The organism is Gottfriedia sp. S16(2024) (assembly GCF_050473765.1).
Lineage (GTDB): Bacteria > Bacillota > Bacilli > Bacillales > Bacillaceae_G > Gottfriedia.
On record NZ_JBFLUO010000001.1, the window covers coordinates 1150443 to 1202500 of the forward strand.

Genomic DNA, 52058 nt, shown 5'->3' on the forward strand with positions numbered 1-52058 from the left:
TTACGTACATAGATTTGAACTTGTCCATTTAAATCTTGAACATGTGCAAATCCAGCTTTACCTTTACCACGTTTAGTCATTACTCGACCTGCAAATGAAACAACAATCGCTTTTTCTTCTAATTCTTCCTTAGAAAACTGGTCAAATTGTGCTAATAAATCGTTTGAAGAATGTGTGCGCACAAACTTCTTACCGAATGGATCGATACCTTTTCCTTCAAGTGTTTTTAATTTCTCCCTACGTATAAGGGCTTGATCATTTAATTCTTCGTGACTCATTTTCTCAACTCCACGTAATTATTCAATAAATATTTAAATACAATATGATTTTAATAGAAAAACTGCCAGTAATTCGATCTGGCAGTTTTGTTTACTATAACTTATTATATTTTGTCAAGCGAAACCTGTCAAACTTACAAAGCTTGAGCAGCTTTCATTTTTTCTTCCACTTCATTAACGTATGTTGTTAATACTTCAACCATTTGAGCACGAGTACTAACCTCGTTAATTTGATTTCGAACTAATACAGTGCCTTTCAAACCTTTTAAATACCATGCTGCATGTTTTCTCATTTCCATTACAGCTACATGTTCTTTTTTCAAATCAATTAAACGGTCTAAATGCAATAAACATACATCAATTTTTTCACGTGCTTCTGGCTCAGGCATTAATACACCAGATTCCAAGTATTTTACTGTACGATAAATCATCCATGGATTCCCTAAAGCAGCACGACCAATCATTACGCCATCACAGCCTGTTTCATCTAACATACGCTTGGCATCTTGAGGAGTCTCCACATCCCCATTACCGATTACCGGAATAGAAACCTGATTTTTAACTTCTTTAATCCAGCTCCAATCAGATTTCCCTTCATACATTTGATAACGAGTTCGTCCGTGGATTGCAACTGCTTTTCCACCCGCTGCTTCAACTGCTTTTGCATTATCTACTACATATATGTGATCGTCATCCCATCCAAGACGCATTTTAACTGTAACTGGTTTACTTACATTCTGTGCTACAGCATATACCATTTCATGAATTTTATTTGGGTCTAAAAGCCATTTAGCTCCTGCGTCCACTTTTGTAATCTTAGGAACAGGACACCCCATATTAATATCAATAATATCTGCATTCGTATTTTCGTCAACATACTTAGCAGCTTCAACTAATGTTGATTTATCACCACCAAAAATTTGTAAACTTAATGGCTTTTCACGTTCATCCATATAAAGCATATCTAATGTCCGCTTATTATTGTGAAGAATAGCTTTATCACTTACCATTTCTGCGCATACTAAACCTGCACCAAATTCTTTTACTGTTAAACGGAAAGCTGAGTTACAAACTCCAGCCATCGGTGCTAATACGACGGGATTTTTCATCTCGATGTCACCAATTTTTAGCACATCCCATCCTCCTTCTATTACAATAAAACCCTATATTGATAATTCCTCAACACTTACTTTTAATTGTTTTGCACAATCATGCAAAAACTGTTCAGTTGGCATACGATTCCCTCGCTCAACTTCACCTAACACTGAAACAGAAACTCCAAGGTTTTTTGCAAAGCCTTCTTGGGTAAAACCTTTTAATTTTCTAAAAGCCCTAATCCGTCTACCCCACTTTTCAGCTTCCATAATCGAACTCCTTTATCCTCTAAAAATTTAGTTTCAACCTTAATTGATTGATTAATTTCTTTTAAGGGGATTAATACAAAGCTTCTTTCAAACATTCTCGGGTGCGGTATTCTTAGGTGCTCAACTTCTATATCTTCGTGATTATAGAGTAAAATGTCAAGGTCTATTGTTCTTGGACCCCAACGTAATTCCCTTTTTCTACCAAGGTTTTGTTCGATTCCTTGCGTAACATCAAGTAATTGAAGTGGTGTCAAATTGGTAGAAATTTTAATAACGAGATTTAAAAATGGATCTTGGTCTACGTAACCAACTGGGTCTGTTTCATATATAGAAGAGATTTGTTCTACTTGAATGTCGGGATGGTCCACTAATTCCCTAATAGCTTTTGTAAGAAAACCTTCTCGGTCGCCTATATTTGTTCCTAAACTTAAATATGATTCATTTTTCATATGCGACCTCTTGTTATTTCAACTGCTACAAAATCATAATGTCCTGGTATTGGTGGATCTGGTTTTATGACTTTTACAGTACATTGTTGAATTAAATCGTATGTATTTAATATTTGTTTGGCAATCTCTTCAGCAACTGATTCAACTAAATCATAAGACTGACCTTGAACTACTTCTTCGCAGGTTTTAAATAAGTCTGCGTAACTTACTGAATACGCCAAATCATCTGTTTCTCCTGCTTTTTTTGTATCTAATTCGACAATTAAGTCAACATTAAATCGTTGCCCTAATGTTTTCTCTTCTTTAAATACACCATGGTATCCATAAAATCTCATACCTGTTACATAAATTTTATCCATTTTTAACTCCAATCTTTAACATCGCATCCATCATTTTAGTCATACGGGAAATCGCTAATACATCATGTACTCGTACAATTTCGCAACCTTTCGTAATACCTAAACAAACTGTAGCCCCTGTACCTTCCATTCGCTCATGTACTTCAGTACCAAGAACCTCCCCTATAAACCTTTTTCGAGAAGTACCAAGTAACACTGGATAATCCAATGCTTTGATTTGCTCCATTTGGTTTAAAACTTCCAAATTCTGCTCTGCTGATTTTGCAAAACCAACACCCGGATCCAAAATAATCATTTCATCCTTTACACCTGCGCGTTTTGCAATATTAATACTTTCTACTAAATCACAGACAAGATCACTCATTAAACTATAATAGTTTTCATCCGTTCGATTGTGCATTAAACAAATCGGAACATTATACGCTGCAGCCACTTCAGCAATTTTAGGATCTTTCTTTGCTCCCCAAACATCATTAATGATTGTAGCTCCTGCTTCAACAGCTTGCTTTGCCACTTCAGATTTATATGTATCAATTGAAATTGGGACATCAATTTCTTTAGATAATGCTGAAATAATCGGAACTACCCTTCTTAACTCTTCGTCTACATCAACTATTGCAGCTCCAGGCCTTGTCGATTCCCCACCTACATCAATAATTTTCGCACCATCAGCAATTAACTTTTTTGCATGTTGTATTGCTAATTCAATTTCGTTGTATCGACCACCATCAGAAAATGAATCCGGAGTTACATTTAAAATCCCCATCACAATTGTTTCATTCTGAATTGGTAATGAGTAATTTCCACAAATCAAAGGTTTAGTTGCTCTTCTCACACTCGTTCACTTCTTTCCATTTCATTCATGCTTAATAAGGATTTTCGAAGATGTCTATAATCCTTTTGCAAATCCTTTATTACGCTATTTTCACTAACATTAAAGTTCCGCTCGCCAATTACTGTAACGGGAATAATTTCTTGGATTGAGTTTGAAATAAATATTTCATCCGCTTCTAACAGCTCTTGCTCCGTGTAGAAGCCCTCTTCAACTGTAATCCCTTTTAATTTAGCCCAATGGATTACAAACTGTCTCGTTATCCCATTCAAGATTCCCGAATCAACGTGTGGTGTATATAATCGATCTTGTTTAATAAAGAAGAGATTTGAAACAATACCTTCTGAAAGAAACCCATCTTTATTTAAAAAGATTCCTTCTATACTTGGTGAGTTACCGATCTCTTTTTTCCCGATAATATTATTTAAATAATGATGAGACTTTAATCGTTCTTTTCCTTCGGGAGAGTTTCGAGGGGTATTTAGTATTACCCCTTCTTTCTCTAAGATATTACTTTCATGCATTGGTTTAATAAAAATGATTGTATTTGGATTCGAATACTTACCAGTGTATAAACCTATTTCTCCATCACCCGCTGAAACATTCAAACGTATATACGCGTCTTGTAAATCATTTAATTCAATTAACCTATTTAAAATCGTTCGTATTTCCTCATCTAGCAAATTCCACTCGATATTCAGGTTTAATAACGACTTTCTTAAACGCTTTAAATGATCAAATAATAAAAATGGATGCCCATTATAGATCCGAAATGTTTCAAATAATCCTAAGCCATATAAAAAACCATGATCAAATGGAGATATTTTCACTTCATGATCGTTCAAGAATTCTCCATTAAAATATAGTTTCATACTGTACTCCTAGACGGTTTATATGCTTGTAAAAAGTTTCTAAGCATTTCTTTGCCGAATTGTGACATAATCGATTCCGGATGAAATTGTACTCCTTCAATTGGTAATGTCTTATGTTTTAATGCCATGATTTCTCCATCATTCGTCCAAGCTGTTATTTCTAGCTCCTCAGGGAAAGTTTCTTTTTTAACAATTAAAGAGTGATATCGTGTAACGTCAATTGGTGATGGTAAGTCATTAAATAACCCTAAACCTTCATGTGTAATTGCCGATGTTTTTCCATGCATTAAGCGTTCTGCACGGACTACGTCACCTCCAAATACTTGAGCGATTGATTGGTGACCTAGGCATACGCCCAATATTGGGATTTTCCCAGCAAAGTGTTCAATGGCTTTTAAACTGATTCCAGCTTCGTTTGGTGTACAAGGACCTGGTGAAATCATCAAATAAGATGGAGCTAATACTTCGATTTCTTCTAAAGTAATTTCATCATTTCGTTTTACAATTAACTCTTCACCTAATTCGCCTAAATATTGAACTAGATTATAGGTAAATGAATCATAGTTATCAATCATTAATATCATTTTACATTCCCACCCAACTTTGCTTTTTCTTCACTTACTTTCTTAGCTGTCCATAAAGCTTGAGCTTTCTTAAGGCTTTCTAAGTACTCATGTTTTGGATTAGAATCAATAACAATACCAGCACCAGCTTGTACAAATGCTTGCTGGTCTTTTGTAATCATTGTTCGAATCGTAATGTTTAACTCCATATCTCCTGTGAAGCTAATCCATCCAACAGAACCTGTATAAATACCACGCTTGGTTGGCTCTAGTTCTTCAATAATTTCCATTGTACGAATTTTTGGAGCTCCTGTAATTGTTCCCCCGGGAAATACTGCCTTTAATAGGTCAAATGAATCCTTACCCTTCTGTAGCTCACCTCTAACATTTGAAACAAGGTGCATTACATGCGAATACTTTTCGATTACTAATAGTTCGTCTACTTCAACAGTTCCATATTCGCATACTCTTCCTAAATCATTGCGCTCTAAATCAACTAGCATAATATGCTCAGCTTGTTCTTTTTCATTTGAACGTAGTTCTTCCATCAGGTGTTGTTCTTCTTCAACTGTTTTACCACGAGACCTTGTACCTGCTATTGGTCTTGTCCAAACTTCTTGGTCACGTTTCGCTACTAATAGCTCTGGAGAGCAACTAACAATTTGAAACTCTTCAAAATCTAGATAGGACATATATGGTGACGGATTTATTTCTCTAAGTTGTTCATATATATACAATGGATCTGTTACAAGCGTCTCAGATTGTAGTACAGATAAATTCACCTGGAATACATCTCCCGCACTGATATATTCTTTAACATTTCCAACAGCATCCGTAAATTTTTGTTCAGACATATAGATTGTTTTTTCAATCTCATCGGTAGAAGTTCTCTTAGATAAATCGATTTGTTCTATTTCATTAATGAAGAACTCTTCTAAAGAATCTAGTCGTTCTTGTGCCTTATCAGCATTTTTCATTTCATCTATAACAATAAAATATAATTGTTTTTCTTGATGGTCATAAATAACCGCTTCATGGAAGATTAATAAATAAACATCTGGAATATTGTAGACATCCTCAGCCATTGATGGTAGGTCTTCAATATAATGGTTACAGTCATATGTGAAATAACCGATTGCTCCACCTTGAAATGGTGGTAAGTCATCTCTTTTTTCCGTAGTGTATTTAGATAGATATTCCTTTGCTAAATCAATTGGATTCCCTTCATACTCCACTTTCCCTGAGCATTCTTCGACCGTTAATTTATTATGCTTTCCGTATAACTTCGCAACAGGATTAGATGCCATAATTGAATATCTTCCGTCACGACCACTTTCAAGAAGTACGGCATTCTTTTTCTCTTTTACCGTTTCTACAAAGTATTTAAAGAAAGGTGTAGTATAATTGATAACTTTTGAAAAGATTTCATAATTCATGTGAATATCCCCCTCTGATAGCGCTTCTTTTTTCATTTTACACAAAAAGTTAGAAGTATACATCAAAGCATTTTATGGAAAAACAAAAAAACCTTTGCAGCTTGCAAAGGTTTTTTTAAATTTATCATTTCATCCATCAAAAAATTACTCAAATTGGAATAATGCTGTACTTAAATAACGCTCTCCATTACTTGGAATAATCGCAAGTACTTTTTTACCTTTTCCAAGTTTTTTTGCAACTTGTAACGCAGCACTAATTGCAGCTCCAGAAGAGATACCTACAAGTAAACCTTCTTCTTTTGCTACTCTTCTAGCCGTCTCCATTGCATCTTCATTTTTGATTTGAACGATTTCATCATAAACATCCGTGTTCAATGTTCCAGGTATAAATCCTGCTCCAATACCTTGAATTTTATGTGGACCTGGTTTACCACCTGATAAAACTGGAGAGTCTTCAGGTTCAACTGCAACAATATTAATTCCAGGGTAAGCTTCTTTTAACACAGCTCCAGCACCAGAGATTGTTCCTCCTGTACCTACTCCTGAGATAAATGCATCAAGTTGGTCTCCCATTTGTTCAACAATTTCAGGACCAGTTGTTAAACGATGTACTTCGGGATTTGCATTATTATTAAACTGTTGTGGAACGAAATATCCATTTTCTTTTGCTAATTCATCTGCTTTACGAATTGCTCCTCCCATTCCTTCAGGGCCTGGAGTTAGAACTAATTCTGCACCATATGCACGTAATAAGTTTCGTCTCTCAATACTCATTGTTTCTGGCATTACTAGAATTGACTTATAGCCTTTAGCAGCTGCTACCATTGCTAATCCAATACCGGTATTCCCACTAGTTGGTTCAATAATTGTATCACCTGGTTTTATTAAACCTTTTTTCTCCGAATCCTCAATCATCGCAAGAGCAATACGGTCTTTAACACTGCTACCAGGATTCATAAACTCTAGTTTTAAGTAAATATCCGCGCTGTCCTCGTCTACTAATCTGTTAAGTTTTACAATTGGAGTTCTACCGATTAATTCGTAAACTGAATTTGCAACTTTCATTTCATCCACTCCTAATTCCTAGTATATTGACCTGTTTAATATACATTATGTAAAAAACAAAAGAATCTGTCAATTACTTTCTCCTATACATAACTTGTATGAAATTCATAATAAATTATGAAAAGAAAGGTCGACAAATTCCTTCAATTTTCACCTACAATTTGCTAATTAATTCTTCTAATTGTTCTCCAGAAAAATGATAAGGCTCATTACAGAAATGACACGTTACTTCTGCTTTTCCATCTTCTTCTAATATTAATTGTAATTCTTCTTTACCGATACTTAAAAGAGCCCCTTCAATTCTCTCTCTTGAGCATTGACATTGGAATTTTACATCCATCGTTTCTAAAATTTTAACTTCTTCTTTCCCTAACACTTCATATAGAATTTCTTCTGGTGTAAGTCCTTCTTCAATCATTTTGGAAACAGGTTTAATCGTTTTTAAACGGTTTTCAATCTTCGTAATACATTCGTCACTAGCGCCAGGTAAGATCTGAATAATAAATCCTCCGCTTGCTAAAATCGAATGATCCGGGTTAACTAATACGCCGACACCTACAGATGAAGGTGTTTGTTCAGATACAGCAAAATAGTAAGTAAAGTCTTCACCAAGTTCACCTGACACGATTGGTACTGAGCCAGTGAATGGTTCTCTCATCCCAATATCTTTAACAACTGAGATTGTCCCTACAGTACCAACAGCTTTAGCTACATCTATCTTTCCATGTTTGTTAAGCTCAGTTTGCACATGCGGATTCTGTACATATCCTCGTACTTCACCTTTTGCATTACTATCGACTAAAATATGACCAATTGGACCATTACCTTCAACTTTTAAAGTTAACTTTTCTTCACCTTTTAACATAGCGCCCATCATTGTAGCAGCTGTTAGTGTACGACCTAATGCAGCAGAAGCATTTGACCAAGTATCATGACGTTCTTGAGCTTCTTTTACAATATTTGTTGATCTAACACTATATGCACGGACTTCGCCGTTAAAAGCTAATGCTTTTACTAAATAATCTTTCATGTTGTACCCCTTTTTATGAATTTCGTTTATAAATTAAATGTAGACCTTTTAATGTTAAATATGGATCCATGACATCAATAATATCTGATTCCTTAGATATTAATGATGCAAGTCCGCCTGTTGCTATAACAGTAGGTTCTACCTTTGCTTGAGCTTTCATTCGTTTTACAATACCTTCAACTTGACCTACATAACCATATAGGATTCCAACTTGCATTGCTTCTACAGTTGTACGACCGACAATATTAGAAGGTCTTGAAAGCTCAATACGAGGCAGTTTTGAAGCCTTTGTATATAGTGCCTCTGTTGAAATATTGATACCTGGTGCAATAGCTCCACCGATGTAATTTTTATTTTCATCTATATAACAATATGTAGTAGCCGTTCCAAAATCTACAATAATCAGCGGACTTCCGTATTGTGCAATTCCAGCAACTGCATTAACAATTCGGTCTGCGCCTACTTCTTTCGGATTATCATATTTTATGTTTAAACCTGTTTTTATACCAGGTCCAACGATTAGTGGCTTTTGTTTAAAGTATTTTGTTGCCATTCTTTCCAAAGAGAACATAATCGGTGGGACAACTGATGAAATAATAACTGCATGAAACTCATCAAACCCAATGCCCGCGTATTCAAGTAATGATCCTATGACCATACCGTACTCATCTTCTGTTTTATAACGATTCGTCTCAATTCTCCAATGATGTATTAACTCGTCTTCTTGGTAAACACCTAAAACAGTATTTGTATTTCCTACATCGATGACAAATAACATATAATCCACCGTCTCTCCATTTCAAAAATAAAACTTTTATTTTATATTTTTAGTTTCAAGTACAATTTTTAATCACTATAAAAATAATGATAACACAAGTTGATAGTAGTTTAAAAATAGATGCTTTCTGCTGTGGGCACGGGTTCGTATTCGCGTCATTAAACCTATTTTCCCCATGTCCTTGACCTATTTGACTTTTCGCCAATAAACAAAAGAAAGAGTGTCTAGAAAGACACTCTTAATTTTTTATTCAGTGATTTTAGGCTCAGTTGGTTCATCATTCTTTTTAGAAATGTTAACTTTAATCTCATCATTTGAAGTTGGAGCTGTAGGAAGTGTACCTTGTTCCCAAAGACTCTTAATTCCTTTTGCATCTAAAGTTTCCACTTCTAATAATGTGTTAGCAAGCAAGTCTAATTTATCGCGATGCGTCTTAATAATATCAGTTGCTTTTGCATAACACTCTTTAATGATTGTTTGAATCTCAACATCGATTTCATAAGCAATTTTATCACTATAATTTTGTTCATTATTAAAGTCTCTACCAAGGAATACATTTCCTCCTTGAGATTGACCAAACTGTAATGGACCTAGTTTATCGCTCATACCGAACTCAGTAACCATACGACGAGCAATACCTGTTGCACGTTGGAAGTCATTATGAGCTCCTGTACTTACTTCACCAAATACCACTTCTTCAGCAACACGTCCACCAAGTAGACCTGTAATTTTATCAAGTAATTCTGGTTTTGTCATAAAGTAACGATCTTCTTTTGGAAGCATTACTGCATAACCACCAGCTTGACCACGAGGTACAATTGTTACTTTATGAACCATTTCAGCTTCATCTAACACTTGGCCAATAACCGTATGTCCAGCTTCGTGGAACGCAACAATTTTTCGCTCTTTTTCAGATATAACTTTATTTTTCTTAGCAGGTCCCGCAATTACACGGTCAGTTGCTTCGTCAATATCAAGCATATCGATTTTCTTTTTATCACGACGAGCCGCAACTAATGCCGCTTCGTTTAATAAATTCTCTAAATCTGCACCAGAGAATCCAGGAGTTCTTTGAGCAATAGCTTTTAAGTCTACATCTGGAGCTAATGGTTTATTTCTTGAGTGAACTTTTAATACCGCTTCACGTCCTATTACATCTGGACGATCTACTGTAATCTGTCTGTCAAATCGACCTGGACGTAATAACGCTGGGTCAAGAACATCTGCACGGTTTGTTGCTGCGATGATGATAATACCTTCGTTAGCACCAAAACCATCCATTTCAACAAGTAACTGGTTTAATGTTTGTTCACGCTCATCGTGACCTCCACCTAATCCAGCACCACGTTGACGACCTACAGCATCAATCTCATCTATAAATATGATACAAGGAGCATTTTTCTTCGCGTTTTCAAATAAATCACGAACACGAGAAGCACCAACCCCTACAAACATTTCAACGAAATCAGAACCACTGATTGAGAAGAATGGAACTCCAGCTTCTCCTGCAACTGCTCTCGCTAATAATGTTTTACCTGTTCCTGGAGGTCCTACTAATAGTACCCCTTTAGGAATTCTTGCACCTAATTCAGAAAATTTACGAGGATCTTTCAAGAACTCTACTACCTCAACAAGTTCTTGTTTCTCTTCATCTGCACCTGCAACATCTTTAAATCGTACTTTCTTTTTCTCGTCATTATAAAGACGAGCTTTGCTCTTCCCAAAGTTCATAACACGGCTTCCGCCACCTTGTGCATTATTCATTAGGAAGAAGAAAAGAATGAAAATAATTACAAATGGAATGAGTGAAGTGAAAATTTGCACCCATGCACTTGTTGTTTCAGCTGGATTCCAATTAGCCTTTATTTTATAGTCAGCAACTGCTTTGTTAACTATTTTTGTCGTTTCGTCACTAATTGGTACTTGAGTTTGGAAAGATTCGCCTTTTTTTACATCTGTAAAATGACCTCTTACTATGTACACTCCATTTTTAGGTTGGATAGATGTTAAACTGCTAACATCACCTTTTTGTAACTTAGTATAAAATGTATCGTAACTTACTTTCTTAACTTGAGATTCTGGCCCATTGAAATATGTAACAACACCAATCACAACTAAGAAGATTAATATGTAAAAGACTGTATTACGGAAAATTCGATTCAATTCCAAACCTCCTCTCTTTCAATTTAATTACTTTATATAGTAGCATAGTTATACCATGTAAACAAACGAATAAAACTTGACTTATTTCGTGTAAACTTCAGGCTTTAAAACGCCAACATATGGCAGATTTCGATAACGTTCAATATAATCTAAACCATATCCTACTACGAAAGCATCTGGTACTTCGAAACCAACTAAATCAGCCTGGATATCTGCTTTACGTCCGCTTGGCTTATCTAATAAAGTAACAATTTTAACTGTATTAGCTTTGCGATGTTTAAATAGTTCAACTAAATAATTTAAAGTTAGACCACTATCAATAATATCTTCTAGAATGATTACATCTCTTCCTTCTACAGAAGTATTTAAATCTTTCACAATTTTTACTTCACCAGAAGAAACTGTACTATGTCCATAACTAGAAACATCCATAAAATCAATTTCGATATATGTATCAATATGCTTGATAAGGTCAGACATGAACGGAAGAGCTCCTTTTAAAACACCCACTACTAGTGGAAAGCGGTCTTTGTACTCTTCAGTTAGTACTGCACCTAATTCTACTACTTTTTGTTGAATTGCCTCTTCACTTACTAATACTTGTTGAATGTCTTGTTTCATCTTTTCCTCCTAGAAACTCTTAGAAACCACCTGTATTGCAATGAGTGACTCATCTGTCGAAAAATTTCTTTCAAATGCAGATTTCTTTACGAAAGGTACCCATAATATATTATTTTGACTATCCGTAATTATTGGCCATTCATCACGTAATGATTGTTTCATTTTTTCATCAATAAATATATCTTTTAACTTTTTTGACCCATTCATACCCTTTAATGACATTCGATCACCATTCTTTCGATTCCGAACAACGAGTGGAAAAGAAACATCCTTGACAGAACAAATAAACATGGCGTTTTTTGGTTCAAAACATTGATTGTTTAATTCAACTTTTATTGAAAAACCATTTGGTAGTTCGTATACGCCAGGCTCATTAATAGAAATAGTATAATCCTTCACATTCATTTGTTCGAATGTAAAGGTGCATTCATTATATGAGCGTGTAACAAAAAGTCCTTCAGGCAAATGTTGCTCCCAAGTGGATTTTTCATTTCGTAATAAAGTCAGAATTGAATTAAGATGCCCTTGTGTCAAGCCTTTAGGGATATATAGGTAGACATAATCTAATATTAGTTGAATACATCTTCTTTGTAAAGATATAGGCATATTTAAAAACTGTTTAACATCAATAGTGACTGCTTGCTTTTCTTTATTTTTTATAACTGTATTCATTGCGTCTTCAGTTAATTCCATTAAATATAGTTCATCTTCCAATTGCTGTCGACTAAACTGCTGGAATCTTTTTTGTGCAGTTGGATTTTCTTCAAAAATAAAAGGTAAAATATGATGTCTAAATCGATTTCTTGTGTAAACATCTTTATCATTACTTGGATCTTTTCGAGGGATAATACTTTGTTCACGACAATATGTAGTTAAAGCTTGTTTTCTTAAATCTAAAAATGGACGAATAATTTCGCCTGTACTAAAAGATCTCTTTTCCCTAATTCCAGCGTAACCGACCTGCGAGCTACCTCTTACTAATCGCATCAAAATCGTTTCAACTTGGTCTTCTCCATGATGCCCTAACGCTAAAAAATTCGCTTCATATTTCTTCATCGTTTCATCAAAAAAATGATATCGACATTCTCTTGCCGCCAATTGACTACTTAATCCCGTTTCCTCGATATACTGATTCACATTTATGCTCTTACCTTCAAATTGAACGTTATTTTGGAGGCACCAATTCTTAACATATTCCAAATCATCTAAAGATTCTTGTCCTCTAAACATATGATCTACATGTGCGATAATAATCGAAAACTCATATTCCTCTCTGATTGATAAAAAAGAGTGAGCTAACGCCATTGAGTCTGGACCGCCCGAAACACCGATCACAACTACACTATTTCTGCTAATATTGTTTTGTTTAATAAATTCCTTTAATTGATTAATTACCATTTACCTATACTCCTAATGAAAGTAAAATTCATATCTATATGTTACCATTCACACACTTGGAGTACTATAATTTACAACTGATAATAAAAATATAATGCATAGGCCAAGCCCATTAACAAAAGAATGGTCGATGTTTCAAACCAGTGTATTCTTTTTTTCTTTTGCTTCACTTGGACATTGTTCCCTGCTCTTGTTTGTGTTGATTGGTTAGGTGTTTGATTCTGACTATTTGAATTTCTAGATTGATTTGTAGTTTGACTATGTTTTTTTGATTTTGTTGTTTGAGCAGTTTGATGTTGTTTTTTTGATTGCCTCGTTTGATTCATCGAATTAGTTTGTGCTGTAGTAGTTTGAGCCTGTTTACTTTTATTCCTCTTTGTAGCATTTATCTTTTGTTCATACATTAATAGAGCCTGTTTCATAGCACTTGCACTAACATACTCCCCTTTTAATCCCCTCATTAGAAATTCTTTATATGGATTAAGGGTTTGTGTTTGAGCTATTACTTGTTCAATTTGTTTTATTCCTTGCCCATTTTTTAAAAACTGCTTTTTACAATGTAAATGGATAAAAATCATCGTAACAGCAAATAAGTCATAGGAAACTTCTGCTTTTCTAGAACCTAAGCCCCAATAACCACGATCAAAGAACTCCGTAAACTCTTTAACTGCACGTCCAATTTGCGTAACTCCTCCAAAATCAATCCACTGGATTTTATTTGGTTCTTTCGTAACTAGTAGATTATCTGTTTTTAAATCACCGAAAATAAAGCCTTTATGGTGCAATTTATCTAACAATGATAAAACTTGTATGATAAAAATACTACTCCATTCCATACCGTTTCTTTCAATAAATTTTGGTAAACTTACACCATTTACGTACTCCATTACATAGTAATAGCAGCACTCATTTGTTCCTGGATTTATATAGTCATCTACATCGATAAAAGAAGGCCCTAGGAATGAATCCTGGACCTGTGTGATTTTTTTTAAAACATTTACTTCGTTCGTGATATTAGTAGATTCTTTGCTCAGCTTAATCGCAACTTCTCCAGTTTGTCCAGAAGCTAGATAAACTGTACCGTTTGCGCCATTTCCAAGTAAACTCTTAATTTCGTATTTGTTTTTATTCCACTTTCCAGTAATGAGAGTTCCAGGCGCTAAATTAATCTGCCCATTCAATTGATTGTTCATCATCACCATTATTACCTCTATTATAGTTTTGTTCGTTAAAATAGTTTAAAGCCTCACGTATTGCAGGACCAGTTGGTGTCATACCACCCATCGTTAGCTTAGGAAAAATCGTGTTTAGCTTTTCTAATTTAGGTGTCCAATCTAGTAATTTGTCTACATCGTCTTGTTTCCCAGGAAATATAAATAATGAGTAGGCATTTTCTCCTGTTCTTGAGTTTAAACTAATTTGTAAATCAAATAATGATTCCTTAACAGTTTCTAGTTTTTCTTTCATACTAGCACTCGTATCTACTAAAATAATAACTTCTAAACCTACAGTTTCGCCGATCTCCTCTACAACCTCATATACCTCTTCTCGCTTTGAAGGAGGAAGTGATTCCATTGAATTGCTATCGCCTAAAATTTGCTTTAATTCTTTATTAACAAATCCTTGAATTGTTTGTGTCATCGCTTTTCTAGTAACCATTTGGACAGTTTGAGAAAGTTGCTTTGTGTAAACGACTTGGCTAATCCCTCCACCTGCTCTAGCAATTTCCTCGATTTCTTTTAAACCGTCACCACTTTGTACATTTTCATCTAAAATTCCAATTACATTTACTGTAATACCGTATTCTTGAGCCAAACTTGAAACAGCTAACGGATCTTCACCATGGTTTGAATAACCATCAGTTATTAATAGAATTTGTTTTAACTTTCCTTTATACATACAAAATCCCCTCCGCGTAAAAGTTGTTACCATTTTGTCCAATTACGGGAGGGGATAAACCTTTATTTATTTTATTTTACTTAAGCCATCGCGCTATATGACGAGATAGATGACCACTCTGGCAAGTTTCGTTTAACAACGGCAACCACAACCGTCATATCATCATTAATATCACCTGTATTCGAACGAATTACTTCCTCCAGTAACAATTCTGCTACTGATTGTGGATCATCAGTTTCAAATTCACTTATTTTACGTTTCATCCACATTTCGTAATTTTCAACATGTTTCGGACCTTCAAAAATACCATCACTCATCATAATTAATAAGTCTCCAGCTTTTAACTGCTCACTTACGACTTCTACGTCAAATTCATCAATGATCCCGATTGGTAGATTACTACCTTCAATTTTAATAACTTGCTTTCCTCGTTTAACAAAGCTTGGCGATGAACCAATTTTCAAGAATTTTGCTGAAGCATCGTGTAAATCAACCATCGCTAAATCCAATGTAGCAAAGACCTCTTCAGTAGTACGTAAAGATAGAATCGAATTAATCGATTTAATAGCGACTGTTTCTTCAATACCTGAATTTAATATTTTTTGAAGTAGTTTTAATGTCTCATTACTTTCGATATGAGCTCGCTCTCCATTCCCCATTCCATCACTAATTGCAATAGCGTGCTTTCCTGCTCCAACGTCCATTATTTTAAATGCATCACCCGATATAAAGCCTCCACCTTTAGCTGCCGTCGCAACCCCAGTTTCAATAACAAATGCCTTATCTGATCCAAATGTAACTAAGTAATTACCTCCATTTGGTATTGTCGCTGCCTCTTCTTTTAATACGACAATCGTCTCTTTTAAAATATCTGATAGAATCGGCGCAATTAGTTTTTGGCACTCACCATATTCGTTCTCAAACGGAATTAAGATATCTATATCAATATTACCTTGCTCTAAGTTATAAATTTCTACTTGGCTAACATCAATTCCAAAGTTTAATAAAGCTTGTAGGATTTGGTCTTCCTGTAATTGATGATTTTCTTTTTCTCGTTGAATCTCTTTTGCAAAATCGACCATTACTTTTGAAACCCCGCGCAATTGCTCTGCCACTAATCTTCTACTTTCTTGAACTTGTTTTTTAAGTCTTTGATTTGCACGGAAGTAGAAAACCTCTTGCTTCATTAAATCTGCCATTTTTGAAGAACGTTGGCAATATTTTTCCCACTCTCTCATAAATTGGCCATTCTTAATAAGCTGGTCCTTTTCAACTAATTGCATCATATTTTCCATGTATTGATATGTCCGGTCACCGTTGTTTGACCAGCAATGATCCTTTTTCATACAGCTATTACAGCACTTATTTGAAATACTGCAAATGAAAAGCTCTTCATCAGTTAATTCATCTTCAATATGCGCAAACTGACTAGGCTGTGAGAAGCTTGCCGATAACGCTTCAAACACATTAGAGAATTGAGTAATTCGATTCGCCGTCAAATCTCTTATTTTACGTAAGTACTGTTGTTGGTCAGTAGAGTGTTCCTCTGTCCCAGGTACTAGTTTAGCTAATTGTTTTAGCAGGAAATTCGGCGTCAATAAGAATAAGACAATCGCAATCACTGATTCAATGATGGAAAAGATAATATCAGACTGTTTCTCTGCATAAAAGCTGATTAGGCATGTCCCAATTAATAGTCCAGCTGCCGCACCCAATCTTTTACCCTCTTTTAGTAGGCCACCAAGTAATCCAGAGAATGCTAATAAGCTCATTTGGTATAAACTTGAAACACTTGCTAGACTTAATATAAGACCCGTTACAACCCCTACTGTACAACCGACCGTTCCCCCAGCTACGAAGGCAAATAGTAAGACAATATATCTAGTAACAATATGCTGAATAGATAAGTCTTGAATATACCAATCAGTTGTCCCCGTCACAACCGAAGCTAAAAGAATAACTAAACATACGATTTCTTCAACACCTAAAAGCTGTTTTCTTTTAGGAATCGCAAGTAGAGGTACACTTTGGAAAAAGATCATCGTTAAAATAAAACTTAATCCCGCTTCAACTGAAGCCATTAATACATCGTACATTAGAACTTCTTGTTGGAAAGCATATGCAATTAGTAGATGACTAATGAATACGGATAAAAATACTTGAAAAGGTACAAGACCTATATAATGTCGTTTAACTCTAGCAAAGAAAATATTGAGGATAAAAAATAAGATAATTGTGGCAAATGCATAACTAACCGTTTCAATCGATACAGTTAATGAACCGATCATAAGAGCAACGAAGGCTATTCCTGTACGCTCACGTTTCATCATATAAACTGAGGCAAAAAACGGTAATACAAACGGGAGAATATGTGATAGTATCAACGCTCGCCCTAATAAAAATCCCGTTAAAAAGATTAGTAGCCCAAAATCAAAGAATGCTCTCTCTAATTTGGATTTAATTGATTTAGAAGATTGCCGAAATACTGATTGAATACCATTAGTAGGGACTAAGCTCGCTGTAGAATTAGAAGACCCTCTTTGCAGTTTCGTCATATTTCCACCTCATCCGATTTGGTTTATTGAACATATTTTAACTTGTCCAATTGAAGGAATATGTCAAAATGACAAAGGCAAATAAAAGTTTTCTTCGACGGAAAAAGCTTTTACGTACAACTGTTTTACAAAATATGAGTAAAGCTTGCAGCATAATTTCTCTAATAGGGTAAAAGAAACGCAATTATTAAATTTTATGTCAATCGAAATTCAGAATAAAGAGAGAAAGTTTGGAATGAATTATGTGATTAAGAGACGGAGGACACGCATGTTCCTGGAAAAGAAAAAAACGCTTAGCCTCTCTTATAGAGACCAAACGTTTTTGTTGTTGTATGACCCGTACGGGATTCGAACCCGTGTTACCGCCGTGAAAGGGCGGTGTCTTAACCGCTTGACCAACGGGCCGTTAAAGGGAATGGTAGCGGCGGAGGGAGTCGAACCCACGACCTCACGGGTATGAACCGTACGCTCTAGCCAGCTGAGCTACACCGCCATAATCTTTAAACGACAAGATTTATAATATCATGGTACTAATTACCCGTCAACAGTTTTTTCAAATGTTATTTTATTATTTTTTTCATACAAAAACGCACCCATTAAAGAGTGCGTGTTCTATATACCTATTTATGTCCTGACAAGGTAGGAAATTAGCCTCGACGAGCTCCACGGCCACCACGTTTAGATTCTGTGTTGCGTTTTAAAGAAGCTAGACGATCTTCACTGTCTTTTAAAAATTTACTCATTTTTTGATCAAATGTTTCTTTAACCGGACGTTGATCCGAACGGTTTTGATTTTTACCACGGTTTCCACCACCGCCGCCTCCATATGAAGGTCTGCTTTGACGAGGTCTTTGCTCACGCTCTCCCTCTTTTACTGGTGGACGTTCTTTCGCTTTTTTGATTGAAAGACCGATTTTACCGTCTTTTTCAACATTGATTACTTTTACTTCTACTTCATCGCCAACTTTTAAATGTTCGTTAATATCTTTAACATAGTTGTCAGCTACTTCACTAATGTGAACAAGTCCAGTTACTCCTTCTGGTAACTCTACAAAAGCACCAAAATTTGTAATCCCTGTAACTTTCCCACTAACTTTGCTGCCTACCTCAATTGACATAAAAAAAATGCTCCTCCTTAAAAATGTTTAACTGGATTTACTATATTATATAAAATTATAAAAACAAGTGTCAATGAAACGATAATTACTTGATATTGGGAAAAATTATTTCTCCCTTTTTAGAAAAAAATAAGTTTTTTCTAGCTAACTCAATAATATATTGATCATCGTTCAATTGGTCAATCATGCGTTTTGAATCCTCAACCTTACTCTTTGTTTTCTTTAAATCCACCTTTGCTAGTTTTAATTGTTTTACTTTAGATGAGTACACATGTTGTTGTGTTACATAATGAGATTGTAATAAAAAAAATAGGGGGACAGTTAAAAAGCAAAATAATGAAATGCGCACTAAAAACTTTTTAAAACTCCTTCTCCTAGGCTTAACACCTTGTTCTTCAACTAAAGTAATATTTTGTTTATCTTGAACTTGACTAGTTAAATCCAACTTTCTCGCATGTTCCACCTATTTCTTCCTCCTATCTAAAAGGTCCTTTACTTTTTTAATAGTAGTAAGGAAGATATTCTTGAATTTTCCGAAAACTCCTTTAAATTGTATTAAATAGTTTTTGACTCGTTTTGGCACAAAAAACCAACATACTCTGCCGAAAAACAAAAGAATTGATAGTAGAACGTTGTAAACTAAACGGATTAGTCGAATAAGGAGTCCATAAATAAACAAAAGAATTACAATTATTACCTGAATAATCCACTTTATAGGTTTTACAATAAATATTACGATTAACTTTACTATAACGCGATAAATGCCAATAACCAACTGAATAATAAATTCTAATATCTTTTTATAAATAGTTCGAAATAGACTTTGATATGCCGCATAACCACATAGTAAAGCTAATAGTAAATAAAACCTGAGTGCACCTTCATTAACTAAGTATAATACATAAAAAACTAGTAGAGCCTGAAAAACCCAAAATAAAATATCAGTTGCAAATACAATCAATCGATTACGAGTACCTCGATATAAAAAACGATGGTATGTATCTAGTGCCATACCAAGATAAGCACCCATACCGACCATCGCTATCATTGAGTAGAACTGAACGTTTAAGCTCATTTAAATAGCTTGCTAAAGATTCCTTTAGCTTTCCCCGAATTGTATTCGTCAATATAACAAAGTTCATTAATCTTTCCCTTTATTGCTACATGACCTTTTTCTACATCGAGGTTTTTCATTTGTAAATTATGACCTTTAATATGCAAAAATCCTAATGCTGTTTCTAATAGAAACTCTTCACTATCAAAGCTCTCAACTTGTTTTACTCCAGTAATTTCAAGATATCTTCTACTTTTTAACGATAAATCCTGCTCGATTATTTGGCTTGTATTTTTCGCATTTAACTCATACGGATTATTCATACTAGTCCCTCCATTTACATAAACTGTACCACTTGTAAATCGATTCCTAATACAGTGTTATTTGTACAAGTATATGAAGGGACAACTTTTTTAGAACAAGCTATCTGACAGTTTTTCCTCACTTATGATCGTATACATTGCATCTGCTTCTTCTTTTCGAACAGTCTCTTTAAGTAAATTAATTTTTGCAGTAACAATTTTCTGTCCAAAACGAATTTTTAATTCATCATTTACTTTGACTTCTGTAGATGCTTTTGCAACTGTTCCGTTGATCGTTATTCTGCCTTGATCAGCTACTTCTTTTGCAAGTGTACGACGCTTAATAATTCTCGATACTTTTAAAAATTTATCAAGTCTCATAATTTATTCTCCTCAATTCTCATTCAATTAGACATTATTCATATTTTTTAGCTTCATTCCATATCTCATCCATTTCTTCAAGAGATACATCAGAAAATGCCTTATTTATTTCACGAAGTCTTGATTCAATATATTGAAAACGTTTTGTAAATTTCATATTTGTTTTTAAAATCGCTTCTTCAGGATTTACATCAATAAAACGTGCTAAATTAACAATACTAAATAATAGATCACCAAGTTCCGCTTCAACTTTAGACTGATCTTTCAATTTGATGGCATCAAGAACTTCAGTTAACTCTTCATTAACTTTATCTACAACCGGCGGTAGTTCCTTCCAGTCAAACCCTACTTTCGCAGCTTTACTTTGAAGCTTCTCTGCTTTTAATAATCCTGACAGATCCTTTGGTATACCTGAAAGAACGGATTCAACGACGTGTCCCTTTTCAGCTTGTTTTAATTCTTGCCAATTTTTTAATACGTCTTCCTCACCATTCACATGAACCGTTGAAAATACATGCGGGTGACGATAGATTAGCTTGCTTACTAATCCTTGAATTACATCTTGAATTGAGAAGTAACCTTCATCTTCTCCAATTTGAGCATGTAACATGACTTGAAGTAATACATCTCCAAGTTCTTCAATAATATGATCATCATCTTCTTCATCGATTGCTTCAAGAAGCTCGTATGCCTCTTCTAGTAAGTACTTCTTTAATGATTCATGGGTTTGCTTTTGATCCCACGGGCAACCATTAGGTCCTCTTAAAGTAGCTATGACAGAGCGAAGCGTTTCAAATTGATGATATAGATCCTCTTCATTTTTAACTGGAGGAACATAAACACTTGTCAAATTATTAATTGATGTATCACGATCTAACTCAAACAATGGTACTGATCTTATTTGCTCAGTTGCACTACCCGCTGCAGTAACAATTACGACTTCATAATCATCGGGAAGCTGCTCCATTAGCTTTAATTTCGCATGTGAGGCAGTCATTTGATCATAAACCTGGCAGATGATCAAATGCTGTCTAAACGTAATCGATTCCGACTCTAAATCCGTTGCATCAACAAACTGGAATCCTTCAATTGGATCAATCTTCAAACTAGTAAACATTGCATCTAAAAAGCTTTGTCCGCCTTTGATGTCTAGCTGGATTTTTCCTTTATCTGCAAGCTCTATTAATAGCTGAACAGTTTTTTCTGCTACAAGAGGATGTCCTGGCACAGCATATGTAATTGCCCCTTCTTCAGAAGCTTTCACCAATAGATGAACAATTTCTTGATATACCTCTTCGAAGCGATCATGTTTTTCATAAATTTCATCGAATGATTGGAACGTTAATCCTTCTCTTTCTAATTCACTTATAACAGGGTGGTCTTTTGTACGTAAATATAGATTGTCAGTTTTTTGTAACACTTTATAGATACCAAACGGAAGCTGATTAAGGTCACCTGCACCTAAACCTAAAACTGTAATCTTGTTCATTTTGATCCTCCTGTTCTTTTAAGAAAGCCATTTCTGTAGTTTTTCGCTTTTAACGATTGAGCTTAGCTCTTCTACTGTAAATAACTTAATTTTTATTAATACAACCGCAAATGCGATCGCACCTACAACCGCTGAAGATAGCGCCTCAACTAACATCCTTAAACGAAGCGGATTAATAAACATTGCATATTTTTCATAAACGTATTCATAACCATATACACAACCATACATAAAGGCTAAAGATACTAGTAATTTCAAAATAAACTTAAAGTCAAAAAATGTAACTTTTGACAATTTATATATATAAGCTAAGTTCAAAATCGTAACAATGATTAAAGCAGATACCGTTGAATATGCTGCTCCTTTCGATCCGATTTGCTCCATTAAAATAACATTTCCAATAAATTTAACACATCCTCCAGCAATTACATTTAAAGCTGGAATTAAACTTTTACCTAACCCTTGTGCAATTGAAGATGTCGTAATCGATACGCCAGCAAAGAAGATCGATATACATAAAACAGTTAGGACATCCGTTCCTAAATCATTTCGATAAAGCATGATATTCGTCGGATGGATAATTGAAATTAACCCAATTGTTGCCGCTGCTCCTACTACAATACTTACTCGGATGGCACCTGATATTCGAGTATTAATAGAATGATGTTCTTTACGAACCAATTCACTAGATAAGTACGGAATTAGGGCCAGTGAAAATGATGAAGCAATGACAGAGCCTAATTGAATTAGTGGAAATCCACGGTCATAAATACCCTTTACTAGCTTAGCACCTTCAACATGGTAACCATATTGTACTAATAACGGATAAAAAGAGAGTGAATCAATAAACTGAATGAATACAAGTACTAAACTACTTAAGCTTAGTAAGATTCCTTGATATAAAATTGTTTTTAATTCTAAGCGATAGGTTTTAAGCAAACCAAATGATGGTATCGTTAAACCAGAGCCCCGAAAAGAAACCCAATAAAAGAAGTACAGTATCGCTGCAATACTACCAAGTATCGAACCTGAAACGGCCCCTGCACCTACAATATAAAGATTGTCGGTCGTTTGCATTAAGTAAAGTGACAGCACTAAAATCGTAATAACTCGAATTAACTGCTCAATCACCTGACTGACTGAAGTAGGTCCCATATCCCCTAAACCTTGATAATATCCTCGAAATGCTGAAGTTATTGGGACAAATAAAAAGCCAACACTAACAACACGAATTAACATCGCTAGATGATCATCACGCATAAACTTCGCTATACTATTACTGCCTATGTATAAAGTAAAGAAACACAATATACCAATGACTAACAACATCATAAATGTTGCATAAACCAAATCTTTAGCACCTTTATCATCTTTTTTCGCCAATCTTTCAGCAACATAAGATGATAAAACTAAAGGAAAGCCATATGTAGAAAAAGCTAAAGCAATTGCGTAGACAGGATATACTTGTTGGTAAATATAGTAACCTAAATCGCCGGCAATATTTTGATAAGGAATTTTATAAAACGCACTTAGTACTTTCGATAATAATGATGCTATTGTTATGAACAAAGCCCCTTGTAGGGCTGCTTTTTGCTTAGCTTTTTGCAAAAGGATAACAACTCCTTTGTTAGACGGTTCACCCTTTAATGTATTACATTATTAGGGCTTATGTAAAGAGTTGCCAAAAGAAAAAACCTCTCTTTTCCAAATTTAGCAAGTAATGGTGTTTTTATTAAATGTACATCCAGTAGTTTATGCCAAAGGGTAAAACGAAAAAACAAAGACCAGTTAAGGTAATATTCCTTTACTGGCCCATGTACTTCATATATGATTATTGCTCCATTTGTCTAGCCAAGAAGTTAGTAGCAGTATCGATTGCTTTCTTTTCAACTTCAGAAATTGTTTTATCTTTTGAAAAGATAACAACAGCTCCAATTGGATCCCCGCTTGCGATGACTGCTCCTACTGCATAGGATTGATATTTTTCAATGACACTTTCGATAAATGAAGCTTCCCCAGGCTCGCCAACTACTTTTGAGTTACGCTCTGCCATAGTTTTTTCGATGATATCACCAATGTTTTTGTTTAAGTATTCTTTTTTGGAAGCCCCCGCAACTGCTACGACTGAATCTCGGTCACTTATAATGACTGTATGTCCAAGTGTGTCGTAAAGTGCATCAGCGTACTCCTTCGCAAAATCACTTAATTCACTAATTGGTGAATATTTCTTTAAAATGACTTCTCCATCTCGGTCCACAAATATTTCTAATGGATCACCTTCACGAATCCGTAAAGTTCTCCTAATTTCTTTTGGTATTACTACTCGACCTAAATCGTCAATTCGACGAACAATACCTGTTGCTTTCATACTTGTAAAGCGCCTCCTCACTTACTTGCATGTCTACGTTGATGAAAGATACCCGAGTGACAATGAGGTAAGGTCACCCTTAATTAATGATAGTATCCTACACAACGAAAGTTCTATACAAAATAAGTGAGATTTTTTAACACCTTTACTAAAAATATAGTACTGTAAGCACTTTTTGGTAACTTTTAATGACTTTATCACCAAAATAAAGAAGCCATTCGTACTACTTTCTTATGCATTTACACTCTCTTTTTTCACGTTCTTTAATCCATTAATTAAACCTTCTAGCGTTGTAAGCCAGTCAGCTGGATTTTTTCCTTTTACGTCTAGCGTTACTTTTAATTTCGATCCATCCATTCCTAGGCCAATGCCTCTTCCGAATGAATTACATAATTGGAATAACTTCCCACCGTCGATATTAGTACTTGCCTTCTCAGAGAAATAAACACTTACTTCTGATTTAACTTGTTTAATAAGCTCAATCTGCTCTGCAATCGCTAAAAGTTTAATATGAGCAACTTGACATAGATAGCCTACTTCTACCGGGAAATCACCAAAACGATCCATTAATTCATCTTGTAAATCATTTAACTCTTCAAACGTTTCAACACGTCTAAATTGCTTGTACATCTCAATTTTTTGCTTACTATCTTGAATATACGTATCAGGTAAATAAGCATCAACTTCAATGTCAATTTCAATTGAAATGATATCTTCTTTCTTAACTCCTCTACGCTGTTCGATTGCATCTTTTAACATTTGAGAATATAAATCGAAACCAACCGAATCGATAAATCCGTGTTGTTGTGCTCCAAGTAGATTTCCTGCACCTCGTATTGATAAGTCACGCATAGCAATTTTGAAACCTGAACCTAGTTCTGTAAATTCTTTAATTGCTTGCAGACGCTTCTCGGCAACTTCAGTCAGTACTTTATCCTGTTTATATGTGAAATAAGCATACGCTACTCTATTCGAACGTCCTACACGTCCTCTTAATTGATAAAGTGTTGATAATCCCATTCGATCTGCATCATATACAATCAATGTATTAACATTTGGAATATCCACGCCCGTTTCGATAATCGTCGTGCTTACTAATACGTCGTATTGGCCATCTAAAAAGGCATACATAACTGATTCTAATTCGCCTTCATTCATTCGACCATGTGCTACAGCTACTTTTGCATCTGGTACAAGCATCGAAATCTGTTCAGCCATACGTTCAATATCTTCTACCCGATTGTATAAGAAATATATTTGTCCATCTCGGGCAAGCTCTCTTTCAATCGCTTCTCTCGCTAATGCAGCATTATATTCAACTACATATGTTTGAACCGGAAAACGATTTTCTGGTGGCGTTTCAATAACTGATAAATCTCTTACTCCTAGCATTGACATATGCAATGTACGAGGAATCGGAGTTGCAGTTAACGTTAAAACATCTATATTTGCTTTTAGTTGCTTTATTTTTTCTTTATGAGATACACCAAATCTTTGCTCTTCATCAATAATTAAAAGTCCTAAATCTTTATATAAAATATCCTTCGATAATAGGCGATGTGTTCCAACTACTATATCGACAGAGCCCTCTTTTAGGCCTTTCATCGTTTCAAGCTGCTGTTTACGAGATCGGAAACGATTTAACACACCGATATTAATAGGGTGATCTTGAAACCTTTCCCTTAATGTTTCGAAATGCTGCTGTGCCAAAATTGTAGTAGGAACTAAAATAGCAACTTGCTTACCTTCCACAATTGCTTTAAAAGCAGCTCGAATAGCTACTTCAGTTTTTCCGTATCCTACGTCACCACAAAGCAGTCGATCCATTGGACGTTCTCTTTCCATATCCTTTTTAATTTCATGAATTGATCTAAGTTGATCGTCAGTTTCCTGATAAGGAAATGAAGATTCAAATTCTTGTTGTTCCAAGCCATCAGGTGAAAAAGCGTAGCCTTTTGATGCTTCTCGTTCTGCATAAAGCTTAATTAAGTCATCAGCTATATCCTGAACGGAGCCTTCAACTTTCTTCTTAACCTTTTTCCAATCAGTTCCACCAAGCTTATAAATCTTCGGCTCTTTACCTTCAGATCCAACATACTTTTGAACTTGATCAATTTGTTCAATTGGTACGAATAACTTGTCGTCGCCATGATATCGAATATGTAAATAATCTTTATGAATACCATTAATCTCTAATGTTTCAATTCCCAAAAACTTACCAATACCATGATTTACATGAACAACATAATCTCCAACTTTTAATTCTGAGTAATTTTTTATTCGTTCAGCATTTGATAACTTTGTATTGATTCTTTTTTTCTTCTTAGCTTTTTTCGTGAATAGCTCACGCTCTGTTATTAGAACGAATTTTTCTAAAGGAAGTTCGAATCCAGAACGAAGATCACCTTTCATGATGTATACTTCACCATTTTTGATTTGTTCAAGAGAAGAAATAATTTTACCTTCAATTTTGTAATCTTCTAATATATTTTCAATTTTATTTGTTCTTTCGTCACTTTCGCCGAGCATAACGATTGTATATTTATTTTTCTTCCAACGGTCTAATTCATTTTTTAACAAGCTCATTTGACCATGAAACTCTTGCATCGATTTACATTGAATCGAAACTACCTGTTCTGGATGCGTATGAGGTACTCTTCTTGGAAAAAGACTCGTATGAATTTGTTGACGCTTTCTCGAATGTAGTAATTCAAAAAAGTCATGTGAAAAACTTACTCCATGTAACGCATTTCCTTCAGCTAATAAGGAAGTATACCACTCTGCTTCATCCTTTTTAAGCTGCTCTACGATTTCATGGACCCTCGAAATCTCATCAATAACGACAACAGTTTCCTTAGGAACGTAATCTAGTAAACTAAATTGGTTTTCATAGATTAGACCAAAATATTTATATATTTGATCAATCAATTGCCCTTGCTTTAATTGCTCAAGATCATAAGTTACCTTTTCAACTAATAACTCTTTTACTTGTTGGTCACTTATTTTTGATAGGGTTTCTTTAAAAGCTTGTTCGATTCGTTGAACTCCTAATTGCAAATCAGTCTTGGAAATAATTCTTTCCGTCGCTGGGCCAATTTGGACACTCTCATACTTTGTAATAGATCTTTGGGAATCAGGAGAAAACGAACGGATCGAATCGATTTCTGTATCAAAGAGTTCAATTCGAATAGGATCTTCATACGTTAATGGATAAATATCAAGAATTCCTCCGCGTACGCTAAATTCTCCTTTACTTTCGACCATCCCAACGCGTTCATAGCCCATTTGGACAAACTTTGAAACCAAATTCGATAAGTCGATATCTTCACCAATTTCAAAATTGATCTGGTAGCTAGACCATAATTCTGGAGATGGCAAATAGCCAATTAATCCCGATACAGGTGTAACCACTACCGACGGTTTTTTTGACATCAAACTGTTTAAGGCAATTAATCTTTGTGATCTAAGCTCTGGACTTGATACTGCAATCTCTGAAGCAATCAGTTCATTTGCAGGATATAAAAATACTTTGTCTTCCCCAACTACTGATTTTAGATCTTCCGATACTTTTTGAGCTTGGAGAAGATTATTTGTCACGATTAACTGCGTTTGTCCAGTTTCTTTAAAAACAGCTCCAGAAAGCAATGTTTTCGCAGACCCCGTTAAGTTTGTAACTAATTGTTCTCTTAACCCATTTTTTAGGCCGTTTATTATTTTCTTAATATCTTTATACTGGTTAAATTGTTCAATTAAACCAATCACGAAGTCAATCTCCCCTAACAGTCAATCTAAGTAACAATAATCTTAGTTGAAGTTTATATTTATAGTTTTTTAGTAATTTGCTCCATTTTAAGTGGCATTTGTATAGATAAACGCACTCCATCTTAACGGAGTCTAGAAAAAAACAGAAAAACGCCTCAGTTATAAACCAAAGGCAATTTAATTTATGAAATTCTTATATTCATGGTAATGTGGAAACTCAGATAGAGTCATTTCGCAATCCTCGCACACAATATAAATTACTTGATTAGGAGATTGAATAAAGTTTACAAAATCGCTCAATTCTTCATCGAAAGAATGACAATACGAAGATGAAACTTGTAACAACTGTTGTTTTTCAATACTACCCATTTGTTTACTACAATACCTACACTGACAATCTAATAATTCCATTACTTCCTCCATACTACAAAAAAATTCATATATACAGTATGGATTGTACTAACTATACTTATTCAATGTGAAAGCTTAAATTCCTGTTTTTTATTTTTTATTATATTGATTCATTACATCCACGAAAGAATGCTTTAAAAAATATTCACATGCATCTGCGGCTCTTTTTACACCATCAACTACTTCCGCAATTTCTTCTTCAAAGAAGTTTGATAATACATGATTTACGACACTCATTCCATTTGACGGACGATCTACTCCAATTCGAACACGTTGGAATTCCTGTGTTCCTAAATGCTGAATTAATGACTTTATACCATTATGACCCCCAGCACTTCCTTTTGTACGTAGACGTAGCTTTCCGGTTGGAATATCCATTTCATCATATAGTACGACAAGATCTTCTAAATCAATATTAAAATAATCCATAAACGGTCTTACACATTCACCTGACAAGTTCATATATGTTAAAGGTTTTAATAAGAAAACTTTTTCTCCGTTCACAATTCCTGAAGTATAAATACCATTAAATTTTTGTTGGGTTAATGAAATGCCCCATCGGTGAGCCAATTCATCGATCGCAATGAAACCAATATTGTGTCGCGTTCTTTCATACTCTCTACCCGGGTTGCCTAATCCTACAAACAACTTCATTTTATTATCCTCCATTCTAATCTTGGTTATATTACGAAAAGACGTAACCACTTCTGGTTACGTCCTCTTATAAGTTTTAAAGCAAAGATGTAATTTTTATATTAATCAAATAAAGTACTTACTGATTGCTCTTCATATACACGAATAATCGCTTCACCTAATAGGCCAGCAACTGATAATTCAACAAGTTTATCAGTCTTTTTATCTTCAGTAAGACAAATTGAATTTGTTACAACTAATTCTTTAATACAAGAGTTTTCAATACGATCAATTGCCGGTCCAGACAATACAGGGTGTGTACAACATGCATATACTTCTTTTGCACCGTGCTCTACTAATGCATTAGCAGCAAGTGTAATTGTACCAGCTGTATCAATAATATCATCAATTAAGATAGCCGTTTTACCTTCAATATTACCGATGATGTTCATAACTTCAGAAACATTTGGTTTTGGACGACGTTTATCAATGATAGCAATCGGAGCTTTTAGACGATCTGCCATTTTACGTGCTCTTGTTACTCCACCATGGTCAGGAGAAACAATTACGATATCTTCAAGCTGTTTTTTTCTAAAGTAATCTGAAAGGATAGGTACACCTAATAAATGATCAATCGGAATATCAAAGAATCCTTGAATTTGTGGTGCATGTAAATCAAGTGTAATCACTCGAGTTGAACCAGCAGTTTCAAGAAGGTTTGCAACTAACTTAGATGTAATTGGCTCACGTGAACGAGCTTTTCGATCTTGACGAGCGTAGCCGTAATAAGGAATTACAATATTAATTGTTTTTGCTGATGCACGTTTTAAAGCATCAATCATAATTAATAATTCCATAATACTTTCGTTTACAGGGAAACTTGTTGATTGAATGATAAATACATCACAACCACGGATACTTTCCTCTATGTTAATTTGCACTTCTCCATCGCTAAAACGAGAAACCGAGCATTTACCAAGCTCTACACCAATGTGTTTTGCAATTTCTTCAGCTAATTTAGGATTCGAGTTTAGAGTAAATACTTTTAAATGCTTGTCTGGATAATGATTAGGCATGTTTCGTGTACCCTCCGCTTTTTTTCTTTTCTTTTTATCTATAATTAATTTTTATAGTAACCTTCTTTGTTCACTTGTCTTGCTCTTGCAATTGCTAGTGAATCTTCTGGAACTTCATCTGTAATTGTTGAACCAGCTGCAATGTATGAACCTTTTTTCACAGTTACAGGTGCAATTAAATTTGAATTACAACCAACAAAGACATTGTCCTCAATCGTTGTTTTAAACTTGTTTTTACCGTCATAATTCACAGTGATTGAGCCACAACCAAGATTAACACCTTGACCGATTTCCGCATCACCAATATAGCTTAAATGAGATGCTTTACTTCCGTTACCAAAAGTAACTTTCTTAGTTTCAACAAAATTTCCAATTCGAACTTCATCACCTAATGTTGACGCCGGACGAATGTGAGCAAATGGTCCAACTGAAGTTGAATGACCAATTTTACTTTCATGTACAACCGATTGTTTAATAACTGTATCATTACCAATTTCACTATCAATAATTTCAGTATTTGGGCCAATTGTACTACCCGTTCCAATTATACTATTTCCATAGATCATTGTACCAGGGTAAATAATTGTATCCGAACCAATTTTTGCATCTGCAGAGATGTATGTGCTATTTGAATCAATAATCGTTACACCGTTCAACATATGCTTTTTGTTTATATTTTTGCGCATGATTGATTCTGCAATAGATAATGCATATCGATCATTTACACCTAATGTTTCATCGAAATTTGCTGTTTTATATGCAGCTACTATTTCGCCTTTTGCTTTTAGTATCTCAATAACATCTGGTAAGTAGTACTCACCTTGAGCGTTATTATTATTTACTTCGTTTAATGCTTCAAATAATGCTTTATTATCAAAGCAATATGTACCTGTATTTATTTCTTGAACTGTTAGCTCTTCTGGACTTGCATCCTTATGCTCAACAATTTTTAATACAGACCCATTTTCGCCCCTAATTATTCTACCATAACCAGTTGAATCCTCAAGATGAGCTGTTAAAATTGTAGCTTTTGCCTGTAATCTTTCATGCTCATCGAATAAAGCTTGAATTGTCTCTGGTGAAATTAAAGGAGTGTCGCCACAGATTACTAAAGTAGTTCCTTCTTTATCTTTTAACATTGGCGCTGCTTGAATAACAGCATGTGCAGTACCTAATTGCTCATCTTGTAGAGCATATTCGCTATGATCACCTATTTGTGTTTTAACTAATTCCGCTCCGTGACCTACAACGGTTACAATATTTTGTACACCAACTGATATTACGTGGTCTACAACATGTTGAACCATAGGCTTCCCACAAACAGGGTGTAGTACTTTATATAATTTTGATTTCATTCTAGTACCTTTTCCTGCAGCTAGAACAATCGCATATTTATTTGACATAGTCATCCTCCATCAATCTAAATACCTATACCTGGTAGCTCAAAATGCTAATTTTAATATTTTTCCACAAAATACATCCATTTTATTATACCATAAAAAAAGAACCCATTATACATTAATGGGTTCTTTTTGGTCATATTTTTAAGAAGCACCTGCTTCTTCAAAGTCTTCTTCTAACTCACCTACACGGTGATATTCAGCTAGTACAGAATCCTGTATTTTGCTACGAGTTGAAGAGTTAATCGGATGAGCGATATCACGGAACTCTCCATCCGGAGTACGTTTACTTGGCATTGCTACAAATAAACCGTTATTACCATCGATTACGCGAATATCATGAACAACAAATTCATGATCTAATGTAATTGATGCAATAGCTCTCATACGACCCTCCGTGTTTACGCGGCGTAGTCTTACGTCTGTCACTTCCATCTTGTTCACCACCTTTATCAACTTAAACCATAATTAGTAAGTTTCAACAATTATCAGTAATTTCCTTCTTTTTGGAAATTTTTTTATTTAAATTATTTAATTTTTACAAAAGTTTATTAAATAGAGGCCTCAATCTATTTATCGGAATTTTTTAATTGAATTTCAGTGAAAAAAAAAAAAAACCTGAAAAAATTTCAAGTTTTTTCATGCTGTTGGAAACAACCTTGTCAATTAATTATCAAATTTTCGTAAAGGGAGTTTAGTGATGTTGATTTCCACTACGGGGTGCTCGCTTTCCATGGGGCGAGACCTGAGCCTCCTCGGTGAGCCTGCGGGGTCTCAGCCTTCCCGCATATCCCATAGGAGTCGAGCACCCCTTCGTTCCAATCAACTTATTCATCAAAAAAAGTCTGCAATAAAAATCTAATCTAATAGCCCTTTACTTAGCGTGAACTAACAGTTGTTTATTAATCAGTTTTTGGGTCAATCAATATCAAACATTTTAATAAACTATCGATTGAACTTGTTTTTCTAAAAATTAGCCTTAATATTTTTAACTTCTCAAGAATAAACAATTAAAACAATTAAAACCGCTCAAACATATTAAGATTTAGAATCGTTATTAGATCGTAAGAAATGAATTCTATTATCAATAAGATTCACTTAATATCCGTTATATTTAGGTTTTTAAAAGAATAAGTATTTAAAGGAGAAAACAAGAAAACTGCAAGTAGGTCAAGATTCATTAAGAAAAAGAGTAAAAAATAAAAAAGTTGCATTAATAAATGTTCAACATAATACCAACGATATTCACAACTGCTTAACTTTCACTTATTTTTCTATTTTCTAATATTGACTACGTAATATATCCAAACAATAAAAAAAACCTGAAAAAATTTCAGGTTTTGGGCTTATATAACTGCGATACATTCGATCTCTACTAATACGTCCTTAGGTAGTCTTGCAACTTCCACACAGCTTCTTGCAGGTTTGTGTCCATTGAAAAACTCTTCATAAATAGCATTAAAGTCAACAAAAGTTGTTAAATCTTTTAAAAATACAGTTGTTTTAATAACTTTTGATAAGTCTGTTCCAGCTTCTTCTAGCACTGCCTTAAGGTTTGCAAACACTTGCTTTGTTTGTTCCTCAATTCCACCTTCTACAATATTTCCTTCTACAGTTAATGGAATTTGTCCAGAAGTGTATAATAATCCGTTAGCGATTATCGCTTGAGAATATGGTCCAATTGCCTTTGGTGCATGATCAGTATGAATTAATTGCATTATGTATCTTCCCCTTCTTCATTATATACAAGTAGCTTATTTATCTAACGACTATAAGCTTTCAGTTTTAATAAATGATTCTTCTTGGAAATTGCCTCTTTCAACTCGAATAAGCTGTTCTCTTTCATTTACCTCAGATAGCTTTACAAGTGATATATAATCTTCAACTAATCTTTCTTCAATATTTACTGCCTCAACTAATACACCAATTCCCGCAACATTTGCCTGAAATTCCTTAAGCAAATTTTTCATACCAGTAACCGTTCCACCAGCTTTCATGAAATCATCGATAATTAAAACATTTGAACCTGCCTCGATGCTTCTTTTTGCCAATGACATTGTTTGTATACGTTTTGAAGAACCAGATACGTAGTTAATACTTACTGTTGACCCTTCCGTTACCTTGTTATCTTGACGAACAATTACAACTGGTACATTTAAAAAGTTTGCAACAGCATACGCTAAAGGAATTCCCTTCGTTGCGATTGTCATAACAATATCTATTTTTTGATTACTGAATATAGATGCAAACATACGGCCTACACTATTAACATAGTTAGGATTGCTTAATATATCAGTCATATATAAGTATCCACCAGGCAACACTCGGTCTGGTTTTTGAAGTAAATCACATAATTCTTCAATTACTGTATTTACTTCTTGATTACTAATACTAGGAATATACTTTACACCACCAGCTGCTCCTGGCACAGTCAATAGTGTCCCAATTCCTTGCTGTTCGAACGTCTGTTTTATAATACCTAAATCTTCACTTACTGATGATTTAGCAGACGCATATAAATCAGCAAAAAATGTTAATGATACTAATTGTTGTGGATGATGCAACAAATAGTGTGTCATACCTACAAGACGAGAGCTTCTTCTAATTTTCATGCAGCACCTCAAATCACGAATATTTTATAAAAATTTTATAATAATATTCGTTTTTAATCAAGTTTTTCCCTTTCACCTAACATCCGAACGGCGTATACTTGATCGCAGAAACCTTTTAGTCCGTTATAAACACGATTCATCCTAGAATCATGGCGAACTAATCCAAATACTGTTGGACCACTTCCGCTCATTAAAACGGCATCAGCACCAAAACGTTTCATTTGATCTTTAATCATTGCAACTTCAGGGTGTAATTGCAATGTAACTGATTCTAATACATTTCCTAATGACAGACAAATATCGTCGTAATTTTTATTCGAAATGGCATTAACCATACGATTTACATCAGGATGTTGAACATTATCTAATTTAAGCTTTTGATAAACAGTTGCTGTTGAAACGCCTTGTGTCGGTTTCGCTAAAATAACCCAACAAGGTGGGGGTGTATCGATATGTTCAATCTTTTCACCACGACCTGTAGCTATAGCTGTTCCTCCATAAACACAAAATGATACGTCCGACCCGATTTTAGAACCAATTACCGCTAATTCATCTAACGAACAATTTAAATTCCAAAGCTTATTTAGACCTCTTAGTACTGCCGCAGCATCTGAACTACCTCCAGCTAAACCAGCAGCTACAGGAATATTTTTTGTAATAAAAATATGCGCTCCTAATTTAACTCCGAACATTTCTTTTAGTAGCATCGCAGCCTGATAAGCTAAATTGCGTTGATCATCAGGTACGTACCGATTATGTGATGTAACGACAATTTTATCTTCTTGAATAAGCTCTAATTCAATTCGATCGGCTAAATCGATTGTTGTCATGATCATTTTTACATCATGATAACCGTCGTCTCTTTTCCCTACTACGTCTAATGAAAGATTTATTTTCGCAGGAGCCTTCACCATTAATTTCACTATTCTCACCTTCTTATGAACACTTACTTTTTTGCTATTGTATCATAATTAACTCATAAGAAAAATGTAACCCAATGAAAGTAAGCTAGAACAGTAAATTTTCTTTTAAGAAGATTCACAAAAACCGAAGCATTTTGCTTCGGTTTGATGTGTAGACAAATTCGCTTGTCGAAGTGAAGATTGTTTATTGTTGCTTATTAGATAATTGTAACTCAGCTAATTCGATTGCCCTTTTAACCATGTTGCCGGCATCCTTCGCTCGGATGCCTCCCCAGCCTTCTTTTTGAACGACGTCATAGAAACCAAGATCTTTTGCAAGTTCTTCTTTAAAGCCCTGTGACATGATACCTTTTTTTCTTCTACCCAAAAAAAGCAACCCCCTTTTTCCACTTCGACATGATTAGTATGTGTATATCTGTTAAATTTCATGAATAATAAAAAGAAAAGGACAGTAGAAAATTCTACTGCCCATTCGCCATTAGTCCACTTGTATGGTCATCACAGAAAAACAATTCAACTGTTTCTGTTAAAATATCTGCATAACTAAAAGATAAGCGTTCAAATGCGTTCTCTTCTTGATCTAATTGTACTACGAATATGGATGGATATGTTTCTGCTAATACACCGGAACGTTCCACAGTCTTTCTACGGCCGCTGTTTGCTTTCAATGTAAGTCGTTTTCCAACATGACTATCTAAAGTATCCTTTATTTCAGATAATTTTTTTGCCATTTCATACCACCTCACTATGACAAGTATACCATCTTATGTAAACTAAGTCAAAAAAGATAAAATTATACCAACGATACAGGTTACCTGTCAATATTTTTTTGCAACACCCGATTATTATTTGTGAAAATCAGAAAAATTATGTATGAAAATAAAAAAAAGATTTTCTACAAACGAGTTCTCTCGTTAATGTAGAAAATCTTTTCCTTATTCCTCTTCCATCGATTGGAAAGGTAGCCCTGTTCTTAAAATTCCTTTTGTTTCTACTCCGCCTAGTCCTTTTTCACCTGTAATTGTATTACGAACTACTTCATAAACATTTACTCGATCCATAAATGATGTGAAGCTTATCTTCCCAACTACATAAACGGGATCTAAAGCATGTATGTTTACCCTCGTTGGTGAGCTGGCAAAGTTTGCTCCCGCACGTATAATCGCTTCAAAGTGAGATTGACATGCCCCAGCAAAAATAACAAGGTGGTCTAAAGATGGAACCTTTTTTCTCGCTTCTTTTACAGCTTCGACAAAATATCTTGAATGTCTGTAAGCTTCTAAATCAGTAACGACCCCTTTTGCCTTTGTGTATGCATCATGACCAGTAATAACTAGTATATCGGGGCGATAATGATCTAAATAATAACCAATTTTCGTTGGTAATTCTGTTTCCTTACAATAGATTCCCTCAACGGGAACACCCATCTTATTATACATTTCAAGACATTTTTTTAAATAAATTGGATCTCCATCGATGTGAAGAACCCGACCTGGTATTTGAAAAAGATTTACATCTGTTCTAAATCCATTCGTTGCTTGAAATCTTCTTTTTTCTTTTTGCTCCATAGCTTCCCTTTTAAATAGTTTGTAGTTTTCCTCAATTTGAACAGATGATCTCTTACCTTTTTCTCGATACTCTGATTCAATGATTACTCGCAGGTCGGATAAAGGCGAATCAGCAATTAAACGAAAATCGTCACCATATAAAACAGCAATGACTTCATCCCCGATTTGTTTTACCTCCACTACTCGAAAAACTAGGTCATATTTATAAGATGCTCTTTCTACTATATCCCCTACATTAATATTCACATGCCTTCCCCTCCAAAATTGCTTAAGTACACTACGAGTTCGCTCTCTTTTTTTAGATTATGTATGGACAAAAAAAAGGGTGAAAGGAAGGTTTATTGAACTTATGTGGGGAATCAGAACTAAATATAAAGCATCAAATAAAAAAGATGACTACAAACTAGTTGTAATCATCTTTTCGTTATTTTACTTGTTTATATAGACTATTACTTAATGTTGCAAATTCTTGAATTGATAAAGTTTCTCCTCTTCTTGTGCCTTCAATACCTGCCTCTTGAAGACAAGCTTCAAGTATTGCCTTATCTTTTTTCAGATGAGAAAAATTATTTAATAAATTATTATTTAATGTTTTTCTTCTTTGCGCAAAGCTAGCTCTAACTACTTCAAAAAAGAATGATTCATCAATTACCTCTGCTGCTGGTTCTTCTCGTTTTACTAGCTTTATAACAGCAGAATCAACGTTTGGCTGTGGCATGAAGACCGTTCTAGGTACAGTCATAACCGTTGAAGCATGTGTATAAAACTGTATTGCTATTGATAGTGAACCATAATCCTTTGTCCCCGGCTTTGCGGAGATACGGTCAGCTACTTCTTTTTGCAACATACAAACAATTCCTCTGATTGGTAAACCTTCAGTTAATAGCTTCATGATTATTGGTGTCGTTACATAATAAGGCAAGTTTGCGACTACCATTATATCCGACTCATTTGGTAAATGCTCATTAATCGCTTTTTCAACATCTGCCTTTAGAACGTCTTCATTAACGATTTGTATATTATCATATGGAGAAAGTGTATCTTCTAAGATTGGGATTAGTCTATTATCAATTTCAAAAGCTAATACCTTCTTAGCACGCTTAGCAATTTGCTCAGTTAATGCCCCAATTCCCGGACCAATTTCAATTGCACAACTTTCTTCAGTTAAGTCTGCATAACTTACAATGTTTTCTAGTATATTTGTATCAATTAAGAAATTTTGACCAAAGCTTTTTTTAAAGAAGAAATCGTACTTGGCTAATATTTCTTTCGTTCGACTAGGTGTCGCGATATCCTTCATTATTTTTCCTCCATTAAAACTTTTTTTACTGCTTGCCCAAATTCATCTTTTGATATTTGAAACATTTGCAGTCTTTTCTCTAGTTGCTTACCGTTTGTATAACCTATATTAAGAATTTTACCAAGTTTATCTCGTCTTTCACTTGATGAGGGATGTCCAATTAACCCAGCATCTATTAAATCTTCCTTAGTAATTTCGGATTCAACTTCGATAAATTCCTGCTTAACATGAATTAAAGCATTTCGAATAGATTCTCTAGTAGCATGCTCGATCCCTAATCCTTTTTTACCTGAACGAACAGCTTCTTCCTTTGGTAAAAACGCATGCTTACACCCTGGTACGTGCTCTTTAATAATCGAGCGTATACGTTGACCAGGATAATCAGGGTCTGTAAATACAATTACTCCTCGAGTCTCCTGAGCATGCTTTATTAATTTTAAAGTATCCTTATTTATAGCAGAACCACTTGTTTCAATTGTATCTGCATCCACAGCTCTTTTAATTGCCGCCGTATCATCTTTACCTTCAACAACAATGATTTCTTTAATTTTCATTTGTTCCTCCAACCAATACAAGTATATGTAATCATACCATAAGGATAATAAAACTTCATACTCTCTTAAAAGTAGTATAAAAAAAAGCAGAAGGACTTATCCTTCTACTTTCATTCAAACAACGATCTATTTTAAAAATATTAACTAATAATACGAATTTTCACAGTACGACGACCAAAATTATAACAATCGTCTTTTGTAGGCATTAAAATATCGATTCTTCTGCCTTTAATTGCGCCACCAGTGTCACCAGCAATAGCAACGCCATATCCTTCAACCCAAACTTTAGATCCTAAAGGAATAACTTTTGGATCAACTGCAATCAGTTTTGTGTTAGGATTTTTACGTACATTAATACCTAAAGCTGTTACACCTGACATCCCCGCATCATAAGGTGAATATGCAGTTGCTTCAACAGACATTTCTTTCACCTTACTACTTGATTTAGGCGTACTAGATTTTACTAATGCACTTGATGTTGGTACAGACTTTGTTCCAACTGCAACTACTCGATCAACTGGTTCTTTTAATATCGTTTCATCAACTAGTGTTTTAGAAACTACTTTACCATTTTCTTTAATCAGTTCAAAGTTACGTTTAACAAGTCCTTTTACACCTTCTGAAATGACCGAAGATTCATCTTTATTCATTGAAGAATCTTTTTGCTCTTTTTCTTTAAAATCTACAGGCTCTTCCACCACATCGTTGACTTTTTCGACACGGATAACTCGAACTGTATCATTTTGTTTGATCATTTCGCCGGCACCTGGTTCAACTCGGTCAAATTCGTTTAAAGTAATGTTCTGCTTTTCTAAAAAGTCAGCGACAGTAGTCGAAGTTGCAAACACTTTTTTAGAAACTCCTCCGTCATTTAATACCATTGGGAATGCTTTTTCGTAAGATACCTTACCATTTTCCTCTAACGGTGTTGACAGTGCAGGCATTATAACATCATCAGGGTTGATCTTAATATTTTGTTCCTTTAATAATTCCTCTACCGTTTGAGCAGTTGTCATAATGACTTTTTCTTGCCCATCGATCGTAAGTTTAACAGGTTTTGCTAAATGAACCGTAATATCCATATCATCTGATATTTTCGTTTTGGCTGACGGATATATTTCATCTGCATTCGTAATATTAATATTTTGTTCTTTTAATAATTCAGCCACAGTATTTGCATGTGTTTGAATAACTTGTTCCTTCCCGTCTACCTCAAGAGTTACTTGTTCTTTAAGTCCCTCATATGCTCCTGTACCTACTGATCCAGTGAAAACTAAAGCTCCTGCAATTTGTACTGCTAGTTTTTTACTACTCCCAAGTCTAGAAAGTAACCTATTCGCGTCTATCACGATTTTACTCCTCCTTTTCGCCTGAGAAAAAAGATTGACTAGCTCCAAACCTATTAACTAGTGCTTCTACTCTACTGAATGTATGTTTACTAGATTTAGAAGTAGAAGAGTTTTCTTTCGACAAATTCTTCAACTCTTCATACGTGAACTGTGACGAATGTTATGTATTCGTACTAGTTCATGAGATCATTTGTTAATCTGAAAAATATTACACGCATTTTCGAAAGTTCGTTTTTGAACTTCCTCAACTGATATGTTTTTTAAACGTGCAATCTCATCAGCAACAAGTGATACATAGCTAGGTTCGTTTCTTTTTCCTCTATACGGATGTGGTGTTAAGTATGGACAATCCGTTTCGATTAATAGATTTTCTAACGGAATCTCTGTCGCTACTTCTTTTGGTTTTTTTGCATTCTTAAATGTAACTGGTCCTCCCAATGAAATATAGAAGTTCATTTTAATACATTCTTTTGCAGTTTCCACACTTCCGCTGAAGCAGTGCATGATGCCACCTACTTCTGATGCATTTTCTTCTTTTAAAATGGTTACAATGTCTTCAGTTGCGTCTCGATTGTGAATGACAATCGGTAGTCCACATTCTTTTGCTAATTGAATTTGTTTACGAAATACTTCTTTTTGAATTTCTTTTGGAGATTTATCCCAGTAGTAATCTAATCCGGTTTCTCCAATTGCTACTACTTTAGGATGTTTTGATAATTCCTTAATCCATTCAAAATCTTCTTCAGTTGCGTCAATTGCATCAACTGGATGCCAGCCAATAGCTGCATAAAGAAAATCATATTTCTCAATTAATTCCATAGCCTTCGTAATTGTTGGTCGATCAAAGCCAACAACTACTTGATGAACAACTCCTGCTTCTAGAGCTCTACTAATTACTTCTTCAAGGTCTTCTTTGTATTGATCTGCATTTAAATGTACATGTGTATCAAAAAGCATTTCTACTTCCCCTTTGCTCATCTGAGATTTAGTCTAGCATACCGTAAAATTTCTTACCTAACGCACAGTTAACAATTCCGTTACAAAAAAAAACGGTCAAAATTAAGCAATTTCTAATAAAATTTTAAAGATGTTTTAAATTAATTCCATGTTATATCAAGACTTTCTTACTTTTTGTTACCAAATTCAGATAATTATTTTAGTTTACCGTTGTAATCAATCTGTAATATTTTCTTCATATAATGACATTTTCTAACAATACCTTGTTAACACCTGCCATAAATCAACAAATTATTATCATATTTGTGATTATTATGATATTTTTACAATTTTCTGCACAATACAACAATTATTTCAGTAAAACAAATTAAAAAAGAAAAGCATTTCATGTTAGTTTTTACACGAAATACTTTTCCTAGTAACATTATTTAATAATAGTACCGTTTGGTAATGATTGATCAATTGTTGCAAGTGATAGCTTACCTTCAATACTTCCTGCAAGAATCATCCCTTCGGATAGTTCCCCTCTAAGCTTAACAGGTTTTAAATTCGTTACACAGATCACTTTTCTACCAATTAAGTCTTCTGGTTTATAGTATTCCGCTATACCCGATACAACTTGTCTAGATTCATTCCCTAAATCTAATTGAAGTTTTAGAAGTTTTTTTGCTCCTTTTACTGCACCAGCTTCTTTTACTTCAGCTACTTTTAGTTGAACTTTAAAGAAGTCATCAATCGTAATTTCAGGAACAGTTTCTTCCACTTTCTCTTCTGCCACTGGTTTTACAGTAGCTTGCATTTGTTCTTTAATATAAGCAACTTCAACCTCTGTCTCTAAACGAGGGAAAATTGGCTCACCTTTTTGTACTCTCGTATCCTCTTGAATTGCTCCAAACTTATTCAAGCTGTCCCATGAAAGAATCTTTTCATCAACTAGTCCTAACTGAGCGAAAATTTTCGCTGGAGTCTGAGTTAAGAAAGGTTTTAGTAAAATCCCTACTTGACGTAAAGATTCAGCTAAATGTGCCATTACCGAAGCTAGTTCGTTTACACGGCTTTCATCTTTAGCAAGTACCCACGGCTGTGTCTCATCAATATACTTGTTCGTACGACTAACGAACTGCCAAATATTTGTTAAAGCAACTGAAAACTCCATATTTTCCATTGCTGCTTCAACAGATTCTTTCGTATTTTTTGCAACTTGTTGAAGGTTTTCATCAAAATCTGTTACTGCTCCATTAACAGCAGGAATATTACCATCAAAATATTTTTGGATCATTGCAATTGTTCGATTTAATAAATTACCTAGATCGTTCGCTAAATCAAAATTAATGCGGTCAACGAATCCTTCAGGCGTAAAAATACCATCTGATCCAAAAGGAACTTCACGTAGTAAGTAGTATCTTAGTGCATCTAAGCCATATCGATCGATTAATACTACTGGATCTACTACATTTCCTTTTGATTTACTCATCTTGCCGTCTTTCATTAATAACCATCCATGAGCAAAGACCTTTTTAGGTAATGGTAAGTCTAATGCCATTAACATAATCGGCCAATAAATCGTATGGAAACGTACAATTTCTTTACCAACTAAATGAACATTCGCTGGCCAATATTTTTTATAGTTTTCTTCATTATCTGAACCATATCCTAACGCTGTAATATAGTTAGATAAAGCGTCAATCCAAACATAAATAACGTGTTTAGCATTACCAGGTACTTTTACACCCCAGTCGAATGAAGTACGTGAGACAGCTAAATCCTCTAAACCAGGTTTAATGAAATTGTTAATCATTTCATTTTTTCTTGATTCAGGTTGAATAAACTCTGGGTTTTCTTCATAATACTTCAGTAATCGGTCAGCATATTTACTCATTTTAAAGAAATATGACTCTTCTTTAACTAGCTCTACTGGATGACCGCTGTCTGGACTCTTTCCACCAATAATTTTTCCTTCTTCATTATATAGAGGATCTACAATTTGTGTTTCAGTATAATATGTTTCATCCGGAACAGAATACCAACCCTCATACTCGTCCAAATAAATGTCACCTTGATCAAGTAATTGCTTAAAAATCTTTTCAACTATTTCTTTATGTCTGTTTTCTGTCGTACGGATAAAGTCATCATATGAAATATCTAATTTTGACCATAGGTCTTTAATTCCAACAACGATATCGTCTAGGTATTCCTGAGGTGAGACATTTAACTCCTCAGCTTTTCGTTGAATTTTTTGACCATGTTCATCTGTACCCGTTAAATAAAAAACATCAAAACCTTGAAGTCTTTTATATCTAGCCATTGCATCCCCAGCAACAGTCGTATAAGCATGACCTATATGTAATTTTCCGCTCGGATAATAAATTGGGGTTGTAATATAAAATGTTTTATTACTCATTACCAAAAATCCTCCTTATTAAAAATTTCTAAATATTGACACTAAATTATTCGCATGATTTTGCATTTCATTATAAAATGAAAAATGAGTTATCTGCATATCCCCATCTACTATTACAACTTCATACTTATTTTATAAGTTAAATTTTACACAATAGTAACATCTATTTCTATTATTTCTCATAAATATACATACATTTTCTCTTAAATTAACCCATTTTGGCACAGTAGCATTATGTAGCTCTGTTTTTTGGACTACATAGTACAATTATTTTCATAAAAACTTTATATAGGAGGATTAATTATGAAATCTACAGGAATTGTCCGTAAGGTAGACGAGCTTGGCCGTGTAGTAATTCCCATTGAACTTAGAAGAACACTAAACATCACTGAAAGAGACACACTTGAAATATTTGTTCAGGATGATCGAATTATCCTAAAAAAGTATGAACCAAATATGACTTGTATGATGACTGGAGAAATTTCTCAAAATAATCTTGAGGTTGGTGATGGCAAAATTGTTTTAAGTAAAAAAGGCGCAGAACTTCTAAAATTCGAGATTGAACAATTTATAGCTAATAATAATTAAATTGAAGAGGCTGCCTATTTTAATTGCATTCTCTAAATAAAAGCAAGTAAAAATGAGTAGAGAATTACAAATAAATAAGACAGCCTAACTTCATTTTTAAACCATATTAAATTTCGTGATATTCCGCATAGACGTCCCTTTTATTTAATGAACGATCCTTCGCAACAAGTTTTATTGCATCTTTACTTTTTTCATTTTTTTCATTTATGTACCAATCGACATGTTGGTTAATTGATAGTTCCTGCCACCAACAATCCTCATTGTTTTTCATATCTTCTTCAGATGCCCCTTCTAGAACAACTACAAACTCTCCACGTACTTCTCCATTCGTTGCCCAGTCTATTGCATCACTAACTGTCCCTCGTAAAAACTCTTCGAACTTCTTTGTTAATTCTCTACAAAGTACAATTTTTCTGTCACCTAATACTTCAAGAATAACATGTAACGTTTCTTTTAAACGATGTGGAGACTCGTATAAAATAACTGTACTACGTTGTGCCTTTAACGGCTCCAATTGCTTCTTCTTATCTTTCTTTTGACGTGACAAGAATCCTATGTATAAAAATGAATCAGTAGGTAGTCCAGATGATATTAAAGATGTTAAAGCAGCATTTGCGCCCGGTAAAGGGATGACAGAAATACCTTCTTCTAAACAAAGTTTTACAAGCTCATAACCTGGGTCATTTATGCATGGCATTCCTGCATCACTTACTAATCCAACTTTTAATCCTTGTTTCAAGTCTTCTACAAGCTTTAATCCTGCTTTTTCTTTGTTATGTTCATGGTAACTCACTAATGGCGTTGGTATTTCAAAGTGATTACAAAGCTTTTTCGTGTTACGAGTATCCTCAGCTGCAATATAATCGACTTCTTTTAGTATTCTTACCGCTCTAAACGTCATATCTTCTAAATTACCAATAGGAGTTGGTATTAAATAAAGACAACCTAATTCTTCATTTAAGAAGCTCTTTTGACTTTTAATCATTGCTCGCTCCTCCTCTCATATATCGTTCTTTGTTTTCCCTTGATAATTGCTTAAAAGCGTATTCTGCTTGCATCGCTTCTCTTTTCGTTAGGTACTCCTCAAAAAATATACAATTTACAGGTGTCCTACCTCTCGTATATTTTGCACCTTTTCCATCATTGTGTTGTTTTACTCTACGCTCAATATCTGTTGTATACCCTGCATAGAAAGTAGCATCAGAACATTCTAGCACGTATAAATAGTGTTTATTGTCTTCCATATAGAATTTCCTTTAGCTCAGTCGTATACTCGTTATTTTCCTCATATACGTAAATCGGAGGCAAAATTTTAAGGTCTGCCTTACCACCTTTAATACCTTCAATTAGAAGTGTATTTGCTTCTTTACCCATTTTTGGATAGACAAACTGAATTCTTTTCGGCTCAATGCCATGTTTACGCATTGTTGTAACAATATCCAACATACGTCCTGGACGATGAACCATCGCCAATTTCCCACCGTGCTTCAAAAGTTGTTTACTTGCATTGATTACTTCTTCTAAATTCGTTTTAATCTCATGTCTCGCTATTGCATAATGCTCATTCATATTCTGTTCAGAAGTCGGAATATCTTGAAAGTATGGTGGATTACATGTAACAACATCTACAAACTCTCTACCTATTTTATCTGGTGCATTTTTTAAATCGTCATGAATCATTGATATTTTTTCATCTAACTTGTTATATTCAATGCTTCTTTTAGCCATATCATATAATCGCTCTTGTATTTCTACACCAATTATATTTGCTTTAGATCTTCGGTGTAGCATCAATGGAATAACTCCATTTCCAGAACATAAATCAACAATTGTACCTTTTTGGATCGGGACATATGTAAAATTGGATAAAAGAACTGCATCTAATGAAAATGAAAAAACAGATGGACTTTGAATAATCCTCATATCATCGGTTAATAAGTAATCTAAACGTTCGTCACCTTTAAGCATAATTAGTTCCTTTCAAATTCACACCAATATTATCTTTTAGCATTGCCTAATCGCCTAACAATTAACTAGCAGTGCATAAAAAGAAGCTATTCCATTTGGAATTGGCGCATTACCTTTTTAATCAGCTTATTTAATAGCCGTTTTCTAAAAAGGTAATTGCTCGCTTCTTCCGGAATAGCCTACCATTACTTTTTATCAAAGAAGGATAAACAAAACAGACAGTCCTCACCATGACGTACGCTTCCATAATGTAGATTACAAATATGGAAACCCTCTTGGTACAATCTTGCTAAATTATCATAGCCTTCCCCAAGATCCTTATCCTTTTGTACCTTTTTCTTCTTTGAGTCTTTTATTTGCTCTTTTTCTTCTATACGTTTATTTAGACCTAATCTTTCTCGTAAATGATCATTCTCAATTTTCGTATAGTGGTTTTCTTCTAGTAGCTCAGCAATATATTGTTTTAATTCGCTAAGCTGTGTTGATAAATCTTGAATTTGTTCTTCCATATTGGAAAGAGATAAGAATATATTCTTCTTGTCCAATCTTACCACCTCTTAATCTGTGGTTTGTATTGACACGACTCCCTCGTGAATCAAATCATCTAGGGTATACTCCACAACGCGTTCTTTTTTGATCAATTCTACCTGAATAACTCGTTCTAAGATGTTTAATCCTACTACTCTTCCAGGACCTTCTGATGTTTTGATGATATCCTCTAAGTCTGGAAGTTGTTCTTTTGCAGCCTCATACTCGTCATTTTCATATTTTAAGCAGCACATTAATCGGCCACAAAGTCCTGAAATTTTCGCCGGGTTAAGAGAAAGGTTTTGATCTTTAGCCATTTTAATGGATACTGGTTCAAAATCACCTAAGAACGTTGAACAACACAACATTCTACCGCAAGGCCCTATCCCACCAAGCATTTTAGCTTCATCACGTACACCTATTTGTCTTAGTTCAATTCGAGTACGGAATACTGCAGCTAAATCCTTTACTAATTCCCTAAAGTCTATTCTACCATCTGCTGTAAAATAAAAGATGACTTTATTTCGATCAAACGTATATTCGACATCAACTAATTTCATATCTAGTTCATGTTGCATAACTTTACTAGAACAAACTTCATAAGCTTCTTTAGCTGATTGTTTATTCTCATCAACAATCATACGATCATGCTCATCAGCTAATCGCATAACTTTTTTTAACGGAAGGACTACGTCATTTTCTCCGACCTTTTTATTTGGTACAACTACTTTTCCAAATTCAATCCCTCTCACCGTCTCAACGATGACAAAAGTATCTTTAGGGATTGCTAATCCATTCGGGTCGAAATAATAGATTTTACCAGCTTTTTTAAAACGTACTCCGACTACTTCGTACACAATCTACAATCCCTCCTGTAGCTCTATTATCATTTGCTCTAAAACCATTAACATGTTTGCGTTGGATGTTAATCGCTTTTTAGCAAAAAGGATGATTTCTAAACAAGTGGTTATTTTCTCTAATGAAATACGATTTAATGCTTGTCTCATTAATGGTTCTTCATTCTTAAAAACAACGTTTTGATCTTGCTCAGCATATATATATAGCATATCTTTAAAGGCTAATACAAGCATATCAAGCATCATTTGTAACTGTTCCTTCGTATCAAAATGACGAGAAACATTTTGTTGTATGACTAGAAGACTATCTTTTTTCGTCGTTAATAATGCTTCATATAATTCTATCACTAAATCTCTAGCTTGTGCAAACCATTCTTCTTCAGCAATTTGAAGTGCGACTGCCTCACTATTTGTTAATCTTGCTAATAATGGTACTAAGTTTGATTGGAGCTCTATATTAACTAAATGTTCTTCAAAGTATTTTGTTGGTAATGGATTAAAATGGATTGATTGACAGCGAGATTGTATCGTTGGCAAAATTTGTTGTACTTGTTCAGTTAATAAAAATGCAGTTGTAATTGAGACCGGCTCTTCCAAAAACTTTAATAAAGAATTAGCTGCATTTGTCGTCATTCGATCAGCATGGTCTATTATATAAATTTTTCGATTTGATTCAACAGCCGTTTTAGAGAATTCTTCTTGTAATTGTTGAATTTGATGTTTCTTTATAGAGGCTTCTTCAGGCTCAATTACATAAACATTTGGGTGATTACCAGAATCGACACGCTTACAATTACGACAAGTTCCACAAGGTGTAGCGCCACTTACATTCTCACATAGTAATACTTTTGTGTAGTATAATGCAAGTTCGCGTTTACCAGTTCCTCTTGGACCCTCAAATAAGTAAGCATGTGCTACCCTGTTCTTAATGACTGCATTTTTTAACATTTTTGTAGCAACTGGCTGACGATCGCTTAATTTCTCCCAAGATGTTTTCATGTTTACACCTACTTATATCTGTAAAATAATCAATAATATTTTTTCAATTGTATCGGTTTTTTTAAAAATTGTTTTACCAATTACACAACCCTTGTTTTGGCCTACATTTTTCTATTGATACAAGTAATTTTCAGTTAAGTTCCGAAAGTTTTCTTTCTTCTATTATACCAGTTCCGTCATTTTATTGTTCATGTAATCAATTTTTATAAATAATTAAATTTCTTCTATTTTTTCTAAAATGACTTTTAAAGTATCATTAAATACTTGCTCGACCTGGTTTGATGCATCAATTCGTTTAAAGCGCCATGGTTCTCTCTTCATGATCTCATCATATCCACTTTGAACTTTTAAATGAAAATCTAGTTCTTCTAAATCCAATCGGTTGATTTCTCTCTCATCTGCTTGGTGAACTCTATTTAATCCAACTTTTGGGTCTAAATCAAAGTAAATCGTTAAATCAGGCATTAAACCATCGATCGCGAATTGATTGATATTATAAATTTCATCTATTCCGATTCCTCTACCGACACCTTGATATGCAAGCGAGCTATCCACAAATCGATCACATAGCACCATTTTACCTTCTTCCAATGCAGGGATTACTTTCTCTGCCAAATGCTGTCTCCTTGCCGCAGCATAAAGTAGTGCCTCCGTACGTTTGTCCATTTCAATATTCTCTGTGTCTAAAATAATATTTCTTATACTTTCTGCGATACGTATACCGCCTGGTTCACGAGTAGATATAAAGTTCACGCTTCTTTTATGAAGTTCTTCCGATATCATTTTTATAATTGTTGTTTTCCCTGCACCTTCTGGTCCTTCAAATGTAATGAACAAAGATTTCAAATGTGTTTCCTCCTAAATCAATACTTCAATTTGTAAATTTTTATCTTCAATCAAATTTTGAATCGTCATTCCATATTGATATACATCTTGAATATAATCAACATGCTTAGTAGTAATTAGTTCACCTTTTAGTAAAATCGGAATTCCTGGTGGATAAGGTACAATATTTTCTGCAGAAATTTCTCCAACTGAATCTGCCAAATCTTTTACCAACTTCCTTTTTTTCTTTAAATCAGCGTAACTATGTAAAACTGTACTCGTAAAATTAGGTACGTTAAGCTTAGGTTGTTTACTTTCAATATATACCATAGATTCAATTGCTTTTTTTATACGATTAATAAGGTCATTAAAATCCATTCCTTCATCTAGCGGAAGGATAAACAGAACATGTCCCCAATCTGATAGCTCAGAATAGATTCCCTCATTTTCAAATATTTCCTGTAATTCTTTACCGGTATGTCCTTTTACACTTTTTACGATTACTTTTAGTAAATCTTGTGTATAGTTTATATGGCTTGATGAAACAATCTGTATACTAGATAAATCATTAACTTCTCTAATAAATTCGGCAATTTTCTTTTGAAGTAATTTTACTTTATCAATAGAAAATGTTTCAACAAAACCCCTTGCGTAATCTAAGGAAGCCATGATTGGATAAGAAGGACTGCTGCTTTGTAGCATTCTCAGCATTTCTCTTACTTTATCTTTGCAAACAAGTTTTGATTTTATATGTAAATATGAACCCATCGTCATTGCGGGCAAAGTTTTATGCGCTGACTGTATGACAATATCGGCACCCATAGATAGCGCATCTTCTGGAAAAGGCGCCCCAATGATAAAGTGTGTTCCATGAGCCTCATCTACTATAGTTGGGATATCCATATTATGAGCGAATTCAATTATATTTTTTAAGTTTTGAGACATTCCATAATAATTAGGGTTTGTTAAAATGATTGCTTTAGCTTTTGGATAATTTTTTATTACATTTATAGATTGTTCAGCGTTGATTCCAAGTGGCTGTCCTAGCTCTTCATCAATATCTAAAGGCAAGAATATAGGCTTTGCTCCAGCAAGTAAAAGACCATGAAAAACTGACTTATGACAGTTACGTTGTACCAATACTTCATCATTTTCGCCACATAACGCTAAAATTGCAGCTAGGTTACCTACAGTTGATCCATTTACTAAAAAGAAACTTTCTTCTGCTTTGTATACTTTGGCTAACAATTTTTGAGCCTCACTGATCACCTCTGAGGGATAATGTAAGTCATCTAAGCCGTTTAATTCCGTCACATCATAATTTAATATATTTGGTAATCCTAATTCATTTATAAAAGTGTGCTTTCCATTTTTATGACCCGGAACATGTAGTGATATTGTTTCTTCTTTAACAAACTGTTTCAATGCATTTAGTAATGGCATTTTATTCATCATTAACGCTTCCTTTAATTTTCGCTAATATTTGTATGTATCGTTATACTACTATATTTTTTTGTTACTTTTTTAATTGAACATATTAAACATACTTTTCGATAATTTAATACAACTTCCTAATTCAAAATCCAATAATTTTTAGACAATATAAAAACCGATTATATTTACAAGTTCTCTCCATTACTTAAAGGCTCAGTCACTAAAGAGGTGACCAAACAGTAATAAATTATGGCAGAGGTACCTGTATATAAAATCGGTCCTTCACTTATATCTTATTTTAACTTACAAAAACTTATTAGACTACTACTATTAGTCTATAACCCTTATGCTAATCTCTAATTCGCAATTTCTTCTTTCACCGTACTGATACATCTTAACTTCTCTACAAAGGAATTGTATATAGGTGCATCTGTTTCAGTTTTTACGATTTTCTTTTCACACTCTTCACATACGAATGCTTCAATAATATGAATGCCATGTTCCCTATTCTCTTCACAAACTATACATTTTGATAAACTGTTCACCTTTATTCCTCCTCTAAGTGTTTTTCAGTGCAATTTACGTTTGATTAAACAATTTCGTTTATTATTTAGTTTTGCAAATTAAAAACTTTTTATACAATTTAGGGCCTATTTTTTTGTAATATATGAAAATAGTTCTAATTTTGTGCTCTATATTTTTAATTTTTTTTCTAAATATGATACTACTTACCTGCTTTGAACTTATTTTTGTTCCTTCTAACTACTAAAAAAGGACTACAAATAGTTTGTAGTCTTCCCCCCCAAACTGATCATATTCTTCGATACTGCGCGGTGCTCATTACCATGTAGGGTAACTCCGTACCTCGAAAGAACTGCTACTTAAATCAATACCTTTAAGTGAAGTACCAATTAAATTAGCTTTGTTTAAATATATTGATCAAGTTTCACATTATTTAACTTTGATTCTTAAAATTTTATATCTTTGTAAATACAAAAAAACATCAGCCTAATAGCTGATGTTTTTAGTTACCAGGCGACGTTCTACTCTCACAGGGGGAAACCCCCAACTACCATCGACGCAAAAGAGCTTAACTGCCGTGTTCGGTATGGGAACGGGTGTGACCTCTTTGCCATAATCACCTGATTTATAGAGTTGTACTTCGTACCCTCAAAACTAGATAATGTCATTATCAAACTTGTTAGTTAAGTCCTCGACCGATTAGTATCAGTCAGCTCCACGTGTCACCACGCTTCCACCTCTGACCTATCAACCTGATCGTCTCTCAGGGGTCTTACTAGCTTAACGCTATGGGAAATCTCATCTTGAGGGGGGCTTCATGCTTAGATGCTTTCAGCACTTATCCCTTCCACACATAGCTACCCAGCCATGCTCTTGGCAGAACAACTGGTACACCAGCGGTGTGTCCATCCCGGTCCTCTCGTACTAAGGACAGCTCCTCTCAAATTTCCTGCGCCCACGACGGATAGGGACCGAACTGTCTCACGACGTTCTGAACCCAGCTCGCGTACCGCTTTA

The 52058-nt window shown here is 34.4% G+C and carries 53 protein-coding genes, 2 tRNA genes and 2 rRNA genes (2 of these 57 cut by a window edge); 1 reads left to right on the forward strand and 56 read right to left on the reverse strand.

Annotation, left to right across the window (positions count from 1 at the left end):
- The 45 genes from lysS to metG form a co-directional block, all read right to left on the reverse strand.
- Positions 1-278: the 5' end (the start) of a lysine--tRNA ligase gene (gene lysS, locus AB1282_RS05490; RefSeq protein ID WP_056474397.1), read on the reverse strand. The gene continues 1204 nt to the left of window position 1, outside the view; the window shows 278 of its 1482 coding nt (coding positions 1-278); its start codon is at positions 276-278; the stop codon falls past the left edge of the window.
- A gap of 134 nt (positions 279-412) precedes the next feature.
- Positions 413-1411, reverse strand: coding sequence for a tRNA dihydrouridine synthase DusB (gene dusB, locus AB1282_RS05495; RefSeq protein ID WP_056474399.1), 999 nt, complete (start codon positions 1409-1411; stop codon positions 413-415).
- Positions 1412-1441: 30 nt separating this feature from the next.
- The gene (locus AB1282_RS05500; RefSeq protein ID WP_056474403.1) at positions 1442-1642 is read right to left on the reverse strand and encodes a helix-turn-helix domain-containing protein; all 201 of its coding nucleotides are present in this window, start codon (positions 1640-1642) and stop codon (positions 1442-1444) included.
- Positions 1594-2091: a 2-amino-4-hydroxy-6-hydroxymethyldihydropteridine diphosphokinase gene (gene folK, locus AB1282_RS05505; protein ID WP_056474408.1), complete on the reverse strand. Its 498-nt coding sequence runs from the start codon at positions 2089-2091 to the stop codon at positions 1594-1596. Before folK ends, AB1282_RS05500 begins: the two co-directional genes overlap by 49 nt.
- Positions 2088-2450 (reverse strand): dihydroneopterin aldolase, encoded by a 363-nt coding sequence (gene folB / locus AB1282_RS05510; protein WP_056474411.1) that lies wholly within the window; start codon positions 2448-2450, stop codon positions 2088-2090. Before folB ends, folK begins: the two co-directional genes overlap by 4 nt.
- Positions 2443-3285 carry a dihydropteroate synthase gene (gene folP, locus AB1282_RS05515; RefSeq protein ID WP_335413057.1) on the reverse strand — a complete coding sequence of 281 codons (843 nt, stop codon included), beginning with the start codon at positions 3283-3285 and terminating at the stop codon, positions 2443-2445. Before folP ends, folB begins: the two co-directional genes overlap by 8 nt.
- The gene (gene pabC / locus AB1282_RS05520; RefSeq protein ID WP_429898674.1) at positions 3282-4154 is read right to left on the reverse strand and encodes an aminodeoxychorismate lyase; all 873 of its coding nucleotides are present in this window, start codon (positions 4152-4154) and stop codon (positions 3282-3284) included. The genes folP and pabC overlap by 4 nt, the downstream gene beginning before the upstream one ends.
- Positions 4151-4738 (reverse strand): aminodeoxychorismate/anthranilate synthase component II, encoded by a 588-nt coding sequence (pabA, locus tag AB1282_RS05525; protein WP_056474418.1) that lies wholly within the window; start codon positions 4736-4738, stop codon positions 4151-4153. Before pabA ends, pabC begins: the two co-directional genes overlap by 4 nt.
- Positions 4735-6153 carry an anthranilate synthase component I family protein gene (locus AB1282_RS05530; RefSeq protein WP_429898675.1) on the reverse strand — a complete coding sequence of 473 codons (1419 nt, stop codon included), beginning with the start codon at positions 6151-6153 and terminating at the stop codon, positions 4735-4737. The genes pabA and AB1282_RS05530 overlap by 4 nt, the downstream gene beginning before the upstream one ends.
- Positions 6154-6297: 144 nt before the next feature.
- The gene (cysK, locus tag AB1282_RS05535; protein WP_429898676.1) at positions 6298-7218 is read right to left on the reverse strand and encodes a cysteine synthase A; all 921 of its coding nucleotides are present in this window, start codon (positions 7216-7218) and stop codon (positions 6298-6300) included.
- Between the two features lie 154 nt (positions 7219-7372).
- Complete coding sequence (hslO, locus tag AB1282_RS05540; protein ID WP_056474429.1) at positions 7373-8248, reverse strand: Hsp33 family molecular chaperone HslO; 876 nt, start codon at positions 8246-8248, stop codon at positions 7373-7375.
- Positions 8249-8261: 13 nt separating this feature from the next.
- Complete coding sequence (locus AB1282_RS05545; protein WP_056474433.1) at positions 8262-9026, reverse strand: type III pantothenate kinase; 765 nt, start codon at positions 9024-9026, stop codon at positions 8262-8264.
- A 246-nt stretch (positions 9027-9272) separates the two neighbouring features.
- Positions 9273-11189 carry an ATP-dependent zinc metalloprotease FtsH gene (ftsH, locus tag AB1282_RS05550; protein ID WP_056474435.1) on the reverse strand — a complete coding sequence of 639 codons (1917 nt, stop codon included), beginning with the start codon at positions 11187-11189 and terminating at the stop codon, positions 9273-9275.
- Between the two features lie 81 nt (positions 11190-11270).
- The gene (gene hpt / locus AB1282_RS05555; protein ID WP_056474436.1) at positions 11271-11810 is read right to left on the reverse strand and encodes a hypoxanthine phosphoribosyltransferase; all 540 of its coding nucleotides are present in this window, start codon (positions 11808-11810) and stop codon (positions 11271-11273) included.
- Between the two features lie 9 nt (positions 11811-11819).
- Positions 11820-13208, reverse strand: coding sequence for a tRNA lysidine(34) synthetase TilS (tilS, locus tag AB1282_RS05560; RefSeq protein ID WP_429898677.1), 1389 nt, complete (start codon positions 13206-13208; stop codon positions 11820-11822).
- Between the two features lie 71 nt (positions 13209-13279).
- On the reverse strand, positions 13280-14404 hold the full coding sequence (locus AB1282_RS05565) for a protein kinase domain-containing protein (RefSeq protein WP_390312970.1): 1125 nt from the start codon (positions 14402-14404) through the stop codon (positions 13280-13282).
- On the reverse strand, positions 14373-15107 hold the full coding sequence (locus AB1282_RS05570; RefSeq protein ID WP_429898678.1) for a VWA domain-containing protein: 735 nt from the start codon (positions 15105-15107) through the stop codon (positions 14373-14375). Before AB1282_RS05570 ends, AB1282_RS05565 begins: the two co-directional genes overlap by 32 nt.
- Before the next feature lie 80 nt (positions 15108-15187).
- Entirely contained in the window at positions 15188-17662 is a 2475-nt protein-coding gene (gene spoIIE / locus AB1282_RS05575; RefSeq protein WP_056474443.1) for a stage II sporulation protein E, read from the reverse strand.
- A 333-nt stretch (positions 17663-17995) separates the two neighbouring features.
- Positions 17996-18067: transfer RNA gene (locus AB1282_RS05580), tRNA-Glu, on the reverse strand.
- A gap of 11 nt (positions 18068-18078) precedes the next feature.
- Positions 18079-18155, reverse strand: a tRNA-Met gene (locus AB1282_RS05585).
- A 154-nt stretch (positions 18156-18309) separates the two neighbouring features.
- Complete coding sequence (locus AB1282_RS05590; protein WP_056474447.1) at positions 18310-18780, reverse strand: S1 domain-containing RNA-binding protein; 471 nt, start codon at positions 18778-18780, stop codon at positions 18310-18312.
- Positions 18781-18865: 85 nt separating this feature from the next.
- Positions 18866-19243: an FtsB family cell division protein gene (locus AB1282_RS05595; RefSeq protein ID WP_429898679.1), complete on the reverse strand. Its 378-nt coding sequence runs from the start codon at positions 19241-19243 to the stop codon at positions 18866-18868.
- A complete protein-coding gene (gene yabQ / locus AB1282_RS05600) occupies positions 19244-19855 on the reverse strand; it encodes a spore cortex biosynthesis protein YabQ (protein ID WP_390312969.1) in 612 nt (203 codons plus the stop codon). It lies immediately after the preceding gene.
- Positions 19852-20157: a sporulation protein YabP gene (gene yabP, locus AB1282_RS05605; RefSeq protein WP_056474457.1), complete on the reverse strand. Its 306-nt coding sequence runs from the start codon at positions 20155-20157 to the stop codon at positions 19852-19854. Before yabP ends, yabQ begins: the two co-directional genes overlap by 4 nt.
- A gap of 90 nt (positions 20158-20247) precedes the next feature.
- Positions 20248-20517 carry an RNA-binding S4 domain-containing protein gene (locus AB1282_RS05610; RefSeq protein WP_056474461.1) on the reverse strand — a complete coding sequence of 90 codons (270 nt, stop codon included), beginning with the start codon at positions 20515-20517 and terminating at the stop codon, positions 20248-20250.
- A 34-nt stretch (positions 20518-20551) separates the two neighbouring features.
- Positions 20552-22006: a nucleoside triphosphate pyrophosphohydrolase gene (mazG, locus tag AB1282_RS05615; protein WP_429898680.1), complete on the reverse strand. Its 1455-nt coding sequence runs from the start codon at positions 22004-22006 to the stop codon at positions 20552-20554.
- Between the two features lie 18 nt (positions 22007-22024).
- Positions 22025-23614 (reverse strand): putative polysaccharide biosynthesis protein, encoded by a 1590-nt coding sequence (locus AB1282_RS05620; protein WP_056474467.1) that lies wholly within the window; start codon positions 23612-23614, stop codon positions 22025-22027.
- Positions 23615-23837: 223 nt separating this feature from the next.
- Positions 23838-24374, reverse strand: coding sequence for a stage V sporulation protein T (gene spoVT, locus AB1282_RS05625; protein ID WP_056474471.1), 537 nt, complete (start codon positions 24372-24374; stop codon positions 23838-23840).
- A gap of 231 nt (positions 24375-24605) precedes the next feature.
- Positions 24606-28136: a transcription-repair coupling factor gene (gene mfd, locus AB1282_RS05630; protein WP_056474473.1), complete on the reverse strand. Its 3531-nt coding sequence runs from the start codon at positions 28134-28136 to the stop codon at positions 24606-24608.
- Positions 28137-28313: 177 nt separating this feature from the next.
- Positions 28314-28547: an anti-sigma-F factor Fin gene (locus tag AB1282_RS05635; RefSeq protein ID WP_056474476.1), complete on the reverse strand. Its 234-nt coding sequence runs from the start codon at positions 28545-28547 to the stop codon at positions 28314-28316.
- A 90-nt stretch (positions 28548-28637) separates the two neighbouring features.
- Entirely contained in the window at positions 28638-29201 is a 564-nt protein-coding gene (gene pth, locus AB1282_RS05640; protein WP_082459581.1) for an aminoacyl-tRNA hydrolase, read from the reverse strand.
- Between the two features lie 101 nt (positions 29202-29302).
- Positions 29303-30256 carry a ribose-phosphate diphosphokinase gene (locus AB1282_RS05645; protein ID WP_056474480.1) on the reverse strand — a complete coding sequence of 318 codons (954 nt, stop codon included), beginning with the start codon at positions 30254-30256 and terminating at the stop codon, positions 29303-29305.
- 44 nt (positions 30257-30300) lie between these two features.
- Positions 30301-31659 carry a bifunctional UDP-N-acetylglucosamine diphosphorylase/glucosamine-1-phosphate N-acetyltransferase GlmU gene (gene glmU, locus AB1282_RS05650; RefSeq protein WP_429898681.1) on the reverse strand — a complete coding sequence of 453 codons (1359 nt, stop codon included), beginning with the start codon at positions 31657-31659 and terminating at the stop codon, positions 30301-30303.
- Positions 31660-31800: 141 nt separating this feature from the next.
- Entirely contained in the window at positions 31801-32091 is a 291-nt protein-coding gene (gene spoVG / locus AB1282_RS05655; RefSeq protein ID WP_056474486.1) for a septation regulator SpoVG, read from the reverse strand.
- 911 nt (positions 32092-33002) lie between these two features.
- Positions 33003-33374: a RidA family protein gene (locus tag AB1282_RS05660; protein WP_056474488.1), complete on the reverse strand. Its 372-nt coding sequence runs from the start codon at positions 33372-33374 to the stop codon at positions 33003-33005.
- Positions 33375-33425: 51 nt separating this feature from the next.
- Positions 33426-34268: a pur operon repressor gene (purR, locus tag AB1282_RS05665; protein ID WP_056474490.1), complete on the reverse strand. Its 843-nt coding sequence runs from the start codon at positions 34266-34268 to the stop codon at positions 33426-33428.
- Between the two features lie 53 nt (positions 34269-34321).
- Positions 34322-35191 carry a 4-(cytidine 5'-diphospho)-2-C-methyl-D-erythritol kinase gene (ispE, locus tag AB1282_RS05670; protein WP_056474493.1) on the reverse strand — a complete coding sequence of 290 codons (870 nt, stop codon included), beginning with the start codon at positions 35189-35191 and terminating at the stop codon, positions 34322-34324.
- Positions 35192-35375: 184 nt separating this feature from the next.
- The gene (locus AB1282_RS05675; RefSeq protein WP_056474548.1) at positions 35376-35534 is read right to left on the reverse strand and encodes a small, acid-soluble spore protein, alpha/beta type; all 159 of its coding nucleotides are present in this window, start codon (positions 35532-35534) and stop codon (positions 35376-35378) included.
- 118 nt (positions 35535-35652) lie between these two features.
- A complete protein-coding gene (veg, locus tag AB1282_RS05680) occupies positions 35653-35922 on the reverse strand; it encodes a biofilm formation stimulator Veg (RefSeq protein ID WP_429898682.1) in 270 nt (89 codons plus the stop codon).
- A gap of 204 nt (positions 35923-36126) precedes the next feature.
- Positions 36127-37005: a sporulation peptidase YabG gene (yabG, locus tag AB1282_RS05685; RefSeq protein ID WP_429898683.1), complete on the reverse strand. Its 879-nt coding sequence runs from the start codon at positions 37003-37005 to the stop codon at positions 36127-36129.
- 178 nt (positions 37006-37183) lie between these two features.
- Positions 37184-38059, reverse strand: a complete 876-nt coding sequence (gene rsmA / locus AB1282_RS05690; protein ID WP_429898684.1) for a 16S rRNA (adenine(1518)-N(6)/adenine(1519)-N(6))-dimethyltransferase RsmA — start codon at positions 38057-38059, stop codon at positions 37184-37186.
- Entirely contained in the window at positions 38059-38613 is a 555-nt protein-coding gene (rnmV, locus tag AB1282_RS05695) for a ribonuclease M5 (RefSeq protein WP_056474503.1), read from the reverse strand. The genes rsmA and rnmV overlap by 1 nt, the downstream gene beginning before the upstream one ends.
- Before the next feature lie 140 nt (positions 38614-38753).
- The gene (locus AB1282_RS05700; RefSeq protein ID WP_429898685.1) at positions 38754-39962 is read right to left on the reverse strand and encodes a ubiquitin-like domain-containing protein; all 1209 of its coding nucleotides are present in this window, start codon (positions 39960-39962) and stop codon (positions 38754-38756) included.
- Positions 39963-40148: 186 nt separating this feature from the next.
- Positions 40149-40919, reverse strand: a complete 771-nt coding sequence (locus AB1282_RS05705) for a TatD family hydrolase (RefSeq protein ID WP_056474510.1) — start codon at positions 40917-40919, stop codon at positions 40149-40151.
- Between the two features lie 424 nt (positions 40920-41343).
- Positions 41344-43326, reverse strand: coding sequence for a methionine--tRNA ligase (metG, locus tag AB1282_RS05710; RefSeq protein ID WP_172795440.1), 1983 nt, complete (start codon positions 43324-43326; stop codon positions 41344-41346).
- A 297-nt stretch (positions 43327-43623) separates the two neighbouring features.
- Between metG and AB1282_RS05715 the strand changes: the two genes are divergently transcribed.
- On the forward strand, positions 43624-43908 hold the full coding sequence (locus tag AB1282_RS05715; protein WP_056474515.1) for an AbrB/MazE/SpoVT family DNA-binding domain-containing protein: 285 nt from the start codon (positions 43624-43626) through the stop codon (positions 43906-43908).
- 106 nt (positions 43909-44014) lie between these two features.
- On the opposite strand, the gene rsmI is transcribed toward AB1282_RS05715, so the two are convergent.
- From rsmI to AB1282_RS05770, 11 genes are all read right to left on the reverse strand, one after another.
- Entirely contained in the window at positions 44015-44890 is an 876-nt protein-coding gene (gene rsmI / locus AB1282_RS05720; protein WP_156339725.1) for a 16S rRNA (cytidine(1402)-2'-O)-methyltransferase, read from the reverse strand.
- On the reverse strand, positions 44886-45152 hold the full coding sequence (locus tag AB1282_RS05725) for a GIY-YIG nuclease family protein (protein WP_056474521.1): 267 nt from the start codon (positions 45150-45152) through the stop codon (positions 44886-44888). Before AB1282_RS05725 ends, rsmI begins: the two co-directional genes overlap by 5 nt.
- Positions 45139-45879 (reverse strand): tRNA1(Val) (adenine(37)-N6)-methyltransferase, encoded by a 741-nt coding sequence (locus AB1282_RS05730; protein ID WP_056474524.1) that lies wholly within the window; start codon positions 45877-45879, stop codon positions 45139-45141. Before AB1282_RS05730 ends, AB1282_RS05725 begins: the two co-directional genes overlap by 14 nt.
- A 182-nt stretch (positions 45880-46061) precedes the next feature.
- Entirely contained in the window at positions 46062-46421 is a 360-nt protein-coding gene (yabA, locus tag AB1282_RS05735) for a DNA replication initiation control protein YabA (protein WP_056474527.1), read from the reverse strand.
- A 12-nt stretch (positions 46422-46433) separates the two neighbouring features.
- Positions 46434-47261 (reverse strand): PSP1 domain-containing protein, encoded by an 828-nt coding sequence (locus tag AB1282_RS05740; RefSeq protein ID WP_056474530.1) that lies wholly within the window; start codon positions 47259-47261, stop codon positions 46434-46436.
- Between the two features lie 3 nt (positions 47262-47264).
- On the reverse strand, positions 47265-48260 hold the full coding sequence (holB, locus tag AB1282_RS05745; protein WP_056474533.1) for a DNA polymerase III subunit delta': 996 nt from the start codon (positions 48258-48260) through the stop codon (positions 47265-47267).
- A 213-nt stretch (positions 48261-48473) separates the two neighbouring features.
- Positions 48474-49106, reverse strand: coding sequence for a dTMP kinase (tmk, locus tag AB1282_RS05750; protein ID WP_056474537.1), 633 nt, complete (start codon positions 49104-49106; stop codon positions 48474-48476).
- Between the two features lie 12 nt (positions 49107-49118).
- Positions 49119-50540 carry an aminotransferase class I/II-fold pyridoxal phosphate-dependent enzyme gene (locus tag AB1282_RS05755; protein ID WP_429898686.1) on the reverse strand — a complete coding sequence of 474 codons (1422 nt, stop codon included), beginning with the start codon at positions 50538-50540 and terminating at the stop codon, positions 49119-49121.
- Between the two features lie 335 nt (positions 50541-50875).
- On the reverse strand, positions 50876-51064 hold the full coding sequence (locus AB1282_RS05760; protein ID WP_429898687.1) for a sigma factor G inhibitor Gin: 189 nt from the start codon (positions 51062-51064) through the stop codon (positions 50876-50878).
- A gap of 485 nt (positions 51065-51549) precedes the next feature.
- Positions 51550-51665, reverse strand: a 5S ribosomal RNA gene (rrf, locus tag AB1282_RS05765).
- A 55-nt stretch (positions 51666-51720) separates the two neighbouring features.
- Positions 51721-52058 (reverse strand): 23S ribosomal RNA (locus tag AB1282_RS05770); it runs 2600 nt beyond the window's last position.

Bases quoted from the DNA above. Each gene is read 5' to 3' on its own strand.
- AB1282_RS05725 (WP_056474521.1), bottom strand. From the start codon at position 45,152: ATGGAAGACAATAAACACTATTTATACGTGCTAGAATGTTCTGATGCT.
- veg (WP_429898682.1), bottom strand. From the start codon at position 35,922: ATGGCAAAAAAATTATCTGAAATAAAGGATACTTTAGATAGTCATGTT.
- AB1282_RS05705 (WP_056474510.1), bottom strand. From the start codon at position 40,919: ATGCTTTTTGATACACATGTACATTTAAATGCAGATCAATACAAAGAA.
- glmU (WP_429898681.1), bottom strand. From the start codon at position 31,659: ATGTCAAATAAATATGCGATTGTTCTAGCTGCAGGAAAAGGTACTAGA.
- AB1282_RS05675 (WP_056474548.1), bottom strand. From the start codon at position 35,534: ATGTCACAGGGCTTTAAAGAAGAACTTGCAAAAGATCTTGGTTTCTAT.
- AB1282_RS05635 (WP_056474476.1), bottom strand. From the start codon at position 28,547: ATGGAATTATTAGATTGTCAGTGTAGGTATTGTAGTAAACAAATGGGT.
- AB1282_RS05500 (WP_056474403.1), bottom strand. From the start codon at position 1,642: ATGGAAGCTGAAAAGTGGGGTAGACGGATTAGGGCTTTTAGAAAATTA.
- spoVT (WP_056474471.1), bottom strand. From the start codon at position 24,374: ATGAAAGCAACAGGTATTGTTCGTCGAATTGACGATTTAGGTCGAGTA.
- AB1282_RS05530 (WP_429898675.1), bottom strand. From the start codon at position 6,153: ATGAATTATGAAATCTTTTCAAAAGTTATCAATTATACTACACCTTTC.
- spoIIE (WP_056474443.1), bottom strand. From the start codon at position 17,662: ATGACGAAACTGCAAAGAGGGTCTTCTAATTCTACAGCGAGCTTAGTC.
- folK (WP_056474408.1), bottom strand. From the start codon at position 2,091: ATGAAAAATGAATCATATTTAAGTTTAGGAACAAATATAGGCGACCGA.
- tilS (WP_429898677.1), bottom strand. From the start codon at position 13,208: ATGGTAATTAATCAATTAAAGGAATTTATTAAACAAAACAATATTAGC.
- hpt (WP_056474436.1), bottom strand. From the start codon at position 11,810: ATGAAACAAGACATTCAACAAGTATTAGTAAGTGAAGAGGCAATTCAA.
- yabQ (WP_390312969.1), bottom strand. From the start codon at position 19,855: ATGAGCTTAAACGTTCAGTTCTACTCAATGATAGCGATGGTCGGTATG.
- AB1282_RS05755 (WP_429898686.1), bottom strand. From the start codon at position 50,540: ATGATGAATAAAATGCCATTACTAAATGCATTGAAACAGTTTGTTAAA.
- AB1282_RS05660 (WP_056474488.1), bottom strand. From the start codon at position 33,374: ATGCAATTAATTCATACTGATCATGCACCAAAGGCAATTGGACCATAT.
- holB (WP_056474533.1), bottom strand. From the start codon at position 48,260: ATGAAAACATCTTGGGAGAAATTAAGCGATCGTCAGCCAGTTGCTACA.
- hslO (WP_056474429.1), bottom strand. From the start codon at position 8,248: ATGAAAGATTATTTAGTAAAAGCATTAGCTTTTAACGGCGAAGTCCGT.
- AB1282_RS05545 (WP_056474433.1), bottom strand. From the start codon at position 9,026: ATGTTATTTGTCATCGATGTAGGAAATACAAATACTGTTTTAGGTGTT.
- AB1282_RS05715 (WP_056474515.1), top strand. From the start codon at position 43,624: ATGAAATCTACAGGAATTGTCCGTAAGGTAGACGAGCTTGGCCGTGTA.
- AB1282_RS05590 (WP_056474447.1), bottom strand. From the start codon at position 18,780: ATGTCAATTGAGGTAGGCAGCAAAGTTAGTGGGAAAGTTACAGGGATT.
- AB1282_RS05610 (WP_056474461.1), bottom strand. From the start codon at position 20,517: ATGAGACTTGATAAATTTTTAAAAGTATCGAGAATTATTAAGCGTCGT.
- rsmA (WP_429898684.1), bottom strand. From the start codon at position 38,059: ATGAAGGATATCGCGACACCTAGTCGAACGAAAGAAATATTAGCCAAG.
- folB (WP_056474411.1), bottom strand. From the start codon at position 2,450: ATGGATAAAATTTATGTAACAGGTATGAGATTTTATGGATACCATGGT.
- AB1282_RS05645 (WP_056474480.1), bottom strand. From the start codon at position 30,256: ATGCCTAATCATTATCCAGACAAGCATTTAAAAGTATTTACTCTAAAC.
- pth (WP_082459581.1), bottom strand. From the start codon at position 29,201: ATGAAGTTGTTTGTAGGATTAGGCAACCCGGGTAGAGAGTATGAAAGA.
- mazG (WP_429898680.1), bottom strand. From the start codon at position 22,006: ATGAACAAGATTACAGTTTTAGGTTTAGGTGCAGGTGACCTTAATCAG.
- spoVG (WP_056474486.1), bottom strand. From the start codon at position 32,091: ATGGAAGTGACAGACGTAAGACTACGCCGCGTAAACACGGAGGGTCGT.
- pabC (WP_429898674.1), bottom strand. From the start codon at position 4,154: ATGAAACTATATTTTAATGGAGAATTCTTGAACGATCATGAAGTGAAA.
- purR (WP_056474490.1), bottom strand. From the start codon at position 34,268: ATGAAAATTAGAAGAAGCTCTCGTCTTGTAGGTATGACACACTATTTG.
- cysK (WP_429898676.1), bottom strand. From the start codon at position 7,218: ATGAAAGTTGCAAATTCAGTTTACGAATTAATCGGTAGAACTCCAATT.
- rnmV (WP_056474503.1), bottom strand. From the start codon at position 38,613: ATGAAAATTAAAGAAATCATTGTTGTTGAAGGTAAAGATGATACGGCG.
- AB1282_RS05570 (WP_429898678.1), bottom strand. From the start codon at position 15,107: ATGTATAAAGGAAAGTTAAAACAAATTCTATTAATAACTGATGGTTAT.
- yabP (WP_056474457.1), bottom strand. From the start codon at position 20,157: ATGAATAATCCGTATGAGTTAAATGCGAAAAATACAAGCCAAATAATC.
- pabA (WP_056474418.1), bottom strand. From the start codon at position 4,738: ATGATATTAATGATTGATAACTATGATTCATTTACCTATAATCTAGTT.
- AB1282_RS05565 (WP_390312970.1), bottom strand. From the start codon at position 14,404: ATGATGAACAATCAATTGAATGGGCAGATTAATTTAGCGCCTGGAACT.